This is a genomic window from Burkholderia sp. MSMB1459WGS (assembly GCF_001534535.1).
In the GTDB taxonomy this organism is placed as follows: Bacteria; Pseudomonadota; Gammaproteobacteria; order Burkholderiales; family Burkholderiaceae; genus Burkholderia.
This window is the reverse complement of sequence record NZ_LPMU01000023.1, coordinates 691,027-748,697: the sequence shown is the minus strand read 5'-3', so window position 1 is coordinate 748,697 and position 57,671 is coordinate 691,027. Positions and strand designations below refer to the sequence as shown.

49 protein-coding genes and 1 pseudogene (2 of these 50 only partly in view) are annotated in these 57,671 nt (G+C 66.3%); 24 read left to right on the top strand and 26 right to left on the bottom strand.

Features of this window, described 5'->3' with window-relative positions; translation table 11 throughout:
- Positions 1-4, top strand: the final stretch of a protein-coding gene (locus WT97_RS10945) for a quinone oxidoreductase (protein ID WP_060353420.1). It extends 995 nt beyond the left edge of the window; only the last 4 of its 999 coding nucleotides appear in the window; the start codon falls outside the window, past its left edge; the stop codon is at positions 2-4.
- A gap of 57 nt (positions 5-61) precedes the next feature.
- Here the strand turns inward: WT97_RS10945 and WT97_RS10940 are convergent, their stop codons facing one another.
- Positions 62-1,576, bottom strand: a complete 1,515-nt coding sequence (locus WT97_RS10940; RefSeq protein WP_060353473.1) for an MDR family MFS transporter — start codon at positions 1,574-1,576, stop codon at positions 62-64.
- 230 nt (positions 1,577-1,806) lie between these two features.
- On the opposite strand from WT97_RS10940, the gene WT97_RS10935 reads away from it, so the two are divergent.
- Entirely contained in the window at positions 1,807-3,366 is a 1,560-nt protein-coding gene (locus WT97_RS10935) for a methyl-accepting chemotaxis protein (RefSeq protein WP_059500264.1), read from the top strand.
- A 48-nt stretch (positions 3,367-3,414) separates the two neighbouring features.
- On the opposite strand, the gene WT97_RS10930 is transcribed toward WT97_RS10935, so the two are convergent.
- Positions 3,415-5,082, bottom strand: a complete 1,668-nt coding sequence (locus tag WT97_RS10930) for an ATP-dependent helicase (protein ID WP_060353419.1) — start codon at positions 5,080-5,082, stop codon at positions 3,415-3,417.
- Between the two features lie 118 nt (positions 5,083-5,200).
- Positions 5,201-6,055, bottom strand: a complete 855-nt coding sequence (locus tag WT97_RS10925; protein WP_027780902.1) for a helix-turn-helix domain-containing protein — start codon at positions 6,053-6,055, stop codon at positions 5,201-5,203.
- A gap of 487 nt (positions 6,056-6,542) precedes the next feature.
- Between WT97_RS10925 and WT97_RS10920 the strand changes: the two genes are divergently transcribed.
- The 8 genes and pseudogenes from WT97_RS10920 (at position 6,543) to WT97_RS10885 (ending at position 17,255) form a co-directional block, all read left to right on the top strand.
- Positions 6,543-6,752, top strand: a complete 210-nt coding sequence (locus WT97_RS10920; RefSeq protein ID WP_059500266.1) for a hypothetical protein — start codon at positions 6,543-6,545, stop codon at positions 6,750-6,752.
- A gap of 168 nt (positions 6,753-6,920) precedes the next feature.
- Positions 6,921-7,196, top strand: coding sequence for a hypothetical protein (locus WT97_RS10915; protein WP_060353418.1), 276 nt, complete (start codon positions 6,921-6,923; stop codon positions 7,194-7,196).
- A 642-nt stretch (positions 7,197-7,838) separates the two neighbouring features.
- Positions 7,839-9,173, top strand: a complete 1,335-nt coding sequence (locus WT97_RS10910; RefSeq protein ID WP_060353417.1) for an FAD-binding oxidoreductase — start codon at positions 7,839-7,841, stop codon at positions 9,171-9,173.
- A 61-nt stretch (positions 9,174-9,234) separates the two neighbouring features.
- The gene (locus WT97_RS10905) at positions 9,235-10,329 is read left to right on the top strand and encodes a TrkA family potassium uptake protein (RefSeq protein ID WP_059500269.1); all 1,095 of its coding nucleotides are present in this window, start codon (positions 9,235-9,237) and stop codon (positions 10,327-10,329) included.
- A 36-nt stretch (positions 10,330-10,365) separates the two neighbouring features.
- Positions 10,366-10,768, top strand: a pseudogene (locus WT97_RS32605) (M20/M25/M40 family metallo-hydrolase); the annotation flags it as partial.
- Between the two features lie 405 nt (positions 10,769-11,173).
- Positions 11,174-13,447 (top strand): LamG-like jellyroll fold domain-containing protein, encoded by a 2,274-nt coding sequence (locus WT97_RS10895; protein ID WP_060353416.1) that lies wholly within the window; start codon positions 11,174-11,176, stop codon positions 13,445-13,447.
- Positions 13,448-13,503: 56 nt separating this feature from the next.
- Complete coding sequence (locus WT97_RS10890) at positions 13,504-15,840, top strand: hypothetical protein (protein ID WP_060353415.1); 2,337 nt, start codon at positions 13,504-13,506, stop codon at positions 15,838-15,840.
- Positions 15,841-16,052: 212 nt separating this feature from the next.
- Positions 16,053-17,255, top strand: coding sequence for an MFS transporter (locus tag WT97_RS10885; RefSeq protein ID WP_060353414.1), 1,203 nt, complete (start codon positions 16,053-16,055; stop codon positions 17,253-17,255).
- 31 nt (positions 17,256-17,286) lie between these two features.
- Here WT97_RS10885 and WT97_RS10880 read toward each other — a convergent pair whose 3' ends face one another.
- The 5 genes from WT97_RS10880 to WT97_RS10860 all read right to left on the bottom strand — a co-directional run bounded on the left by WT97_RS10880 (position 17,287) and on the right by WT97_RS10860 (position 22,724).
- Positions 17,287-18,018 (bottom strand): ABC transporter substrate-binding protein, encoded by a 732-nt coding sequence (locus tag WT97_RS10880; RefSeq protein ID WP_060353413.1) that lies wholly within the window; start codon positions 18,016-18,018, stop codon positions 17,287-17,289.
- 45 nt (positions 18,019-18,063) lie between these two features.
- Positions 18,064-19,344: an MFS transporter gene (locus WT97_RS10875; protein ID WP_060353412.1), complete on the bottom strand. Its 1,281-nt coding sequence runs from the start codon at positions 19,342-19,344 to the stop codon at positions 18,064-18,066.
- 141 nt (positions 19,345-19,485) lie between these two features.
- On the bottom strand, positions 19,486-20,535 hold the full coding sequence (locus WT97_RS10870; RefSeq protein WP_060353411.1) for an Ldh family oxidoreductase: 1,050 nt from the start codon (positions 20,533-20,535) through the stop codon (positions 19,486-19,488).
- A gap of 214 nt (positions 20,536-20,749) precedes the next feature.
- Positions 20,750-21,667 carry a LysR family transcriptional regulator gene (locus tag WT97_RS10865; RefSeq protein WP_059789634.1) on the bottom strand — a complete coding sequence of 306 codons (918 nt, stop codon included), beginning with the start codon at positions 21,665-21,667 and terminating at the stop codon, positions 20,750-20,752.
- Between the two features lie 157 nt (positions 21,668-21,824).
- The gene (locus WT97_RS10860; RefSeq protein WP_059500277.1) at positions 21,825-22,724 is read right to left on the bottom strand and encodes an AraC family transcriptional regulator; all 900 of its coding nucleotides are present in this window, start codon (positions 22,722-22,724) and stop codon (positions 21,825-21,827) included.
- A 170-nt stretch (positions 22,725-22,894) separates the two neighbouring features.
- Between WT97_RS10860 and WT97_RS10855 the strand changes: the two genes are divergently transcribed.
- Together WT97_RS10855 and WT97_RS10850 are read left to right on the top strand one after the other, a co-directional pair.
- Entirely contained in the window at positions 22,895-23,854 is a 960-nt protein-coding gene (locus WT97_RS10855) for an aldo/keto reductase (RefSeq protein WP_060353410.1), read from the top strand.
- A 132-nt stretch (positions 23,855-23,986) separates the two neighbouring features.
- Positions 23,987-24,976, top strand: coding sequence for a quinone oxidoreductase (locus tag WT97_RS10850; RefSeq protein WP_060353472.1), 990 nt, complete (start codon positions 23,987-23,989; stop codon positions 24,974-24,976).
- A 251-nt stretch (positions 24,977-25,227) separates the two neighbouring features.
- Here WT97_RS10850 and WT97_RS10845 read toward each other — a convergent pair whose 3' ends face one another.
- Entirely contained in the window at positions 25,228-26,397 is a 1,170-nt protein-coding gene (locus WT97_RS10845) for a porin (protein WP_060353409.1), read from the bottom strand.
- A 430-nt stretch (positions 26,398-26,827) separates the two neighbouring features.
- On the bottom strand, positions 26,828-27,133 hold the full coding sequence (locus WT97_RS10840; RefSeq protein ID WP_059500280.1) for a DUF4148 domain-containing protein: 306 nt from the start codon (positions 27,131-27,133) through the stop codon (positions 26,828-26,830).
- 289 nt (positions 27,134-27,422) lie between these two features.
- On the opposite strand from WT97_RS10840, the gene WT97_RS10835 reads away from it, so the two are divergent.
- The 4 genes from WT97_RS10835 to WT97_RS10820 all read left to right on the top strand — a co-directional run bounded on the left by WT97_RS10835 (position 27,423) and on the right by WT97_RS10820 (position 30,809).
- Entirely contained in the window at positions 27,423-27,617 is a 195-nt protein-coding gene (locus WT97_RS10835) for a hypothetical protein (RefSeq protein WP_257128478.1), read from the top strand.
- A 361-nt stretch (positions 27,618-27,978) separates the two neighbouring features.
- Complete coding sequence (locus WT97_RS10830; protein WP_034206160.1) at positions 27,979-28,656, top strand: response regulator transcription factor; 678 nt, start codon at positions 27,979-27,981, stop codon at positions 28,654-28,656.
- On the top strand, positions 28,649-30,067 hold the full coding sequence (locus tag WT97_RS10825; RefSeq protein ID WP_060353407.1) for a HAMP domain-containing sensor histidine kinase: 1,419 nt from the start codon (positions 28,649-28,651) through the stop codon (positions 30,065-30,067). The genes WT97_RS10830 and WT97_RS10825 overlap by 8 nt, the downstream gene beginning before the upstream one ends.
- 58 nt (positions 30,068-30,125) lie before the next feature.
- Positions 30,126-30,809: a response regulator transcription factor gene (locus tag WT97_RS10820; RefSeq protein ID WP_060353406.1), complete on the top strand. Its 684-nt coding sequence runs from the start codon at positions 30,126-30,128 to the stop codon at positions 30,807-30,809.
- 68 nt (positions 30,810-30,877) lie between these two features.
- Here the strand turns inward: WT97_RS10820 and WT97_RS34550 are convergent, their stop codons facing one another.
- Both WT97_RS34550 and WT97_RS10815 read right to left on the bottom strand, forming a co-directional pair.
- Entirely contained in the window at positions 30,878-31,033 is a 156-nt protein-coding gene (locus WT97_RS34550) for a hypothetical protein (protein ID WP_179949769.1), read from the bottom strand.
- A 69-nt stretch (positions 31,034-31,102) separates the two neighbouring features.
- Positions 31,103-31,375: a DUF4148 domain-containing protein gene (locus WT97_RS10815; RefSeq protein WP_059500284.1), complete on the bottom strand. Its 273-nt coding sequence runs from the start codon at positions 31,373-31,375 to the stop codon at positions 31,103-31,105.
- Positions 31,376-31,704: 329 nt separating this feature from the next.
- Between WT97_RS10815 and WT97_RS10810 the strand changes: the two genes are divergently transcribed.
- A complete protein-coding gene (locus tag WT97_RS10810) occupies positions 31,705-32,880 on the top strand; it encodes a porin (protein WP_060353471.1) in 1,176 nt (391 codons plus the stop codon).
- 87 nt (positions 32,881-32,967) lie between these two features.
- Here the strand turns inward: WT97_RS10810 and WT97_RS10805 are convergent, their stop codons facing one another.
- The 5 genes from WT97_RS10805 to WT97_RS10785 form a co-directional block, all read right to left on the bottom strand.
- Positions 32,968-34,434 (bottom strand): efflux transporter outer membrane subunit, encoded by a 1,467-nt coding sequence (locus WT97_RS10805; RefSeq protein ID WP_060353405.1) that lies wholly within the window; start codon positions 34,432-34,434, stop codon positions 32,968-32,970.
- Entirely contained in the window at positions 34,427-35,632 is a 1,206-nt protein-coding gene (locus WT97_RS10800; RefSeq protein WP_060353404.1) for an efflux RND transporter periplasmic adaptor subunit, read from the bottom strand. The genes WT97_RS10805 and WT97_RS10800 overlap by 8 nt, the downstream gene beginning before the upstream one ends.
- Complete coding sequence (locus WT97_RS10795; protein WP_060031827.1) at positions 35,622-38,876, bottom strand: efflux RND transporter permease subunit; 3,255 nt, start codon at positions 38,874-38,876, stop codon at positions 35,622-35,624. The genes WT97_RS10800 and WT97_RS10795 overlap by 11 nt, the downstream gene beginning before the upstream one ends.
- Positions 38,877-39,030: 154 nt before the next feature.
- Positions 39,031-39,705 carry a response regulator transcription factor gene (locus WT97_RS10790; RefSeq protein WP_059500288.1) on the bottom strand — a complete coding sequence of 225 codons (675 nt, stop codon included), beginning with the start codon at positions 39,703-39,705 and terminating at the stop codon, positions 39,031-39,033.
- Positions 39,706-39,725: 20 nt separating this feature from the next.
- Positions 39,726-40,649: a LysR family transcriptional regulator gene (locus WT97_RS10785; protein WP_060353403.1), complete on the bottom strand. Its 924-nt coding sequence runs from the start codon at positions 40,647-40,649 to the stop codon at positions 39,726-39,728.
- A 318-nt stretch (positions 40,650-40,967) separates the two neighbouring features.
- On the opposite strand from WT97_RS10785, the gene WT97_RS10780 reads away from it, so the two are divergent.
- Positions 40,968-41,342, top strand: a complete 375-nt coding sequence (locus WT97_RS10780) for a hypothetical protein (protein WP_060031821.1) — start codon at positions 40,968-40,970, stop codon at positions 41,340-41,342.
- A 103-nt stretch (positions 41,343-41,445) separates the two neighbouring features.
- On the opposite strand, the gene WT97_RS10775 is transcribed toward WT97_RS10780, so the two are convergent.
- The 3 genes from WT97_RS10775 to WT97_RS10765 form a co-directional block, all read right to left on the bottom strand.
- Positions 41,446-42,204 carry an SDR family oxidoreductase gene (locus WT97_RS10775; RefSeq protein WP_060353402.1) on the bottom strand — a complete coding sequence of 253 codons (759 nt, stop codon included), beginning with the start codon at positions 42,202-42,204 and terminating at the stop codon, positions 41,446-41,448.
- 184 nt (positions 42,205-42,388) lie between these two features.
- On the bottom strand, positions 42,389-43,327 hold the full coding sequence (locus WT97_RS10770) for an esterase family protein (RefSeq protein ID WP_060353401.1): 939 nt from the start codon (positions 43,325-43,327) through the stop codon (positions 42,389-42,391).
- 61 nt (positions 43,328-43,388) lie between these two features.
- Complete coding sequence (locus WT97_RS10765; protein ID WP_060353470.1) at positions 43,389-44,486, bottom strand: OpgC domain-containing protein; 1,098 nt, start codon at positions 44,484-44,486, stop codon at positions 43,389-43,391.
- Between the two features lie 380 nt (positions 44,487-44,866).
- On the opposite strand from WT97_RS10765, the gene WT97_RS10760 reads away from it, so the two are divergent.
- The gene (locus tag WT97_RS10760; RefSeq protein ID WP_059500293.1) at positions 44,867-46,021 is read left to right on the top strand and encodes a porin; all 1,155 of its coding nucleotides are present in this window, start codon (positions 44,867-44,869) and stop codon (positions 46,019-46,021) included.
- 53 nt (positions 46,022-46,074) lie between these two features.
- Here WT97_RS10760 and WT97_RS10755 read toward each other — a convergent pair whose 3' ends face one another.
- On the bottom strand, positions 46,075-46,980 hold the full coding sequence (locus WT97_RS10755) for a LysR family transcriptional regulator (RefSeq protein ID WP_059500294.1): 906 nt from the start codon (positions 46,978-46,980) through the stop codon (positions 46,075-46,077).
- A gap of 141 nt (positions 46,981-47,121) precedes the next feature.
- On the opposite strand from WT97_RS10755, the gene WT97_RS10750 reads away from it, so the two are divergent.
- The gene (locus WT97_RS10750; protein WP_060031809.1) at positions 47,122-48,123 is read left to right on the top strand and encodes an aldo/keto reductase; all 1,002 of its coding nucleotides are present in this window, start codon (positions 47,122-47,124) and stop codon (positions 48,121-48,123) included.
- A 133-nt stretch (positions 48,124-48,256) separates the two neighbouring features.
- Positions 48,257-48,997: a sulfite exporter TauE/SafE family protein gene (locus WT97_RS10745; protein ID WP_060031806.1), complete on the top strand. Its 741-nt coding sequence runs from the start codon at positions 48,257-48,259 to the stop codon at positions 48,995-48,997.
- A gap of 71 nt (positions 48,998-49,068) precedes the next feature.
- Here WT97_RS10745 and WT97_RS10740 read toward each other — a convergent pair whose 3' ends face one another.
- The 3 genes from WT97_RS10740 to WT97_RS10730 all read right to left on the bottom strand — a co-directional run bounded on the left by WT97_RS10740 (position 49,069) and on the right by WT97_RS10730 (position 53,071).
- Positions 49,069-51,243 (bottom strand): hypothetical protein, encoded by a 2,175-nt coding sequence (locus WT97_RS10740; RefSeq protein ID WP_059789619.1) that lies wholly within the window; start codon positions 51,241-51,243, stop codon positions 49,069-49,071.
- Positions 51,244-51,741: 498 nt separating this feature from the next.
- Complete coding sequence (locus WT97_RS10735; protein WP_059500298.1) at positions 51,742-52,128, bottom strand: ester cyclase; 387 nt, start codon at positions 52,126-52,128, stop codon at positions 51,742-51,744.
- A 46-nt stretch (positions 52,129-52,174) separates the two neighbouring features.
- Complete coding sequence (locus WT97_RS10730; protein ID WP_059500299.1) at positions 52,175-53,071, bottom strand: LysR family transcriptional regulator; 897 nt, start codon at positions 53,069-53,071, stop codon at positions 52,175-52,177.
- Between the two features lie 498 nt (positions 53,072-53,569).
- On the opposite strand from WT97_RS10730, the gene WT97_RS10725 reads away from it, so the two are divergent.
- The 3 genes from WT97_RS10725 (at position 53,570) to WT97_RS10715 (ending at position 56,529) form a co-directional block, all read left to right on the top strand.
- Complete coding sequence (locus WT97_RS10725; protein WP_060353400.1) at positions 53,570-54,427, top strand: peptidoglycan DD-metalloendopeptidase family protein; 858 nt, start codon at positions 53,570-53,572, stop codon at positions 54,425-54,427.
- A gap of 211 nt (positions 54,428-54,638) precedes the next feature.
- Positions 54,639-55,538 (top strand): class A beta-lactamase, encoded by a 900-nt coding sequence (gene bla, locus WT97_RS10720; protein ID WP_059500301.1) that lies wholly within the window; start codon positions 54,639-54,641, stop codon positions 55,536-55,538.
- A 118-nt stretch (positions 55,539-55,656) separates the two neighbouring features.
- The gene (locus WT97_RS10715; protein ID WP_059500302.1) at positions 55,657-56,529 is read left to right on the top strand and encodes a LysR substrate-binding domain-containing protein; all 873 of its coding nucleotides are present in this window, start codon (positions 55,657-55,659) and stop codon (positions 56,527-56,529) included.
- 62 nt (positions 56,530-56,591) lie between these two features.
- Here the strand turns inward: WT97_RS10715 and WT97_RS10710 are convergent, their stop codons facing one another.
- Together WT97_RS10710 and WT97_RS10705 are read right to left on the bottom strand one after the other, a co-directional pair.
- The gene (locus WT97_RS10710) at positions 56,592-56,927 is read right to left on the bottom strand and encodes a hypothetical protein (protein ID WP_059500303.1); all 336 of its coding nucleotides are present in this window, start codon (positions 56,925-56,927) and stop codon (positions 56,592-56,594) included.
- 504 nt (positions 56,928-57,431) lie between these two features.
- On the bottom strand, positions 57,432-57,671 hold the 3' end of the coding sequence (locus WT97_RS10705; protein ID WP_257128477.1) for a fimbrial protein. Its footprint extends 660 nt past the window's final position; 240 of the gene's 900 nt are visible here — the last part of the coding sequence; its start codon lies beyond the right edge, outside the window; it ends in the stop codon at positions 57,432-57,434.

Below are 57,671 nucleotides of genomic sequence, written 5' to 3'. Positions count from 1 at the left end.
GTGACGGTGGGGGCGGCGGCTCGCGCGGCGGCCCGGCGGTCGCATCGCGAGCCGCAGGCGCTCAGTGGTGCTTGCGCAGCGGTGCATCCTCGACGAACCATGCGAGCACGAACGCGATCGCAATCACCGCAGCGGCCGACAGATAGACGACGTGCAGCGAACCGGCGAACGCGTGCAGGTACGCGTCGCGCACGGCATCCGGCAACTGGTGCACGGCGGCCGGGCCGAGCGCGGGCGACAGCTCGGTACCGGCCGGCAGCGCATGCATCATCCGCGACTGCAGCCCGTGCGAAAACAGCGCGCCGAATGCGGCGACGCCGAGCGAGCCGCCGATCGAGCGGAACAGCGTCGCGCCCGACGTCGCCACACCCATGTGCCGGAATTCGACCGTGTTCTGCACGGCGAGCGTCAGCACGGGCATCACCATCCCGAGCCCGATCCCGAGCAGCGCCATGTACGCGTACATCGTGTGCAGCGGCGTATCGAGCGCCAGCGTCGACAGCAACGCCATCGCGACGCCGCCCATCAGCGTCCCCCCGATCGGGAACAGCCGGTACGAGCCGAACCGCGAGATCAGCCGCCCGCTGACGATCGACGTCACGAGCATGCCGCCCATCATCGGCAGCAGTTGCATGCCGGCCTGCGACGGCGTCGAGCCCTTCACGACCTGCAGGTAGAGCGGGATGAACGTGACCGAGCCGAACAACGCGATGCCGACCACGAAGCCGATCAGGCTGACCAGCACGAAGGTGCGATGGCGGAACAGGTCGAGCGGCATGATCGGCTCGGCCGCGATGCGCTCCTCGTAAATGAAGCCGCCGATCGCGACGAGACCGAGCACGAGCGTCATCCACAGCTGGGGCGACGTCCATGGCAGCAGCGAGCCGCCTTCGCTCGTGAACAGGATCACGCAGGTCAGGGCGGTCGCGAGGAACGCGGCGCCCATGTAGTCGATCCGGTGCTTCACATGCGCGGTGTGCGGCCGGAACGCCATGCCGATCACCGCGAGCGCGAGCGCACCGAGCGGCAGGTTGATCGTGAAGATCCAGCGCCATGAAAGATGCTCGACCAGGAAGCCGCCGAGCAGCGGGCCGACGATCGTCGCGAGGCCGTAGACGCCGCCGAACATCCCCTGGTAGCGCGCCCGGCGATCGGGCGGGACCAGATCGCCGATCGCGGCCATCGTGACGACCATCAGGCCGCCGCCGCCGAGCCCCTGCAGCGCGCGCAGCACGATCAGTTGCGTCATGTCCTGCGCGATGCCGCACAGCGCGGAGCCGGCGAGGAACAGCACGATCGCGACCTGCAGCACGATCTTGCGGCCGTACAGGTCGCCGAGCTTGCCGTACAGCGGCAGCACCACGGTCGACGACAGCAGGTACGCGGTGACGACCCACGACAACTGGTCGAGCCCGCCGAGTTCGCCGACGATCGTCGGCAGCGCGGTCGACACGATCGTCTGGTCGAGCGCGGACAGCAGCATCACGAGCAGCAGCGCGGCGACGATCAGCCCGGTCGGCGCATTGCGGCGGGCCGCGTCCGCGGACGGGGAAGTGAGGAGCGTATGGGGTGTCATCGAAATATCTGCCATGGCAGGGAATTGAGTCGAAATATAGCCATGGATGATTGCCTAGTCAATTTCTGCCCAGACTCGATATGTTGCAGTCGTAACAGGAAATTGCCGCCCGAAAAATTGATCGCGGTCAGCCGCGAAGCAGGGACGGACTCAAGTTTTTTGCAGGCAAACCGTAATACAGCTTGCCGCGGACCGATTGCCGCGGCGCTTTTCATCGCTCACGTGCCGTCATGAACCTGAACGCCCTGTTTTCCCGTTTCTCGATCCGTACGCGGATTTTCTCCACGCTCGGCCTCGTCGCCGCGCTGCTCGTCGTGTCGGGGCTGATCGGCCTCGCGGGCATGCAGAGCTCGAACCGCGCCCTCGACGAGGCCTATACGCGGCAACTGGCGGCGAAGACCGCGCTGGCCGCGGCGAGCCTGAACCTGACGATCGTGCGTACGACGCTCGACCGTGCGCTGCTGCATCCGGAAGCGCCGGAGGTGCCCGATCTCGTGAAGAAGGCCGAGGGCTATCTCGCGAAGGCGGACACGGCGTGGCGCAATTACGCGGCGATGCCGCACGGCGACGACGAAGGCCCGCTGGCGAGCCGCCTCGATGCCGCGCGCCAGGCGCTGATCGGACAGGCGCTGAAGCCGATGATCGAGGCGATTCGCGAAGGGCGACGCGACGAAGCCGACCGGCTGCTGATGACGGTCGCGCCGCCCCTGTCGGTCGCGCTCACGCAGGCGACCGACGCGCTCGATGCATACCAGGCCGCGCGCGGCAAGGACGTGTACGACACCGCGCAGACCTATTACGGCTGGATGCGCATGGGCGCGATCGCGGGCATCGCATTCGGCCTGGCCGCGTGCCTCGGTTGCGCGGTCGGCCTGCATTTCGCGATCACGCAGCCGGTGAATCGCCTGCTGTCGCATTTCCGTCGGCTGTCGGACGGCGACCTCACGTCGGAAGTGCACTGGTCGTCGCGCGACGAGATGGCCGAACTGGTCAAGGGCGTGACCGGCATGCAGCGCAGCCTCGCGGATACGGTGCGCCAGGTGAGCCAGGGTTCCGAGGCGATTTCGACGGCGACGCACCAGATCGCGGCCGGCAACACCGATCTGTCGCAGCGCACCGAGGAACAGGCGTCGGCGCTGCAGGAGACGGCCGCGAGCATGGAGCAATTGACGGCGACCGTGAAGCAGAACGCCGATCACGCGCTCGAGGCGCAGGCCTGCGCGGACAGCGCGAGCGAGATCGCGACGCGCGGCGCGACGGTCGTCGGCGAGGTGATCGGCACGATGAACGAGATCGACCGGAGCTCGCAGAAGGTCGCCGACATCATCGGCACGATCGAAGGCATCGCGTTCCAGACCAACATCCTCGCGCTGAATGCGGCGGTCGAAGCCGCGCGTGCGGGCGAGCAGGGCCGCGGCTTCGCGGTGGTCGCGGGCGAGGTGCGCACGCTGGCGCAACGCTCGGCGTCCGCGGCGAAGGAAATCCGCACGCTGATCGGCGAATCGGTCGAGCGTGTCGCGACCGGCTCGCGGCTCGTCGGTACGGCCGGCGCGACGATGCAGGACATCCAGCAGGCAATCGGGCGCGTGACGGGCATCATGACGGAGATCGCGGCCGCATCGAGCGAGCAGCGCGACGGGATCGAGCAGGTGAACCGCGCAGTGTCGCAGATGGATCAGGTGTCGCAGCAGAACGCGGCACTGGTCGAGCAGGCGGCCGCGGCTGCCGCGTCGCTCGAGGAGCAGGCGGATGGGCTGCGTCGCGCGGTGGGGGCGTTTCGGGTCGCTTGAAGCGAAATGACGGCGGCGCGGCGGCGGGCAGGCGCACCGCCCGCCGCGTCAACCGGCCGCGAGTTGCCCGGCCGCGCGCGACGACGCGACGATCAGCAGTTTCATCGTCGCACGCGTCGCGCCGACGAACAGCTTGCGCGCGGCGCGCGCGTCGAGCGTGTCGAAATCGACTTCGGTCAGGATCACGCACGGCGCCGATTGGCCCTTGAAGCGGTAGATCGAATCGAGCAGCACGTCGCCGTCGCGATACTCGGGGTTGCCGAACAGGTCGTACTTGCCGGTGAAGCGCTTGATCCGGTGCGGGCCGAGCTGGTCGAGGGATGCCAGCACCGAGCCTTCGCGGCCGCGGTACGACAGCACCGCGATGTCCTGCTTGCGAAAGCCGAGCGACAGCGCCTGCGTGATCGCACGCTTGGTCGCGTCGATGCAGGCTTGGGCCAACGCGTCGCCCGACGCGCCATCTTCCCCGTATGCCGACACCGACGGATCGGAGCCGTCGAACGGGCTGCCCGAGCGCAGTTCGGCCGCGAGCGGCTCGGCCCGGCCGACGACGTCGCGCACGAATTCGAGCAGGTCGCGCGGGCTGCGGTAATTCGTGAGCGCCTTCAGCGTGACCCAGCCGGGCAGCGCGACGGGTTCGCGCATGTACAGGTTCTGCAGCGGGTCTTCCAGCCACCACCATGCGCCGTCCGGCGCGAGCAGGCGCTCCAGCGCGGCCGCCCACGGCGCGTGGAAATCCTGCCCTTCGTCGACGACCAGCACGTCGAAGCGCCAGCGTTCGGGAATCGGCGTTTGCGCGAAGCGCGCCTCGAGCCGTTCGAATTCGCCGGGTACCTGGAAGTCGGGCGTATAGCCGCCGTCGCGCGCGACCCAGTCGCACAGCTGGTGGTAGTTCGCGATCTTCGCGCCGGGCGGCGCGATGCGCGCGATGTAGTCGGCGAGCGGCCGGTTGAAGCATACGTAGAGCACGCGCTGGCCGGCCGCGACCGCATCGCGCATTACCTGCACCGCGAGCTGTGTCTTGCCCGAACCCGCGGTGCCGGTGACGCGCAGCCGGAACGGCGTGAACGCGAGCTGGCGCGCCCATGCGGCGAGCCCGCCCGACAGCCGGGTGACGAGCGTGCCGGCCTGTCCGACGAGCGCGCTCGTGTCGGGCGTGAGCGCGAGCTCGTCCGCGAGGAAATGGTGGAGCTTCGGCGCGTTCGGAAAGGGCGCGTCGTCCTCGGGCAGGATCTGCAGGATCACTTGCGCGAGCTGCGCCTTGCGCGACGCATCGACGATACGCTCGGGCGCGACGCCGGCGATCGACGCGTCGCGGATCGAATAGTCCGGACAGTACAGCAGCGCCTCGACGCCGTAGACGCCCGCGCCGAGCGCGGCCGTCAGGCGCCGGTGCAGCGTCTCCTGCGTGCGCGCGAGCTGGATCGGGACATTGCGTTCCTTCTGCAGGTAGACCTTCACGAGCCCTTTCGGGGTTTCGCGCAGGAAGCCGGCCTTCTGCTCGATCAGCAGCACGCGGCCGGCCGGACTCACGACGACGAACGCGGCTTCGCCGAACACCGAGAACGCCTGGTCGGCGCGCGTCCAGTGGACGCCGTGATACACGGTGTAGCTGTCGGGTAGCGCGTGTTCGAGCGCGGCGAGCGTTTCGCGCTCGCGTTCGGCCGCGCCGGTCGCGGCGAGGCTTTTCCAGTCGTCGGGGATGAGGCGGGCCATGGAGTCGGGCGGCGGATGCCGGCGTGCGCGTGAACGGGTGCGGCTATTGTACTGAGGAACCGGTTCATGCCCGCGGCGCATGCGTTGGCCATTCGACGGGCGGCAGGCCCGGCGGACGTCAGCCGCGCGCGAGGCGCTTCGCCAGATCGGCGCTGAGGATCGCCATGCGTGCGGGTTTTTCGTAGCACACCACGTCGAACGCGCGGATCACTTCGCTGATGTCGGCTTCGCTCGCGCGGCCGGTGAGCAGGTCGCCCGTCAGCACGAAAATCGGCGCGCCCGGATTGTCGGACGTGCGCACGGCCTTGATCGCGGTCGCGGCCGTCCCGTCGTCGAACAGCCATTCGGTCAGGACCGCGTCGAAGGCCTGGCCCTGCAGCGCGTCGACGAATGCTGCGAGCCCGTCGAACGCGGCCGTCGCGAAACCCTGCCGTTCGAGATAGCGGCACAGCTCGGTCGCGCTGACGCGATCGGGATCGATCACCGCGACGACGAGCTTGTCGCTCTCCGCGCGGCGCGGGTAGATCTCTATCTTGTGCACGTCGTACGCGTTCTGGTACAGCACGCCGGTATGGCGCAGCACGCGCCAGCGGCCGTTCTGTTCGTACGCGACGAACTCGGGGCGCGCACCGGCTTCGAGCGGCGCGCCGATCCAGGCGGTGCACGGGATCTCGGCGACGCCCGCATACAGGACGGCTTCCTGGGAATAGGCGCCGACCATGCCGGGGTCGAGTGTTTGCGCGCCGAACAGCTGCGCGGCCGGTTCGCCGTACGCTTCGGCGACTTTCTTGATCTGCGCGAGCGTCCAGGGGCTGCTGCCGCGCAGTTTGCGGTGGCCTTGCGAGAAACTCAGATCGAGGATGCGGCACAGCTCGGTGGTTTGCTGGCGCTTGCCGATGCCGTTGCGGGTCATCAGCTCGCGCACGCGCTCGGCAACCGCGAGGGAATCCGTGGTGATTGCTTCAGTGGTCATGCTACGGGAACGGATCGTGACGTTCAGAACGACGCCTTGCGGCAGTCTCGGCGGACAGTCTTCATGACGTCCAATGGCGAGCCGACCGGCCACGCACGGAAAAGATAACTTTACCGCAAAATGGTCGTCATTCAGTATGGTGAAAGGTGCGTTTGTGTGAAAGGTGTGTCACGAAGTTACGCCCGGCTTGACGCGGCGCATGCCTGTGATGACGCGTTCGACACCTTCCGGTCCGCATTCCTGTCGGCCGCAATGCGATTCCACACGAGGCGGCAGGTAATCGCCGCACGATGCACCAACGCAGGGCGCGGACGCGCCGGACCGACGTAGCCGCCCCATTTTTTCAGGATATCGCGCGACGGATCGTCGAAGTTCCTGGAAGGCGATCCATCGACGGTTTCCTCTAGTGAGACCGACGCGGATACACTTTTCAGGCCGGCGTAGCTGCGTGCTACGATTCCGCCGTTTCAAAAAACGTGTTGAACCGATGCAGAAGAAATTCTTGATGCGCGGATACGAAATGAACTGCGAGCCGCGCATGACGGAGGCCGGCAAATACGCCGCGCAGGTCGAGGTCACGAAGGTGGGTTTCAGCCGTGAGGCTGCGTTCCGCAAGCTGGGCGAATTCGACACCGAAGCCGAAGCGGTCGCGTACGCGAGACAATTCTCCGAAGAATGGCTGAGCCGCTATGCGTAGCGCAGCGCATGCCCGTGCAATGCGGGCATCGGGTCGACCGGCGGTGCTGCGTCTCGAACGACGGGGAATTCGTGCCTGAATATTGCGAATGCGTCCGGAAATTTGTAGATTGACGACTCCTGTTGTGAGGTATCGATCGTCCGAAGCCAACGCAATCGGAGACTGCGAATGTCCACTTTGTGCATGCAGACCGTCGTTCACGGCAAAACTGTCCAGATTGTGCTGTCGCCCGAGCAGCGTACAGCCAGGATCGACATCGTCGATGACGAAACCGGCAGCTATCCGCCCCGCACGATGAGCATCGAGCGGTACATCAACGCGGGCATGGCCGACGACGAAATCGCGCGGCATGTTCTCGAAGTCGTCGCGATGTCGATCGAGCAGCTTGCGAGGCTGCAGCCGTTCGACCGCACCGCAGGCACTCAAACGCGCTATTCGCACTGAGGACGCCGGCGTGGCGGCGGCTTCCCGCCGCGCCGACCGCTAAGTCCCGATTGAAACGGCCGCGAGGTTTATCGAGCGCTCGACATGTCGCCGTCGACGCCGCCGAGCCGACGCACATCGATTGCGCGTTCGCGCTACGTCGGCATATACGCGAACGGCTCGCCGTCGTCCCGCTCGACGGACAGCAGCCGCCGAAGCTGATCCAGCGCGAACAGCTCCGGCATTGATCGGGTATTGCCTGTCGTTACATTTGTAGTCCTTATCGATAAAAAATCCGGATGGGCGAGAAGGCGATCGCGTCGGGCGCCGAGCTCCTCTCGACGCAGCAGTTCGCGTTGCGCTCGGCGACCTCGCATTGTCGGATGGAATTTCCGCAACGGCGCCGGGTGTCGGAGAGCCGGCATCGGCCGACGATTCCACCGGTGCCGGTATCGACGCTCGAGCGATGGCAATCGTCGGCGCAACATGCGGCTCCGGCTCAGGCTCCATGGCTTCGGCAGGCCGCGCCACCGCGGTCGGCGTCAATGCGATGACGGACCCGAAGGGATGGCCGAATGACGGTTTTCCGAAATTTATCGCTTCATGTGACGCCGTCGCCGCGATAAGCTTCGCCGGGCATGCATCGACCTCCGACAGAAAACAATGACCACCACCTATCCGCTGCACGACGCATTGAGCCACGCCGATACGGCGTTTCCATCCGAAGCCGACGTCGTTGTCGCCGGCGCCGGCATCATGGGCTGCGCGGCCGCCTACTACCTCGGCCTGCGCGGCCTGAAAGCCGTCGTGCTCGACAAGTCGCGCATCGCCGGGCAGCAATCGACGCGCGCGTGGGGCTTCGTGCGACAGCAGGGGCGCGAATCGGCCGAAGTGCCGCTGATGATGGCCGGCATGCGGATATGGGAAGGCCTGGAGCAGGCGCTCGGCTTCGATCTCGAATGGCGGCAGGGCGGCTGCCTCTACATGGCGGACAACGAAGACGACTGGGCCTCGTTCCAGGCGTGGCTCGCCGTCGCGCGCGAGCACGGGCTCGACACGCGCACGCTGACGCGCGCCCAGATCGACGAGCGCGTGCAGGGGCTGTCGACGCACGCGCGTACCCTCGGCGGCTTGTATACGGCAACCGACGGGCAGGCCGAGCCGCGTCGCGTGGCCGCCGCATTCGCGGCGCGCGCGACCGAGGCCGGCGCGCGTTTCTTCGAAGGCTGCGGTGTGACCGCGATCGAGACGGCCGGCGGCGCGGTCGTCGGCGTGGCGACCGAGCGCGGCACGATCCGCACGCGTCGCGTGATCTGCGTGGCTGGCGCGACCAGTTTCCGGCTGCTCGACGGCGTCGGCATCCGGCTGCCGCAGCAGGCCGTGCGCGGCACCTGCATGCGCACCAACGTGGTTCCGCCGGTGTCCGCAGCGACGGTGTGGGGCCATGGTCTCGGCATCCGGCAGCGCAAGAACGGTGCGATCAATCTCGCCGACGACATGCAGGTCGACGTCGACCTGACGCTCGGCCATCTGCGCGGCTTGAGTCTCTTCTGGCCGGAATTCTGGTCGCAGCGCGACAAATTCCGGCTGCATCTGGGTGCGTCCGCATGGCGCGACGTGCTCGCACGCATCAACGGCTCGACCGGGCCGATCGAGCCGCGCGATCCGCAGCCCCAGCCGAATCGCGCACATGCGCCGCGCGCGCTCGCGAAGCTCAAGGCGATCTTTCCCGCGCTGAAGGATGCGCAGGTCGTCGAGGCATGGGCCGGCCTGATCGACGTGCTGCCCGACGGTATTCCGGTGATCGATGCGCCCGGCACGCCGGCGGGGCTCGCGATCGCGACCGGGTTCTGCGGGCATGGTTTCGCGATGGGGCCGATCGTCGGCCGGCTGCTCGCCGAATGGATCGACACGGGCGCGCCGTCGCTCGACCTCTCGGCGTTTCGTGCGCGGCGTTTCGTCGACGGGACGATGGTGCGGCCGCGCAGCATGCTGTGACCGGCCGCGCACACGCGTTCCCGTCGTAGAATCGAGCCCGCATCCTTCAGGAGATTTCCCGTTGGCAACGCCATCCGATCAGCGCCGCTCGTTGCGCTTGCGTCTGCGTCGCGCCCGCGATCCGTGGCAGGCGCCGCGCGCACGCACGCTGTTCACGCGTCCCGCGACATCGCCGCGGCGCACGCTGCTGTTCCGCCTCGGCGCGGTCGTGCTGTTGTGCACGCTTGCGTTTCTCGTGCTGTATCTCGATCGCGACGGCCTGCGCGATTCGACCAAGAGCACGCCGATGACCGTGGCCGATCTCGTGTACTTCACGATGGTCACGGTCGCGACGGTCGGCTATGGCGATATCGTGCCCGTCACGGCGCGGGCGCGCCTGCTCGATGCATTCTTCATCGTGCCGATCCGCATCGGCATCTGGTTCATTTTCCTGGGCACGGCGTATCAGTTCGTGATCCAGCGCGTCGTCGAGGAATTCCGCATGAAACGCCTGCAGAAGCAACTGTCCGATCACATCGTCGTGTGCGGGTATGGCCTGTCGGGGTCGATCGCGGTGCGCGAGTTGCTGGAGAGCGGCGTCGATCCGGCCACGATCATCGTGATCGATTCGCAACAGCAGGCCCTCGAAGCGGCGACGTCGCTCGGCGTGACGGGATTGCTCGGCGATCCGGCGCACGAGGATCTGCTGCAGCAGGCGCAGGTGCGCGCGGCGAAGGCCGTGATCATCTCGGTGACCGACGATCCGACCGCGATCCTGCTGACGCTGTCGGTGCGCAGCATCGCGCCCGATACGAAGATCGTCGTGCGGATCCAGGAAAACCTGTACCAGCGGCAACTGCGGCAGGCCGGCGCGGACGTGATCGTGTCGTCGACGAAGATCGGCGCGCTGTTGCTGGCGGATGCGGTCCATAGCCGCTACATCGTGCCGTTCGTGAACGACATGCTGTCGACGCGCGGTCGCGCGACGCTGCTGGAGCGCGAGGCGTTGCCGCATGAAATCGGCTGCATGACGAACGTCGTGCCGGGTGCGATCGTGGTCGGGCTCGATCGCTGCGGGAAGATCCATTCGTTTTACGAGGATCCGCCGTGCAGGATCGAGGCGGGCGATACGCTGGTGGTGATTCAGTCGGCGCGGATTCCGGATGCGGATGCGTGAGGGCGTCTGGTTTGGGTCATGTGCCCATGAGGGCATGCGACGCTCGATCTGATCGAGACGCGCATGCGCGCCGTGGTGGCCGCGACGGCCGCAGCCTTCGATTGCGAGAGCGACGTGGATTTCCAGCGCCAGTATCCGGCGACCGTGAACGACGCCGAGCAGACGGCGGTGGCGGTGATGGTGATACGTGAGCTGGTGGGCGACGCGCAGGTGAGCAGCCGTTGAGCCGACTATGGCGGCGGAGGATTTCTCGTTCATGCTGCGTGAGAAGCCGGGTTGTTATGCGTTTCTCCGGAACGGGGCGAGCGATCATCGCGTGCACGGGCATGGCGGCTGGCCTTGCCTGCTGCATAACGCCAGCTATGACTTCAACGATGCGTTGCTGTCGGTGGGGGCGAGTTATTTCGTGAGGCTGGTGGAGCGGGTTTTGGGGCGGTAGGGAGGCAGTGCCGGCACTGCAGGGGAGTTGACGCCGCTTTTCACGACATCACGGCCGGTGACGATTTTATTTCGTTTAACGAATAGAAAGGATTCCGTGAAAGTTTTCAGGTCTCGCGTCGGTGTCGGATGATGAAGCGACATTCGTACTTCGCAAGCGATGACGACCTTTGCCCAGTTCTGCGGCTGTACCCGACCGCTCCGCACATTCCTCGATCCCTGCATCACCGATGTGACAAGTGCGTGTCATCGGTGAATTTGTTATTTTCCGCTTGATTGGATCCCTATCACACTGGATAGAATGCACCCCGTTCCTGATGGATACGGAACGGATAGTACATTTTCGTCGCGTTGACGATAGCTAAAAACAGGGGATCCAGACATGCGAGACAAGGGAGCATCGACGATGCTATCCGGGGAAATCGTCGCACTTGGCGACATCGACAATGTTGCACGACGCCATTTCGTGATGGGGCTCGGTGCAACGCTTCTGGCCGGATGCGGCGGCGACGGAGGGAACGCGGTTACGGGCGGTGAGCGTGCATCGGCAAACAACGGCGGCCAAGCGTCCGCCGTGGCCCCGACTTCGGACGGTATCGACGCAGGTGCGACGTCGGCAGGCACTGCCCAAACCCGCACCTTCACGCATCCTGGCTTGCTGCATACCGACGCGGATTTCGAACGCATGCGCGCGAAAGTCGGCGCGCACGCTTCCCCGTGGATCGACAGCTGGAACGTGCTCGCTGCCAACGGTCACACGCGCCTGACGAACGAGCCTAACCCGCAGGTCGGCATCTATCGCGGCAACGATCCGACGCATGGTCAGAACTACGGCGCCCTCTACAACGACATCGCTGCCGCTTACGGCGACGCGCTGCGCTGGAAGGTGTCGGGCGACAAGCATTACGCCGACAAGGCAGTGGAGTATCTGGACCGATGGGCCTCGACGCTGACGACGCTCGGCGGCAGCGACGTGGCACTCGCTGCCGGCATCTATGGCTACGAGTTCGCCAACGTAGCCGAAATCATGCGCAGCTACAGCGGCTGGAGCCCGGCCGGCCTCGCCGCGTTTCAGGCGATGATGCGCAATGTCTTCTACCCGGTCAGCCATGCTTTCCTGACCCGTATCGACACCGCGATGGACACGCACTACTGGGCCAACTGGGGACTGGCCAACGTCGCGTGCGTCCTCGCCATTGGCGTGCTGTGCGACGATGCCGGGCTCGTCGACGAGGCCGTCACCCATTTCAAGACCGGTGGCAGTAACGGCTGTATCCGGCAGGCCGTGTACTACATGCATCCCGGCAACCTCGGGCAATGGCAGGAAGCCGGCCGGGACCAGGGGCACAGTGTGCTGGGCATTGCACTGACGGGCGCCATTTGCGAAATGGCGTGGAATCAGGGCATCGACCTGTACGGCTACGACAACAACCGCTTTCTGGCGGGCGCCGAATACGTGGCCAAGGCGAACCTGAAGCAGGCAGACGGCGCGTTCTACACGGTGCCTTTCGTCACGTACCAGAACAGCGCCGGCGTCATCCAGACGCAGTTCGCCGCCGGCGGGCAAGGCAGCGCGCTGGGGCGGCCCTGCTGGGCGCTGGTGGCCAATCACTACATCAACCGCAAGGGCCTGGCGGCGCCTTACACCAAGCGCGCAGCCGAACTCGTGGCACCGGAAGGCGGTGGCGGCAACTACGGCCCCAACAGTGGCGGCTTCGACCAGCTCGGCTACGGCACGCTCACCTGCACGCTCGACCCCGGCCCCGCTGCCGCCACGCCGACCGGCCTGACCGGCTACGCCAGCGCGGGCAAGGTGGTGCTGTCATGGTGGGGCAGCAGCAATGCCACGAGCTACGACGTCAAGCGCGCGACCATTGCCGGCGGACCGTACAGCACCATCCAGAGCGGGATCGCCGATCTGCTGACCTATACCGACATGCCAGCCGGTGCCGGCACGTATTTTTATGTCGTGACAGCGCAAACGATTGCGGGCGAATCGGCGCACTCCAACGAAGTGAAAGTGATCACGGCGCAGCAGCTGCTTGCGCACCTCGCCTTCGATGAAGGCAGCGGCATCACGGCCGCCGATCGTTCGGGCAACGGGCGCAATGGCACGCTCAACGGCGCAACGTGGGCAGCGGGGCGCAACGGCAACGCGGTCTCGCTCAACGGCTCGGGCGCGTATGTGGCGTTGCCCGACGATGTGCTGACCGATGTGTCGGACTTCACCATCGCCAGCTGGGTGTTCTGGAACGGCTCGCAGACGTGGGCACGCCTGTTCGACTTCGGCACGGGCTTCCACCGCTACATGATGTTCACGCCGCGCGGGCAGTCGCGCAACGGCTGGGCCGGCATGCGCTTCGCCATGACGGCCAACGGCCCCGGTGACGGCCCTCCGGAACAGATCGTCGACGCCCCCGCCGAGCTGCCGAGCAAGCGATGGGTGCATGTGGCCGTCACGCTGTCGGGGGCGACCGGCACGATCTACGTGGACGGTACGCCCGTCAGCACCAACACGGCGATGTTCCAGGCGCCGTTCCGCCTTGGCGGTACCACGCAGAACTGGCTGGGCAAATCGCAATACAGTGCCGACGCCACGTTCAACGGCCTGATCGACGATTTCCGCATCTATCGCGGTGCGCTCGGCGCTGCGCAGATTGCATCGCTCATGGCGAATTGATTGCGCGGGCCCATGGCGGGCCCTGCGATGAACCTCTTCCTTCAAGGATTTCTCCGATGACCGTGTTTTCTCGACGACGGATCGCCGTCGCGGCGATGGCGTGTACGTTATGGGGCTGTGGTGGCGGATCCGACAGCACGACAGGCACGTCCAGCCTGGGGGCCAATGTCGCCGCCAAGCGTGACCAGACCGGCGGAAACGGTAGCGGCAGCAACCTGCCGGCGGCCAGCTGGACCAGCGTCAAGTGGGGCGGGGGCGGCTACGTCACCGGCCTGATCTATCATCCGACCAACGCGAGCCTGCTGTACGCACGCACCGACGTCGGCGGCGCATACCGCTGGAACGCGACCGACTCGACATGGACGCCCATCACCGACGGCATCGGTTTCGGCGCGGGCGAGGGCGACTTCCACGGCGTCGAAAGCCTCGCACTCGACCCGAACGACGACCAGCTCGTCTACATGATGGCCGGCATTACCGTGACGCAAGGTCACAACGGCCGCATCTACATCTCCAGCGATCGTGGCAACAGCTGGACGCACTACGATCTGCCGTTCCCGGTGGGCGGCAACGACAACGGCCGGGCTACCGGCGAGCGCCTGCAGGTGGACCCCAACAATCCGTCGACGCTGTTCTACGGATCGCGCACGGCCGGCCTGTGGAAGAGTACCGATTCGGGCCGCACGTGGGCGCAGGTCACGGGTCTGTCCTCCACCACGATCGGCGGCGGCAATTCCCCGATCGGCGTCGAACAGGTGATCTTCGATACGTCGGGCAAGGGCAGCGGCCAGCCGACCTGGATCATGTGGGCCACCGTCGCCCCGGACTACGCCAACGCAGCGGGCCTGACGTCGACCCTGTACAAGTCCACCAACGGGGGCTTTTCGTGGACCCCGGTGCCCGTCCCGCCGACGGTGTCCGGCTACTACATCCCGCACGTCGTGCGCACGTCCGACGGCAACTTCTACGTGGTGTTCAACGCGGGCGTCGGCCAGGGCATCGGCGGACCGAGCTATCTCTACAAGTTCGGCGGCAGCAACGACGGCAACTGGACGCTGCTCAACCGTTCCAGCAGCAACGGCTTCGGCGGCCTGTCCGTCTCCGGTCTGGGCTCGTCCGCCCGAATCGCACTGGGTATGACCGGCTGGAGCGACACCAGCAAGACCATCCAGCTGTCCGACGACGGCGGCAACACGTGGCGCGAAATCGAGGCCGGCATGCCGCATACGGGCACGGCCTCGGATGGCTGCGCCGGCTGGGTGGAAAGCGTCACCATCGACCCCGCCAATCGCGATCACATCATGCACGTCCACGGCGGCGGTATCTGTGAAACCATGAACGCGTCGTCGCCCACGCCAACCTGGAGCCCCAAGGTCGACAACCTCGAGGAAACCGTGACGCTCGCACTCGTCACGGCGCCGCCCGGTGCGTCGTACAACTTCATCAACAGCGCCGGCGACATCGGCACGTGGGTCAATACGGACCTCTCGACGAGGCCGACGAAAGGCCCGTTGAACACGTGGAGCAGCGGCAATTCGGCCGATATGTCGTGGTCCGATCCGACGTACATCGCTGCCGCGGGCGTCGACAACGCCAACGGCCATGCCACCAAGGGCTTCTGGTCGGGCGACGGCGGCAATAGCTGGGCGACGTTCGCGTCGCTGCCCAACGGCGCCGCGGCAAGCCAGGGCAACGTGGGCAACCTGGCGGTCCCGTCCCGCAACAACGTGACCTGGGCACCGCCGGACTCGGTGCCGTCGTACACCACCGACAATGGCGCCAGCTGGACGGCGACCAACCTGCCGGCGTTCAGCGCCACCTGGAACGGCTTCCCGCGTGCCTATCGCCTAGCCGCGGACCGCAAGAACCCGAACAAGGTCTATGCGTACGATTCGGGCGGTGCGTCGTGGAGCTGGCAGCGCGGCAAGATCTACGTCTCGAACGATGGCGGCCACACGTTCATGCTGAGCCAGGGCTCGGTGAACGCGAATCTGGCCTGGAATTCGTGGCGGGATACGTCGATGGCGGTCAATCCGAACGCGGAGGGCGATCTTTGGCTGGCCGACGGCACGGCCGTGTACCACTCGGTGGACTCGGGGGCGACCTGGGCGAAGCTCGGCGCCTTTGCGTCGGCCAACGGCACGCCGGGCGCCACCGTGATCGCGTTAGGCAAGGCGCCGACCGGTTCGCCGTACTCGGCCGCGGTGTACGTGGAAGGCACGCTGAACGGCGTCTGGGGCATTTACCATTCCGACGACGGCGGCGCAACGTGGGCGCGCTTCAACGACGACGCGCACCAATTCGGCGACTCCGGCGTGATGGCCGGCGACTGGAACACGTACGGCCGGATTTACGTCAATGGCGCCGCTCGCGGTCTGATCTTCAGCAATTGAGGTCGATCGGCCTGTCAACCGTCCGGTTGCGTTTGCAACCGGACGGAGCGCGTGGTTGAATGGCGGCAAGGGTGAGGATCTCGTGCTTGTCGGCGGGTCCGCTCCGAGCCGCGCAACATCGGCGGCGCGTCCGGATCGACGTACCGAGCGTCCGGCGAAGCAGGCGTACCCAGCGGGCACCTTCCGATCAATCTTGCAGAGGCATACGCGCAATGCGTGTCGAGCAGCCGGCCTTTCTAGGTTCTCTCTTTCTGTCGCGTCTGGCAGACCAGATGCTGCTCTTTCTGGTGCCGCTCGTCGTCTTTCAGGTCACTCAGAAAGCGACATGGTCCGGCCTCGCGTTTTTCGTCGAAACGGTTCCGCGATTCATCGCCTTTCCGATCTGCGGTGCACTGAGCGACCGCGTGTCGCCAATTCGTGTGTTGCGAGTGAGCCAGACCAGCCGGGCCGTCGCTTGCCTGATCGGCATCGTCGGCTATGTCGCCTGGAGCGGAATCGGCTGGTTGATCGCGCTGTCCGCCGTATGCGGTGCACTCACGAGCCAAGGTCTCGTCGCCCGGGAGGTGCTGCTGCCACAGATTTTTCCGCGGCAGCGTTTCGAGAAAGCGCTGGCCCATACGCAGCTCGCCGATCAGTCGGGTGTCGTGCTCGGGCCGATCGTCGCGGCGGCGCTACTGGGATGGCGCACCTGGGAGTGGGCCGTCGCTTGCGCGGCGTTGCTGTTTGTCGCGGCGGATATGGCGATGTTCGTATGGCAACGGACCAGCACGGCGCGCGTGGCGCCTCCCGAACGCGCGGCGGGGCCATGGTATGCGCCGTTCGGCGTGGCGCTGACGCATGTCGTCACGCTGCCGGGGCTCTTGCGGCTGGTCCTGCTCGCGGCGGCGGAAAACCTCGTGATCGGGACGACACTTGCGACGTCGGCCGCAATGGTGACCGGTACGTTTCGGCAGTCAGGCGGTTTCTATGCCGGGCTGCAGGTCGCGGGCGCCATCGCGACGGTCGCGATCCTGTTGTTCGTCGCGCGTATCGAGGTATCGCGCGTGCGGCTCGGCATCGTCGCCTTCGTTGCGATCGCGGCAGGCGGCCTCGTGATGGGCACGTCGGGTTCGATTGCGATGTACGTTGCCGGTTTCCTGATGGTCATCGGCTTCGACAAGATGTTCAACGTGTATATCCGCAGCGCACGGCAGGCGATCATCCCCCCTCGGGACTACGGCAAGACGACGGGCGTCATCGTCCTGCTGAACAACGCGACACAGCCGCTTGCCGGGCTGCTCGTCGGGCTCTTCTCCGATCACGGGCGCGTTGCACTCGTCGTGACGCTGACGTCGATCGGCATGGCGATACTGGGCGGCGCGCTCGTCGCCGTCGGCGTGGTCCGGACCCGATCGACTGCGCGCGTGCCGGACTGACGCCAGGCCGCGACGCGTGGGCCGTATCGGCCTATGCAGCAGGTGCAACCGACGCGCCGGTAATCCCGTGCCGCGCGAGTGCCTCGGCGACGAACCCGGATGTCTTCGCTTCCTCGACGAAGGCGCGCAACGTCTCGGCTGCCGCCGCACCGCGACGCTTCGGCAAGCCCATCGCCTGACGGATCACCATGAATCGCTCGTCGAGCAAGCGCAGGCCGGGGGCTCGACGTGCGTCTGCCTCGAGCTGTTGCTTGACGCCGGCGGCGACTTCCAGACCCTGGTCGAGGAAGGTGCGGACAACGGTCGGAGACGTCGGCGCACGAACGATCCGCGCATGCTTCAATTCGCGCGTCAGGAACAAGTCGTAAGCGCTTCCCTCGCCAACGGCCACGCGGATCGACGGCCGGTCGACGTCGTCGTTGGTGCGAATCGGCGATGCATCGCGCACCATGTAATAGCCTTCGATCAGAACGTACGGATCGGTAAACGCGATGGTTTCTCCTCGCCGTGGATCGATGGCGAAGAAGCCGACGTCTGCCCGCTCGTCGCCGACCGCCTGAACGGACTTGCCCGCCGTATCGAAGACCACCAGTTCGAGCGCGACACCGAGCGTTGCGGCAAAGGCGCGCGCCAGGTCGACCGACACACCGGTCGGGGCGCCCGAGGTGTCCTTGCCCGCGAGAATGGGATTCCCAAGATTGATGGATGCCCGCAGCTTGCCGGCAGGGGTGAATGCGCGAATGACGGATGGATCGGGTTTCATGTCGATGGTAAGAAGAACTGACTTTCATGGGTGGGCGCGGGGCCTTCAACCACAGACCCGCGCATCGCTCGATGCGCGTGGCGCCGGCGCGCGAGGCCTCAGCAGTATCGCCACGGCGAGCACGCTGGCCAGCGCGATACCGCCCGCGAGAAAGAACGCGCTGAGGAACGTATGGCTTTCCTGCACGAGAAAGCCGGTTGCAGCCGGGCCGACGATGCCTGCGCAGTTTGCAATCGCATGTACGCATCCGCCGACACTGCCGAGTTTCGGGCCGGGGATCGTGTCCTGGATCAGCGCCCAATAGGCGCTGCCGCTCAGATAAAGGGCAAACACCGCAACGGCCATCAACAGCAGCGCACCGAGCGTCGTGGTCACGGCGCCGGCCAGCGTGACGCACACGCCTGCCGTGCCGAGACAGGCGATCAATACCCGCTTGCGCGCAAGCAGGGCATTGCCCGTCCGGCGAAAGATCAGGTCCGACAGCACGCCGCTCAGTCCGTAGCCGACGAACCCCAGCAGCCAGGGCAGCACCGTCGCGAGACTCATGCTTTTGAGGCTCAGGTGACGGTCCATCGTCAGAAAGGTCGGGAACCACGTGAGAAAGAAAAACAGGATGTAGCTGTAACCGAAGTACGAAATCATCGCCGCGAGAATGGCGGGCTGCCTGAGGTAGAAGCCGAGGGGCCGCAGGTCGGAAGGGCTTTCGGCGACGCTTCGATCGGATTCGATCAGCCGGCGTTCTTCAGCGGAGACGCGTGCATGCTGGTACGGCTTGTCCGTCGCCATGAACACCCAGAACACCAGCCAGAGCAGGCCGAAACACGCGATTCCGGCGAATGCGACGCGCCAGCCGTAAGCGGCCGTCAGCAGGCCGACTACCGGTCCCGCCACCGCGCCGCCCAGCGGCAGGCCGCAATTCGCGAAGCCGAACGCGGTCGCCGATTCCTTGTGCGGAAACCAGTTGTTCACGATCTTGTTGATCGTCGTCGCGAGCGGACCTTCGGCCATGCCGAACAGGGTGCGCACGGCCAGCAGCGATCCGAAGCCGCTGGCAAGGCCGGTCGCGCCGCATAGCAACGACCACGTCAGGACTGCGCCCGAGAAAACCCGTTTGCCGCCCCAGCGGTCCGCCGCCCATCCGCCGATGAAATTGAATACCGCATAGCCGATGAAGAACGTCGAAAACAGCAGCCCGAGGCTGCTCGGCGACATATGCAGTTCCCGCATGACGGCGGGCGCGGCGACGGACAGCGCCGCACGGTCGAGATAGTTGATGAAGCCTGCGATGAACAGCAGCAGGACGATGCGCCATCGAATGTTTGTCACCTGTCGCTCCCTGGAGCTTGTTATGTGCTTGACGGCCGGGCGCTCGTACGCGCCATCCGGTCCGCCGCCTGGTCGGTTCGCCGCCGCGCCGTGTGTTCGGAACGGCGCGAGCGTGGCGGGCCACGCTCGCGAACGACGCGTTCAGCGCCGCGGATGCGCGATCGCTTCCAGCATGGCGAGCTGGGCCGCGCCGATATCGATGCCCTCCGCCATCTGGCGCTCCAGGCGGCCGAGTTCGATCTCGCCGGGCACGATCACGGGCGCGCCCGGATCGGCGGGTTTGGAGCCGTGCAGGATCGCCGCATGGTCGGCCATATGCGTGGCGAGCCATTCGGTGCTGCCGAGCTTGGCCGTATCGACGAGGATGAAGAAGTGGCCGAGATTCTGCGGTTGTTCAGGATCGTCTTCCCACGACTTGACGTGCGTGAGATAGGCCGCGCCGGAAAGCAGTCCCGCGAACAGATCGACCACCAGCGCGAGGCCGTAGCCCTTGTGGCCGCCGATCGGCAGCAGAAAGCCATCGAGCGCGGCTTTCGGATCGGTGGTCGGTTTGCCGTGTGCATCGGTTGCCCAATCGCCGGGAATCGGTTCGCCGCGCTTGAGCGCGTTGCGAATCTTCGCCCGTGCCGCGACGCTGATCGCCATGTCGAGCATGAACGGACGGCCATTCGGGTTCGGGACGCCAAAGCCGACGGGGCTGTTGCCCAGGCGAGCGTCGGTGCCGCCCCACGGCGCGATCGTCGTCGTCGCGTTACTGCCGATGATGCTGGCGAAGCCCTGCATCGCGGCGAGGTACGAATACGGAGAGACGGGGCCGAAGTGGTTGCTGCCGCGCACGAACACACAGGCGATGCCATGTTCGCGTGCAGCGGTCATCGCCAGATCGAGCGCGCGATAGCCGACGAGCGGGCCGATGCCGTTGTCGCCGTCGAGGCGGTGAAGCGCCGGCGCCACCTGTTCGGCGGTGATCGAAGGCACGGGATTGATGCCGCCGATGCGCAGTCGCGCGCCGTACGACTCGATGCGGCTCGTGCCGTGCGTGCGCAAACCGAACAGATCGGCAAGCACGAGGATCGTGGCGGTGTCCGTCGCGTCGGCGCGCGTCAGGCCGAGCGCGCAGAGTGCTTCGACGGTCAGCTCGGTCAGATGGGCCTTGCTGACGATGCCATGGGTGGGAGTGGGCTGGGTCATGGAATGCGTTGTCTCCTTCGATTTGGACGCTGTGCGGTTCAAGCGGCTGCGCACGGCACGACGCTTGCGTTTCGCACATGATCGTGCAGGAGCGGTTCACCCAACAAACGCATATTTTCGTTCGATTGGTGCGTCGTACGCACGAATCGAATCCAACCCTGGCCTACTCGCGAAGACCTTGCCGGGCCGTCTCGAGTCGGGGCCGGCGCTTCGCCTATGCGGCAGCGTTTGCGGGCGGCATACCGGGCGCTCGCATCTCCGTCAACAGCTGAAGGAAGAAGCGGCCTGCGGAGGACAGACCGCGGCCGCGCCGCTGGATGACACCCAGCGTTCGGCGGATCGGCGGATCGACGAGCGCGACGCTGGCAAGTACCTTGTGCGGGCCGCGGGGCATCGCGAGCCGAGGCACGACACCGACGCCCAGCCCCGCTTCGATCAGGCTCACGAGCGCGGGTACATGGCGTACCTCGCAGAACCATTTGGGCCGGTCGGCGACGCCTGCCAGCGCTTCGTCTATGACCGCGCGATTGCCGCTGCCTTGTGCGATGGCCAGATACTCGAGGCTGGCGAGCTCCGCCCAGGCGACGGATTTGCGTTTTGCAAGCGGATGACTGCGCGGGCACGCGAGAACGAACGGGTCGTCGAGCAGTGGCGTGAATTCGATGTCGGGCTCCTCGGTGCCGACGTAAGTCAGGCCGAAATCGGCTTCCCCACGGGCGACGGCGAGGAAAACCATCGACGACGGCTCGTCGATGAGACGAAGGCGAATGCCCGGGTAACGCTGATGATAGGTCGCAATGGTTTCCGGAAGGAAGTAGCGCACCGCCGACGGCACGCACGCGACCGTGAGTTCGCCGGTCATCTTGCGTGCAAGATCGTCGAACTCGAGCATCGAGTTGTCGACTTCGTTGAGGATGCGGTGAGCGCGCTCGAGAAACCCGCGACCGACGATCGTCAGGTCCATCTTCCGCGTCGTTCGCTCGAACAGCCTGACGCCCAGCACCTCCTCGAGTTTTTCGATCCGGCGCGATAGCGCGGACGCCGACAGATGCAGTGTGTCGGCCGCTGCGCGAAAGCTGCCGAGGTCGGCCGTCGCCACGAAGGCCCGCAAGTCCGATATCTCGAAATTCATTCCGGTGATCGCCGCGATGGAAAGGGATGCTCAGTTTCAGTGCACCGATCGGGGCTGTCAATTCGTGCGTATGGCACACGAATTCGCCGGCGCGATCATCCCGTGTTGCGGCGCGCCCCATTCTTGCCCGGTGCGCGGCGTGCGAAGCCATCCCGACTCAAGTGACCACTGCCGAATCCGCCGAAGCGCGCAAGCGAGCGATGTCGCGTGCCGGCGATTCTCCAAAATGACGGCGATATTCGCGGCTGAACTGCGATGTGCTCTCGTAACCCACGCGGAAGGCGGCGGTCGTGACGTCGATGTCGTGCACCAGCATCAGGCTGCGCGCTTGCTGCAGCCTGAGTTGCTTCTGAAACTGCAACGGCGTCATCGCCGTCACGGCGCGAAAATGCTCGTGCAGGCTCGACGGACTCATGCCGGCTTCCGCGGCAAGCCGCTCGATGCTGAACCGTTCCCGGAAATGCTTGCCGAGCCATGCGATGGCGCGACCGACCTGAGCCAGCCGGCCCTGGCTGGCGGTAATGTGACGCATCCTGGCGCCGTCGGGGCCGGCGAGCAGGTGATAGAGGATCTCCTGCTCGGCAAGCGGCCCGAGCACCGGCAGCCCGGCCGGATCGTCGAGCAGGCGCAACAGGCGCAGCGCCGCGTCGAGCAGGCCGGCGCCGGCGTCGGACACCGTCTTGCCGATCGGCGGGAAGGGCGCGTCCGGTGGCGGTGGCACGCGCAGTGCCAGATCCGCCAGCATGACCGGATCGAAATCGAGGTACAGGCACAGGTACGGTTTGTCGGGCGTCGCGTCGACCACACGGCCCGTTGCCGGCAGGTCGTAGGTCACGACCCCGTAGCGCCCCGGTGCGTATTTGAAGATGCGCTCGCCCAGCGTGACCTCCTTGTGCCCCTGCGCGACGAGGCAGAGTTGCGGCCGGTAGACGTTCGGCATCGGCATCGTCACCGTGGACGATCGAACGAGCGTCACGCGCTCGATCGGCGTGGCCTGGAAGCCATCCGTCGAGATATGCCGGGCAATGACGGAAGCGATTTCGGTCAGTGTTTCCATGCGTCCGACTATCGCATGCCACGCGGGAGGGCGGCAATGCGAACCTGATTCCGGAGGATCGTGCAGCTATTTCGGGGTATCGGGCTCACGGTTCGGCGGCGCGGTACAGCATAGTGTTCCTGGCAGCCGGGGCACGGCAAACCCGGTCGCCAGACGAACAGGGATCCGACATGACAACCGACAATACGATGACACCCACGATCGCGCTGGGCACGTGGGCCTGGGGCGACAGCGGCGAGGCAGGCGATGGCTACTTCGGCAGCAGCCTCACCCGGGCCGGCCTGGAAGAAGTCGCCGACAAGGCCCATGCGGCCGGATTCGGCTTCTGGGACACCGCCATGGTGTACGGCATGGGCCGTTCGGAGACCTTACTCGGCGAAGTGCTGAAGCGCTTCGCGCGCAGCGACTACCGGCTTTCCACGAAATTCACCCCGCAGGCCGCGGGAACCGGCGCCGATCCGGTGGCGGACATGCTGGAGCAGAGTCTGGCCCGCCTCGGTACGGATTACATCGACCTCTACTGGATTCACAATCCGGCCGATGTGGCGCGATGGACGCCGCACCTGATTCGGTTGCTCGAGAACGGGAAGATCAGGCACGTCGGCGTCTCGAATCACGACCTGAGCGAAATCGAACACGCCGACCGGATTCTCGGCGAAGCCGGGTTTCGGGTCGAAGCCATCCAGAACCACTACAGTCTCCTCTATCGCGATTCCGAACGCGCCGGCATCCTCGACTATTGCCGCAATCGCGGCATCCCGTTCTTCGCCTATATGGTGCTCGAGCAGGGCGCGTTGAGCGGCAAGTACGGTCCGGCGCATCCTTTGCCGGAAGGCAGCAACCGGGCGCAGACCTACAATCGCATGCTGCCTCGGCTGAAAGCGCTGACGGACGCACTCGCCGCGATCGGTCGGACGCGCGGGGCAGCAGCGTCCGATGTCGCGACGGCCTGGGCCATCGCCAAGGGAACGACGCCGATCGTCGGCGTGACCAGGCCCGATCATGTCGATGGCCTGGTTCGAGCCAGCCGCATCGCGCTTGCCGCCGACGAAATCGCCGGGCTGGAAGCGCTCGCCGACGCTGCGGACGTGAACACGCGCGGCTGGTGGGAACACGAGATGCAGACCTGAATGCCGTGCGCGCAAGCGCCGCCGACGTCGATGCCGATGTCGTGCTGCCCCACGTCGACGCACCGTTTCGTCGATGCGCCGCGACAAGACGTGCCTGTCGTGCAAACGTGATCGAACGAAGGAGACATGCTCATGCGAGCCATTCAGATTCATGAATACGGCGGCCCCGACGTGCTGCGTCGAGTGGATATCGACGTGCCGAAACCGGGCGCGGGCGAAGTGCTGGTGCGTGTGGTCGCGGCCGGCATCAACTTCATGGACGTTCATACGCGACAGGGGAAGTACCGCGATTCGCGTACCTATCCCGTGCGGATTCCGTGCACGCTCGGCATGGAAGGCGCAGGGGAGGTCGTCGAGGTGGGGGCGAGCGTCACATCCGTGCGCACCGGCGATCGCGTCGCGTGGTGCATCGTCTGGGGGGCATACGCCCAGTATGCAGTCGTACCCGCCGCGCGGCTCGCACGCATCCCGGACGACATTGCGTACGATCTCGCCGCAGCAGCGATCTTTCAGGGTTCGACCGCGCATTATCTGCTCGACGACGTCGGGAAGCTCGAAGCCGGCATGACCTGCCTCGTCCATGCGGCCTCGGGCGGTATCGGCCAATTGCTGGTGCAGTTGGCGAAGCGGCGGGGCGTCGAAGTGTTCGCCACGACGAGCACGGCCGACAAAGCCGCGATCGCGCGTGCGCGCGGGGCGGATCACGTGCTGTTCTACGAGAACGGCGGCTTCGCGGACCGCATCCGCGAACTGACCGACGGTCGCGGCGTGGACGTGGTGTTCGATGCCGTCGGCAAGACCACTTTGCGCGACAGCTTCCGTGCGACCCGGGTGCGCGGGCTGGTCGTCAACTACGGCTCGGTGACCGGCCCGATCCGCGATCTCGATCCCTACGAACTCGGCGAAGCCGGCTCGCTTTTCCTGACACGCCCGCGGCTCGCCGATCATCTCGCCGACGCGATCACCGTGCAGCGCCGCGCCGACGACGTGTTCGCCGCCGTCGCACAGGGTGCGTTGCATGTGGAAATCAACGGGCGCTACACGCTGGACAACGTCGAAGAAGCGCATGCTGCGCTCGAGGAGCGCCGCCAGTCGGGCAAGGCAGTGATGGACATCGGGTAGCCCCACCGGCATTCATGCGACGCGGACGCCGAGCCGGCGATGCGCAGGCGTCGCCGTGTCGAAGCGCTCACGCGCGCTACGCCCGGCACACCGGAGTGTCCGATCGAAGGCATCCCGCACGAAGAGTGAGCACGTGTGCCCGCGTGTAATCGAGCGAATTCATGACGATGATTCGCATCGAATGCCGATCGACATGCCGGCGCCCGCACCGAAGCCGCGCCCAGCGGGTTCCGGTGCGGGCGTCTCGCGGGCTAGAAACGATGCAACATGCCGATGCGATAAACCATCTGGTTCGGCCCGGACGACGCGTCAGCCGATGCGTCCACGATCTGGGCTTCGTCAAAGCCGGTGCCGGTACGAGCGCTGACGACATGCTGCCACGCACCTTGCAGATACAGCGAAGTGCGCTTGCTCAGGTCATAGTCGAGCATCATGCCGATCTGGTGCCACTTGGGGACATATTTCGTGTCGGACGTATACAGATGCGCCATGGTGAACGTATAGGACGCTCCCAGCCATAGGGCATGAGTAAAGTAGTACTGAGCATTGAGTTCGAAGTTGTCGAATTTCCACGCATTCCACGTCGCACCGTTCTGCAGGGTGGAATTGTCGATCCATGCATTACCGGCGGGGTTGTAGACATCGACATGGGACCACGCGGCGCCAACGAGTACGTGGGTAAACTGGTAGGAAGCCGCTACGCCGATGTCCTGCTGCGACGACCCGTTGAAGAGATCGCCACTGCTGACCGCGCCGCCCGCGGCGAGCCCCGGATTGTCGAGCTTCAGGTAGGACGCCGCCGCCGTCAGGTTGCCGCTCTGGTAGTTCAGCGTGGCGCCCCAGACGCGGTTGTTCGAGAAGCCGCCGGGCTGGTTGCTGAAGCCGTACATCGCTTCCGCCGTGAGTCCGCGGTATGTCGGAGTGACATACTTGACGGCATTGTCGACGCGGAAATCCCAGTCCGTATTGTCGTTGTCGAACGGGTGGGTAGCGATGTCGCCCGCCCAGTTGCCGGCCGCCGTGATACCGCCGAAGCCGAGCGCGTCGACGCTGGTGTCGTACTGGCGTCCGAGCGTGAGCGTGCCATACCGTGAAGACGACAGGCCCACGAACGCCTGGCGGCCGAACATGCTCGAATCCTGACCGAGCTTGCCGCTGTTCACGTTGAAGCCGTTTTCGAGCTGAAAGATGGCCTTGTCGCCGCCGCCCAGGTCTTCACTGCCTTTCAAGCCCCATCGGCTGCCGAATGTGTCTCCGCTCGACATCTGCCATGCGCGATGGCCGCCTGCGTTGCTCGTGAAGTTGAGGCCTTCGTCGATCAGCCCGTATAGCGTGATGCTCTGCTGTGCGTGCGCCGCACCGGCGAGCAGGAGCGCCGGCGCGAATGCGAACCAGCACGGTTTCATCGATTGACGTTTCATTTCGTTGCTCTGATGGTGTGGTTGGGTAGTCGGCGACGGATGGCGCCGACGTCGATGTCGTCCCGAAATGCGATCTCGGCGGACGAGGCAGTGTAGGCAGAGGAAAAGCGGGCGCCGCAACGTGCATGGAAAGACTATCTTTCAGTATTCGAAAGTGTCATGCGGCGATGGACGTTCACGCGCAAAGATGGGGTGCCTTGGAGTCGCCTGGCATATCGAACGCTTGGCGATGTGTTGTTTTCTGTTTTTCGCCGGTTGACATGAAGTTTTTATTCGCGTGAAAAGTCGACATATCGAAACGGAATGTCGGGGCAAAGCGCACGAGGAAACGGTCGCGTGTGCCGTCGACGATCGAGTCGCATCCACCAAAAAAAAAGCGCGCGGCCGCGAGGCTCGCGCGCAAACTCGGAGAACGGTTGCCGCAGACGATTCAGTTGCCGTTCGACGCGACGGTGTTGGCCGCACCGGCGCAATCGTGCTGATACTTCTGCATCAGGCGCGCCTGTGCCGAATCGATGTCGTCCGGATAGCTGCTCTCGTCGCCGGACGACGGGTTGTAACCGACGGATTCCAGCTCGTTCAGTTCGTTGACGAGCTGCCGGTGGGAGACCGGGCCTTTCGTATGCACGAACGGATAGTCATGGCATTGCGCCGACGTGAGCTTCGTCTCGGCATGCGCGCAGACGCTCGATGCGAGCATGGCGGCGCAGACGAGGTAACGGACGGGATGATTCATCTTCGGCTCCTGGATAGCGTTGGGTAGAGGCCGTACGGCAGAATGCCTGCGTCGGCCGCGAGACGAAGATTAGGCACGGTGGGCTATCTAAACGGCAGCGCGATGATGAAAGATGTTTTAGGCAAGCGCGGATCCGTCCATGCATCGGCTGTCGCATGGGAATTTAAAGAATCCTTCATGTGCGTGTTTCCGGATGGTTAGGCGCTGCGGCGTATCGTCGAGCAACGAATCGATCGATGCCGTGCGCCGCGCGGTACACGCCTGAGGTAATGCAATGAAATCAACGGTCATGATGACTGGACTGGTCGCGCTGACGTGTGCGTCGCTGCCGGCGTTCGCGAAGGTGCAGGGAACCGGGCTCGCGATCGCCGACGTGACGCTCGCGCATGCGAAAGCCGAACGGACGGATCGCGCGATCGATGCCGCACGCGATCTCGCGTCGCATCGTACGGACGGATCGGGCACACGATCTCACCAGCGCTGATCGCGCGTTGCGTCGCTCGGTTCGCAGCCGGTCGCGCCGGCCGGTGTGCACTGATGGTCACGGTACGGCATCGTGTCGCAACGGCCCGCATGCCGCGTCGTTCCCGGCCTCCGTTGCGACGACGCATCGGCCAGAATCGAAGACGGTCTGGACGCCATGCTGCCGGATATGAAACTTTCTTCACGAAGCCGATGTGCATCTTTTATGCGTGCGCGCATAAGCTCTGCACGAGCGCGTTCGGTCGTCGGGTATCGACGCGCATACGTCCCTTCGACGAAGACGAGAATCGTACATGGCATCATCCGCTTCCCCGGGCAACGAACTCAACTTGCCTGACACGCTGGCCGAGGAGCGTACGGCCATCGCGCACGTCCTCACGATCGAAGACGACGAAATCACCGCGAACGAAATAGTCAGGGAGCTGGAGGGGCGCGGCTTTACGGTCGAATGGGTGGCGAACGGGCGCGATGGCATGGCGCGCGCGCTCGGCAACGAGTTCGACGTGATCACGCTCGACCGGATGCTGCCGGTCGTCGATGGCCTCACGATCCTGACCACGATGCGCAGCGTCGGGGTGCGCACACCCGTGCTGATGCTGAGCGCGCTCGGCGATGTCGACGAACGGGTGCGCGGGCTGCGTGCGGGGGGCGACGACTACCTGACCAAGCCGTTCGATCCCGAGGAAATGGCCGCGCGCCTGGAGGTGCTGCTGCGCCGGAGCCAGGCCGCGCCGGCTCCGTTCGACACGACGCTGGTCGTCGGCCCCCTCAAGCTCGACCTGATCTCGCGCAAGGCGTTTCGCGACGGCGAAGAAATCGTGCTGTTGCCGACCGAGTATCGCGTGCTCGAATACATGATGCGCAATGCCGGGCAAACCATTACGCGGACGATGTTGTTCGAGGCCGTATGGGGCTATCACTTCGATCCCGGCACGAACCTGATCGAAGTGCACATGGGCCGGTTGCGCAAGAAGATCGATCCCCCCGATGCGAAGCAGATGATCCAGACGGTACGCGGCGCGGGGTATCGCCTTGGCTGAACCGGCTACCGTGGCGTGCGCCGCACAACAGGTCCAGCCGGCACCCGCGCGACGCTGGTACTCGAGTACGTTTCGCCTGGTGTCGGTCTATGCCGTCACGTTCTCCGTGTCGGTCATGCTGCTGCTCGGTGTCATCGCATCGGTGATCACGCACGACATGGAACGGGAAACCGACACGGTGATCGATTGGCAGATGATCTATTTCGATTCGATACAGGACGACCAGCTTGCTGCCGCGATCCTGCACCGGATCGAGCACGAGCGGATGCATACCAACTACTACGGGCTCTTTACCGCGGACGGCAGGCATATTGCCGGCGATGTGCTGGCGTTGCCCGCCGGCCTGCAGCCGAACCGCAGCGGCGTGACGCTCGATCACACGATGCCGATCGCGGGAGACCAGGTGCCGCCGGTCGTCCGCACGATGGCGGAGCGGCGCGCAAACGGCGACGTGCTGGTGCTCGGACGCGACCTCACGCACATCCTGCGAATCCGCGCGGCGATCATCCAGGCGCTGGTCGGCGGCGGGCTGCTCTGTCTTGGCACGGGCGTCGTGGGCGGCTTGATGCTCAGCGTGCGGCAAATGCGGCGTCTGAAGGAAGTCCGGCGCATCACGCAGTGCATTGCGCAGGGCGATCTCGGCCAGCGGCTGCCGGTGGGCGGACACGACGAGATCGATCTGCTGTCCCATCTCGTCAACCATATGCTCGAGGAGATCGAGCGGCTCATGAACGAGGTAAAGGGTGTCTGCGACGGCATCGCGCATGACTTGCGGACACCGCTCGCACACGTGCACACGCTGCTCGCGCAGGCGGCGCAGCGCGCGGAGCGGCTCGACGATGCCGTGCTGGAGCGTCTCGTCTCGCGTGCGCGCAACGAGACCGACGTGTTGCTCGATCGTTTCCGGGCGATGCTGCGTATCGCCGAAATCGGCTCCTTGCAGCGACGCGGCGGATTTGCGGAGCTGTCGCTGGAGGATCTGGTCGTGGACGTCGGGCAGTTGTTCGAACCGCTCGCGGATAGCCGCGCGATCCAGTTCGTGCAGTCCGTCGAGCCGGTGGCGCGGATTCACGGCGATCGCGCGCTGTTGTTCGAGGCGCTGAGCAACTTGCTCGACAACGCGCTCAAGTACACGACGGCGGGCGATACGGTACGCCTGGAGCTTCATGACACGCCGTCCGGTCCGCGCATCGACGTGATCGACAACGGCCCGGGCATCGCAGCCGACGAGCGCGACGCGGTGCTGCGGTATCGCTACCGCAGCCGTCGCACCGGGCATCTCGGCGGGGCTGGCCTCGGCCTGAGCATCGTGTCGACGGTCGTCAACGTGCACGATTTCACGCTGCGGATCGGCAATGCCGCACCCGGCACGCGCGTGACGATCGAATGCTGGCCGAGGTCGCTGGGATGATGGCCGTCCGGACGACGCTGCACGCGATCGCATATTGCAACCGCGAGGCCGGCTGACGATGCGCATCCTGCTCGCGACTTCGCCGCATCCGGAAGCGTCGTGGCTGCACAAGGCGCTGCTGGAAAGCGGGCACAGCGTGCAGCGCGCCGACGATCTGCGCGACGGCCTGTTCCTCGCGTCGCAGGAGGCTTTCGACGCGATCGTCGCGACCGCGTTCGAGCCCGGCAGCGATGCCGCGTTGCTCGGGATGCTGCCGGGTTTCGTTGCCGACGGCGGCGGCGCCGCGCTCGTGGTGCTGATCGGCGAGGCGTCGGCGCGCGAACGCATCCATATGTTGCGCGCGGGCGCCGATGCATGTTTCTGCGCACCGTATTCGTTCATCGAGCTGCACGAACGCCTGGAGGCGTTGCAGCGGCTGGCCGGGCCGCGCGATGCGGGCCGTTCGATCGCGGGTGCGTCCGCGGTCGGGACACTCGCGCGCGAGCTCAAGGACGGCAAGCTGCGCCTCGCCGTGACACGCCGGGAGTTCCTGTTGCTCGAATGCCTGATGCGTCATCCGAACGCGCCGGTGCCGCGCGACCAATTGATCCGGTATGTATGGCAGGACAAGGAGGATGTCGATCCGTCGAGCGTCAATCTCGTGGTGTCGCGGCTACGCCGTAAGCTCGCGCGGCATCTGCCCGACGTCCGCATCGATACGGTGAGCCGCTATGGCTACCAGCTGACGCTGCCGGACGCATGAGCGCGCGATATCGGCCGCGTAACCGACGCGACGGGCGCCCTGCCGGCGGCAGCGCGCCCGTCGTGCGTTTACGAGCCGAAGAAGGGCACGCAGAAGTCGGGCGGACCGACACAATTGCCGGGGCCGTCGGGCTGCGCGGAGGCACAGGCGGACAACATGGCGCCGGCGGCAATCGCGAGGAGCATGAGACGGGCAGAACGGGCGAGCAGGGAAAGCAGCTTCATGGATGGCGGGCAATGCTGGGAACAGCCGGCGTGCGCCGGGCAGCGCGCCCGGCCGCACGGTCGCACCCATCAATGCGAATAGAGCGTGGAGTTCAGGTACTTGAGCTGCCCGTCCTGTTCGGCCTGCACGAGCTCGGCATGGACCTCGGCGCGGGTCTTCTCGTGGATCGGCTGGCCGTAGGGCGGCACCCACTGGCCGGCGGCCTGCGTGCCGGGCGTGCCGTCCTTGGTGGCGGCCGGCGACATCCGGATCGGCTGACTGCCGGTCAGTGCAAACGCGGGCACGGACAGCGTGCCGATTGCCGCAAGCATGGCGGCGGCGACGATGCTGGTGGTTTTCATGTTTGGAGTCCTCATGATGATCGACTGGGCATCTCCCCGGGCGCGGCGTGTCGATGTCGGCGTCGCGCACGGGTTGAGGACAAGCATAGAGGAGGGGCGTTAGCGGATCGGCATACGCAACGTGAAAAGAAATTCATGCACAGGCGCGCATTCGCGGAGACGTGAAACCGGTATGTCGTCAAGATGAAGCAGGTTTCATTTTTCGGGCCGTTTCGATAACGGCGCTGTCATGCCCGCTGCCTAAATTGGGCACCATCGCATCGCGCACGAGCGGCCATGTCGCACGGGCCGGCGATGCGAGCAGACCGATCCACTCCAACGAAACCATCATGAAGAAATATCTGGCAATTCCGGCAGCCGTCGCGTGCCTGCTGGCGAGTTCGGCGCATGCGCAGAGCAGCGTGACGCTGTACGGCACGATCGACGCGGGCCTGGACTACATCAGCAACCAGAAATCGGCCGCGGGCGCAGGGCCCGTCTACGGCCTGCAGAGCGGCAACGTCAGCACGTCGCGCTGGGGGCTGCGCGGCAACGAGGATCTCGGCGGCGGCCTGGCCGCCGTGTTCACCCTCGAGAACGGCTTCAACGTCGCAAACGGCAAGTTCGGCAACGGCGGCGACGAGTTCGGCCGCCAGGCGTGGGTCGGCCTCGCGAGCCGCCAGTGGGGCACCGTCACGCTCGGCCGCCAATACGATTTCCTGGTCGACTTCGTCGCGCCGCTGTCGGCGACGGGGTCGGGATTTGGCGGCAACCTCGCCGATCATCCGTACGACAACGACAATCTCGCCAATGACACGCGGATGAACAACGCGGTGAAGTTCCGCAGTGCAAACTACGGCGGCTTCACGTTCGGCGGCGCGTACGGCTTCAGCAATCAGGGCGGCGGGTTCAGCAACAACAACGCATACAGCATCGGCGCGCAGTATGCGAACGGCCCGGTCGACCTCGCCGTCGCGTACCTGCAGTCGAACCAGCCGGGCGGCGTGAACGCACCGCAGAACACCGGCGGTTCGCTGAGCAGTTCGGATGGCGACGCGATGCTGGCCGGCGGCCGCTGGCGCACGTTCGGCGCCGGCGCGCACTATGCGTTCGACTATGCGTCGATCGGCCTGGTCTACACCAGAACGATCCTGAACGACCCGCGCGAGCTGTCGCAGGGCGGCGCATACGGCCGTGTGAACGGCCAGTTGCTGACCTTCAGCAACTACGAACTGAACGGACGCTACTTCGTCACGCCGGCCTTCTCGCTAGGCGGCGCCTATACGTTCACGCAGGGCCGCTTCGACGATGCGGGCCGCGGCATCGCGCCGAAGTGGAACCAGTTCATGCTGCAGGCCGACTATGCGCTGTCGCGCCGCACCGACCTCTATCTGGAAGGCGTGTACCAGCGTGTGACAGGCGCCGACGGCGTCGCGGTGCTCGGCAACGCGGGGATCTTCAACCTGGCAGCGTCAGGCAACGATCGTCAGGCCGTGGTCGCAGCCGGCATCCGTCACAAGTTCTGAGCCGCAAGTCCGACGTAAAAAAAACGGCACCCGTCCTCGCGACGGGTGCCTTGAAATGCGACACGCCTCGTCCATGTCGCGAAGGATTCAGTTCGTTGAACGAGCCGGCAGCGCGGCCGATGCTTGCGTATCGGCTGCGGCTTCATCCGCCGACCACCCGCCGCCCAGCGCGGCGATCAACCCCACCGCCGCCAGTTGCCGGCGCGTGTCCAGCTCCAGCATCGCGACCTTCGTATCCAGCTCGGTGGCCTGCGCCGTCACCACGTCGAGATAGCTGACGACGCCGTCCCGATAGCGCGACATCGACAACTGCAACGTGCGTTCGGCCGCGTCGAGCGCCTCCTGCTCGCGCTCGGCTTCGTCGCCGAGGTGGTGCGCGAGTGCGAGGTTGTCTTCCACTTGGCGGCACGCGTCGAGCACCACTGCGCGGTATTTCGCGCCGTTCTCGGCCAACTGTGCGCGCGCCTGGGCGGTGAGCGCCTGGCGCCGGCCGCCGTCGAACAGCGTCAGCGCGAGGCTGGGCCCGATCGACCAGATCTCGTTCGGCGCGCTGAGCCAGTGACCGAGGCCCGAGCTCTGGTAGCCGCCGACCAGCCCGAGCGTGATGTCGGGGAAGAACGCCGCGCGTACCACGCCGATCTTCGCGTTGGCGGCGGCCATGCGCCGTTCGGCGGCCGCCACGTCGGGACGCCGCTGCAGCAGCGTCGCGGGAATGCCGGGCGGGATCGTCGGCAGATACGCCACGTTCAGGTTCGGCGTCAGCGAGAACGACGACGCCGGCACGCCCGCGAGCGTCGCGATCGAGTGTTCGTAGAGCGCGCGCCGCGCGCGTACGTCCTCGGCCGACGCGCGGGCCGAATCGAGCTGCGTTCGCGCGCGCGAGACGTCGAGGTCGGACGCGATGCCGCCTGCGTGCCGGCTCATCGTCAGGCGCAGCGCGCGCTGGTAGGTGTCGATCGTGTCGGTCAGCAGCCGTTGTTGCTGATCGAGCCCGCGCAGGCTGAAGTACGCGCTGGCGAGGCTCGCCTGCAGGCTCAGCCGCACCGACGCGAGATCGTCGGCGCTGGCCTGGGCGTCGGCGCGCCCGGCCGCGACCTCGTTGCGGACTTTCCCCCACAAGTCGAGGTCGTAGTCGAAGCCGGCGTCGAGCGTGTTGGCGCCATAGACGTTCGGCTGGTTCGAGCCGCGCAGCGGCCGCGTGGCCGATTGACGGTTGCTCGAGACCTGCGCGCCGAGGCCGATGGTCGGGAACAGCCCCGAGCGCGCCTGATCGAACAGCGCGGCCGCCTCGTCGTGGCGGGCCACGGCTGCGGCCACGTCGGGGTTGGCCACGCTTACCTGCGCTTCGAGCCGGTCGAGCACGGGATCGCGGAACGCCTTCCACCAGCCGTCGCGCGCGATGCGGTCGGCCGGTTTCGCGGCCTGCCAGCCATCCGCTTCCTTGAAGCTGGCCGGCAGCGCCGTCTGCGGCACACGATAGGCGGGCGCGAACGAGCACGCGGACAGAAACGCGACGCCGGCGAGCAGCGCGCTGAGCCGAAGCCGGTTAGCCATGCGCACGCTCCGTATCGCGCGCGGCCGACGCGATGGCGCGGGCCGGCGCCGCGAGCCTGACCGGGTCGCCGGCCGAGAGCGAGTCGGGCGGGTTGTCGATCACGCGATCGTCCGGTGCGAGGCCGGTCGCGATCTGCACGTGCGTACCGAGGTCGGTCGCGATCGTCACGGGTTTGAACACCGCGCGATTGTCCTTGCCGACCACGGCGACCTGGAGGCCGGCCTGCCGGAAGATCAACGAGCTGGCCGGAATCGTCAACGCATGGGTGCTGTCGGCCGGCAGCGCGAAATGCACTTCGGTGTATTCGCCGGGAATCAGCTTGCCTGCAGGGTTGTCGACCATCAACTGCACGAGCAGTGTGCCGGTCGAATCGGCGATCGAGTCGTCGGTGTCGGCGAGCGTCGCACGGAAGGTCTCGCCCGGATGTTCCGGCACGGTCAGCGTGGCCGTCATGCCGGGCCGGATCGCGGCGGCCTCGCTCTGCGGCACGCTCACGTAGACGCGCATCCGGTGGACGTCGGACACGGCAAACAGCTCCGGGCCGGCGCCGCCGCCGGCCGAGATCAACTGGCCGATGTCGGTCTTGCGCGCGGTGACGACGCCGTCGAATGGCGCGACGATGCGCTTGAACGCCTCGAGCGCGTCGAGGCGTCGCACGTTGGCCTCGTTGGCGGCGACGATCGCCTGCTTGGCCGCGAGGTCGCTGGTCTTCTCGTCGGTTTCCTGCTGCGACACCGAATCCTGCGCGAGCATCCTGGTCCAGCGCGCGGCCGTGGACGCGGCAAGCTTCTCGTTGGCGAGCGCGCTCTGCAGGTCGGCGCGCGCCTGTTGCAGTTGCTGGTCGAGTTCGGGCGTATCGATCAGCCCGAGCAACTGCCCCGACTTCACGTGCGCGCCGATATCGGCGTACCACGCATGCAGGTAGCCCGACACCTGCGCGTGGATCGGCGCGCTTTCGAACGCGGACAGGTGGCCGGGCAGCACGAGCGTTGCGCCGTCTCCGCCGGTCGATGGCGTGTACGCGACCACGGTCGGCACCGCTTGTTCGGCGGACCACCGGGTCATTTCCTGTTTCGCGTGCGCGCGGCCGACGATGCCGGTCGCCACGATGCCGACCGCGATCAGCGCGGTGATCGTGGCGACGAGCTTGAGGTTGGGCAGCCGTTTCGGCGACTTGATATCGATCTCAGTGGACATGGGAAGCTCCGGACGCGGAAGGGGAGGAAGCGCGGGGCGCGTCGTGCTTCAGCGCGTCGCGCCGATGCACGAGGCTGAACACGACGGGCACGAAGAACAGCGTCGCGATCGTCGCGCACGCGAGGCCGCCGATCACGGCGCGGCCGAGCGGCGCGTTCTGCTCGCCGCCGTCGCCGAGGCCGAGCGCCATCGGCGCCATGCCGATGATCATCGCGAGCGCGGTCATCAGCACCGGGCGGAAACGCGTGAAACCGGCTTCGAGCGCGGAGGCCAGCGCGTTACCCGTTTCCGCCAGGCGCTCGCGCGCGAAACTGACGACGAGGATCGAGTTGGCGGTGGCCACGCCCATGCACAGGATCGCGCCGGTCAGCGCCGGCACCGACAGCGGCGTATGCGTGGTGAACAGCATCCACACGATGCCGGCCAGCGCCGCCGGCAGCGCCGAGACGATCACGAATGCGTCGGCCCACGAGTGGAAGTTCACGACGATCAGCAGGTAGATCAGCACGATCGCGCCCACGAGGCCGAGCAGCAGGCCGGCGAACGCGCCGTTCATGGTCTGCACCTGGCCGCGCAGCGTGACGGTCGAGCCCTTGGGCACATCCTTCGCGGTGGCCTTGACGATATCGTCGATGTCGGCCGCGACCGCGCCGAGGTCGCGCCCCTGGGTGGTCGCGTAGATGTCGAACAGCGGTTCGATGTTGTAGTGCGACACCACCGCGTTGCCGACACCCCGCGTGATCGTGGCCAGGCCGCCCAGCAGCTGGGACTGGCCGTTCGCGCCGGTGACCGGCAGGTTCTGCAGCGCCGACAGCGTGGTCATCCTGTACTGCGGCGTTTGCGCGACGATCGGATAGGACACGCCGTTGCGCGGGTTGAGCCAGTAGGTCGGGTCGACCTGGCTGGTGCCGGCGAGTGTCGCGACCACCGAGTTCGTCACGTCCTGCTCGGTGATACCGAGCTGGTCGGCGCGCGTGCGGTCGACCGTCACCGTGAACTGCGGATAGGTGCTGGCCTGCTGGATGCGCGGGTCGGCGACCCCCGCGATCAGGCGCAGCTTGCGGTACAGCTCGCGCGCATAAGCGAGGTTGGCCTGCTGGTTGGGGCCGGCCACCTGCAGGTCGACCGGGGCCGGTGCGCCGAAGTTGAGGATCTGGCTGACGATGTCGGCGGGCAGGAACGAGAACGTGGTGCCCGGATAGGCGCGCGGCAGGCGTTCGCGCAGCGTGCGCACGTAGTCGGCGGTCGGCGCGTGATCGCGCGACAGCGAGATCAGGATGTCGCCGTCCTGCGGCCCGAGCGTGCCGCTGTTGTTGTAGGTCAGGTTGATCCCGCTGTTCGGCAAGCCGATGTTGTCGATCACTTCGCGTAATTGCGCGGGCGGGATCACGCTACGAATCGTGTTTTCGATGCGGTCGAGCTCGGCGGCGGTTTCCTCGACACGCGTGCCGACCGGCGCGCGCACGTGCAGCGCGATCTCGCCGGAATCGATGGTCGGGAAGAAATTGCGGCCGAGCGACGGTGCGAGCAGGAAGGACGCGGCCACGATGCAGAGGAAGGCGGCGACGAACGGCTTGCGGCGCGTGAGCGCGAGGCCCAGCAGGATCCGGTACGACGCGCGCACGGACTCGAAGCGGCGCTCGAACGCACGCTGGAACCGCACCAGCGGATTGCGCGATGGCGGGACGTCATGCGCGCCGGTGTGGCCCGCGTGCGGGTCCATCACCGCGGCCAGTTCGCCCGATGCGTGACCGGCCGACGCATGCGGCTTGAGCAGATATTGCGCGAGCATCGGCACGAAGGTGCGCGACAGCACGAACGACGACACCATCGAGAAGATCACCGCCTTGGCCATCGGCACGAACAGAAAGCGCGAGATGCCGTCGAGCATCAGCATCGGCACGAACACGATGCAGATGCACATCAGCGAGACGAGCGCCGGCATCACGATCTGTTTCGCGCCGTCGACGATCGCGGTGCGCGTGTCCTTGCCCTGTTCGAGGTGCCAGTTCACGTTCTCGATCGTCACCGTCGCATCGTCGACGAGGATCCCGACCGCGAGCGCGAGGCCGCCGAGCGTCATCACGTTCAGCGTTTCGCCGGTGGCCGCGAGCAGCGCGATCGCCGAGAGCACGGCCAGCGGGATCGACGCGGCGATGATCAGCGTCGAGCGCCACGAGCCGAGGAACAGCAGGATCATCAGCGAGGTCAGCGCGGCCGCGATGATGCCTTCGCGCGCCACGCCGCTGACGGCGCCGTTCACGAAGGTCGACTGGTCGCCCATCGTGACGAGCTTCAGACCCGGCGGCAGCGTCTGTTCGACGAGCGGCAGCTTCGCCTTCACGCCCGCGATGATGTCGAGCGTCGATGCCGAGCCGTTCTTCAGGATGCTCATCAACACCGCGCGGTGGCCGTCCACGCGCACGATGTTGCCCTGCGGCGGGTAGCCGTCGCGCACGTGTGCGACGTCGCGGATGTAAATCGTCGTGCCGCCGACCGACTTGATCGGCAGGTCGTTCAACGCGTCGAGCGCGAGCGGGCTGTTGTTGAGCTTGATGTTGTATTCGAAGCGGCCGATCTTCTGCGTGCCGGCCGGGATGATCTGATTCTGCTGTGCGAGCGCGTGCGCGACGTCCTGCGCCGACAGCCCTTTCGACTGCAACGCCTGCGGGTCGAGGTCGATCTGTACTTCGCGCGTCTTGCCGCCGTACGGCGTCGGAATCGCGACGCCCGGCACCGACAGCAACTGCGGCCGAATGAAGTTGACCGCATAATCGCCCAGCTTCTGTTCGTCGAGCGTGTCGCTGGTCAGCGCGATCTGCAGTACGGGCACGGTCGACGCGTTGTAGTTGAGGATCTGCGGCGGCGTGGTGCCGGGCGGCATCTGCTTGAGCACTGTCTGCGAGATCGAGGTGACCTGCGCGGTCGCCGTGCGGATATCGACGGTCGGCTGGAAGAAGATCTTCACGATGCCGTAGCCGCGGAACGATTGCGACTCGATATGCTGGACGTCGTTGACCGTCGTGCCGAGCGTGCGCTCGTAGTAGGTGATCACGCGCCCGGACATGTCGTCCGGCTGCAATCCGGCGTAGTTCCAGACGACGCTGATCACCGGGATGCGGATGTCCGGGAAGATGTCGATCGGCGTGCGGACTGCAGCGAGTGGGCCCGCGATCAGGATCAGCAGCGCCAGTACGACGAACGTATAGGGCCGCGTGAGCGCGAGCCGGACAATTTTCAGCATGAGATGCTGCTCCGTTCAAAAGCGTCGTGAAGAAGAGCCGGATGTGCGCGCCTTCGGGAAAACACCGATGCGCATCCGACGACCGCATTCTGCGGAGCAGCCCCTAACAACGGGTCGCAAAAAAGATGAAACAAGTTTTAAGTAGCGGGCGGATTCAACCGAGCATGTAGCCCGAGCCTCGGATCGTGCGGATCAGCGGCGCCGCGCCTGGCCGGTTCACCTTCTTGCGCAGGCGGCCGATGTGCACGTCGATCAGGTTCGTACCGGGATCGAAGCGGCAGCCCCACACGGCCTCGAAGATCATCGTGCGCGTGAGCACGCGGCCGGCGTTGCGCATCATGAATTCGAGTACGCGGGACTCGGTCGGCAGCAGCGCGAGCTCGCGCGCGCCCAGCGTGGCGCGTCGCCGCACCAGGTCGAGCGCCAGCTCGCCGGCGCGCAGCACCGTCTCGACGTGCGTGCCGCGCGGCCGCCGGCGAATCAGCACGTCGATGCGCGCGCACATTTCTTCGAGCGAGAACGGCTTGACGAGGTAGTCGTCGCCGCCTGCGCGCAGCCCCTGGATACGCTGGTCGACGTCGGCCATCGAACTCATCACGAGTACCGGCGTATCGAGGCCGACGCCTCGCATCGTTGCGAGGATCGTCAGCCCGTCGAGGTCGGGCAGCATGCGATCGAGCGTGACGACGTCGTAGTTCGCGCTCATCGCCCGGGCCATGCCGTCGCGGCCGGTGCGCGCGATGTCGATCCGGTGGCCTTCGGCACGCAGCGTGTGCGCGATGTGATCCGCGATCAGCGGATCGTCTTCGATCGTCAGGATGTGAGCCATGGCGTACGCGATCGGCGGAATCAGGCTGCGGCAAGCTGCATGGCCGTGCGCTCGGGCGTGCGATAGTGATCGACCGCGTAGTCGATGAAGCTGCGCACTTTCGTGGACAGATAATTGCGGCTCGGGTAGAGGATCGATACGCAGCGCGGCCCGCCGTTCACGTCGTAGCGTTCGAGAATCGGCACCAAGGCGCCGCGCGCGAGATCGTCGGCAACGAGCGGATGCGGCAATTGCGCGATGCCCATGTGATTGAGCGCCGCGATCCGCACCATCGTGTTGCTGGTCGACGCCAGCGCATTGCCGGTGTCGATGCGAGAGCACCCGTCGACGTCCGAGAACGCCCAGTTGCGCGCGGCGCCATTCGACACGGTCAGCAGGCAGTGCGTATTCAGTTCGGCCGGCTCGACAGGCGTGCCGTGGCGCGCGAGGTAGTCGGGAGAAGCGACGATCACGTCGCGAACGATCGTCAAGGTGCGCGACACGAAGGTCGAGTTGACGAGGCGGTGATCGTCGCAGAAGCATACGTCGTAGCCGCCTTCCACCATGTCGACCTGGATATCGAAGGTCGTCACGTCGAATCGCACGCGCGGATGCGCGAGGCGATACGTGGAAAGCAGTGCGCCCAGCCCGGCCGCAACCGAGGTTGCCGATGCGGCGATGCGCAGCGTACCGTGCGGGTCGCGATTGACCTGCGCGAGATTCGATTCGATCTCGTCGAGCTTCTCGATGATCGCGCGGCAGCCGTCGAGATATTCGCGGCCCGTCTCGGTGAGCGACAGGCTGCGCGTGGTCCGGTTCAACAGGCGCATATTCAGATGTGCCTCGAGCATGCCGACGCTGCGCGTGACCGCGGCGGCCGACATGCCGAGCTGACGTGCGGCGAGGCTGAAGCTCGATAATTCGACCACACGCGTGAACACACGCATCGCTTGCAGTTGGTTCATGATCGGCGAGGAATGGATTTGCCGGAAATACGGGTGGCGCGTCCGTCTTCAGCGGGCTACGTCGACGCATCGCGCGGCGCCTGCCGGGGCGGGCAGCGAATTCATTATGGAAGGCACGCGGGTGCGGGACGCTAAAAAAACAGTGCTGGCCGGATGAAATTTCGTTTAGAAAGCGGCGGAGCCTCGACGGACGACGGCGCGGCGCATTTTCTAAAAGATTTCTAAAAAAAGATTCATGCGCGGATCACGAATCTTCAGGCGGCAGACGTGTACCGAGATCGATAATGGGATCAAGTAACCGCGGCAAGGACCACAGAAATGGCACAACCGTTGAGCATCAAGATGATCGAAGAGCGCGGCAAGCTCGTCGTGTTGATGTCGATCGAGCGGGGCGCGGCAGTGCTCGATCCGGAAGACGTGGACGCAGTCATCCAGTACTTGAGCCTGTTGCGCGCGTCGATGCGGCCCGCAGTGCCGGAACGTCCGCCGCACGCGCAGCAATTCGTGACGGAGATGGATCCTTGCTGGTATGCCGAGCGCCATCCGCTGGAGGGCGGCGCGGTGCTGTTGCTGCGTCATAGTGGGCTCGGCTGGGCAGGCTTCGCACTACCGCCGCGCAGCCTCGAGCGGTTGCATGGTTCGCTGACGCAGTTGCTCGAGGACGAGCAGCAAGCGATTAGCCTGCCTCACTGAATGTGCGTCGTGAACGCGCGGGCATTCGGCGCCGTCGCCACGGACCGGTTCGGCAGCAGCCCGTGCGTGAACGCCGCCGTCCGGCGCGGGCGCGCACCACGCACTATCCGCGCCCGACGAACGGCATCGCGGTCGCCATGATCGTCATGTTGAGGATGTTCGCGTCGAGCGGCAGATTCGCCATCTGGACGACCGCATTCGCGACATGCACGACGTCCATCCGCGCCTCGGGCGCGAGGCTGCCGTCCGCTTGCGGGACGCCTTGCGTCATCCGTTCGGTGAGCGCGGTGGCCGCGTTGCCGATGTCGATCTGGCCGCACGCGATGTTGTACCGGCGGCCGTCCAGCGCGAGCGACTTCGTGATCCCGGTGACCGCGTGCTTGGTGGCCGTGTACGCGATCGTATCGGGGCGCGGCGCGTGTGCCGAGATCGAGCCGTTGTTGATGATTCGGCCGCCCTGCGGCGTCTGCGTTTTCATCAGCCGCCACGCGGCCCGCGCACACAGAAAGACGCCGGTCAGGTTCGTCGCGACGACGCTGTTCCACACGTCGAGTTCGTATTCGTCGACGGAAACGACCGGGGCGTTGCGGCCGGCGTTGTTGAACAGCACATCGAGCCGGCCGAACCGTTGCGCGACTTGCGCGAACGCGTGATCGACCGAGGCTTCGTCGGTGACGTCGACGGGAAACACGTCGGCGTCGCCGCCGGCGGCGCGGATGGCGTCCTGCGTGTCGCGCAGCGACGCCTCCGTGCGTCCGAGCAGCGCGACGGTGAAGCCGGCCCGGGCGAGCGCGAGCGCCGCGGCGCGACCGATGCCGGAGCCGGCGCCCGTGACGGCGGCGAATTTCTTCGAGTCAGACATGACGGGATACCCTGCGGGTTGAGTGACGGGAGAGGTGGCCGGTCGATGCCGTCGCCACTTCGGCACTGTAGTCGAAATGCGCGATGCCCGGATTCGGGAGACATCGTGAAACGTGCTCGACGAGACGGCGGCGGCGACCATTTCTTCCGCCCGGGCGCGGCTTTCCTGCCGCGCCCGCCGGCCGTCACTTCACGCACTCCAGCGCATACTTCAACCCGTGCCCGAGCAATCCGCGCCAGACGTCCCACGTATGCCCGCCGTCGACGATGCGCAGCTCGGCCGGGTTTTGCGCACGGCGCAGATGCGTGTACAGCACGCTCGATTCCGCCTGGATCGTGAGGTCGTCGTCGCCGGCCGCGATGAACATCGGCACGCGCCAGTTTCGCGCGAAATAGCCGCGCAGCAGCGCCGGATAGTTCAGCTCGTGCCACACGCGCGAATCGAACTGCCGGTCGCCGAACACGCCGACGTAGCGCGCGGCGGAATTGAGCGGCGGCTCGTTCGCATAGATCGCGGGGCTCAGCAGCATCGCGCCGCAGAACAGGCCCGGCTCGAGCAGCGAGAAGCGCAGTGCGCCGAAGCCGCCCATCGACACGCCGCCGATCGCGCGGCCCGCGCGCTGGTTCGACACCGCGAAGTGCGCTTCGACTTCGGGCAGCAGGTCGTTGAGGAACGCGCTCTGCATTTTCTCCTTGCGGTCGACGTACCAGTCGGTGCCGCCCTGCGGCATCACGATCACGACGGGCGGGATGTCGTGGCGCTCGATCAGCGTGTCGGCGGTGGCCTGCAGCCGGCCCTGCGTGATCCAGTCGTTCGCGTTGCCCGCGTTGCCGTGCAGCAGGTACATCACCGGGTAGCGGGCGCCTTCCGCGTTGTAGCCGGGCGGCAGGTAGACCGTGTACGACCAGTCGCGCTTCAGCGATGCCGAGCGGAACGTGCGCAGCACGACGCTGCTGCCCGGATTGACGGACGGCTCCGGCGCGGAGGACGGCGTCGTCGCGGTCTGGACGGCCGGCGGCGCGGTCGATACGGCCGCAGCAGCCGCCGCCGGCGGCGCGGCATGGGCGGTGGCGATGGCGCCGGCGAGCAGGGCGATGGCGAACGGAAGGGCGAGTCGGCGCATGGCGAATCGTTTCAGGAGAGGCGCCGGCTATCGTAGCAGCGGCGCATGACGGCGCGGCGCGTCATTGCCGCGAACGGAGCGACAGCCGCGCGACGAGCGGCCCGTAGAGCTTGGCGACGAGATACAGCAGGCCCATCGCGACGGCGTCGGCGGTCAGGCCCAGCGGCACGTCGAGATAGCCTTCGGTCGCCTGGTAGAGCAGCGAATCGACCGCGAGCGAGATGCCGGTGCCCGCGACGAAGCACAGCAGCCCCTGCCGGCCGATCGTGCCGATCCACGGCATCGCGTGCGCGACCTTCTTCATCCAGCCGAGGTGCACGAGCTTGGCGGCGAGCCACGCGATCGCGAGGAAGTTCACGAGCCGCAGCACGCCGAGGTTCTGCTTGATCGACGGATCGGTGGGGAACGGCTCGATGCGCAGCCGGTAGTACGCGCCGGCCGCGACGATCGCGAGCGACGCGGCCGTCAGCAGCCAGCCTTGCGGCCGGGGCGAGAGCGTCTGGTAGACGGGCTGGCAGCGTGCGATCACGCCGAGCACGAACAGGAATTGCCACGCGAACGGATTGAAATCCCACGGCGCGCCTTCGACGGTCGGCAGGAAGCGCGCGACGTGCGGCGCCGCGTACCACAGCGATCCGCTGAACGCGAGCATCAGCCATGGCTGCGTGCGCGCGAGCGGCAGCGCGAGCGGGACGAGCAGCGCGAAGAACGCGTACATCGGCAGCACCGACGCAAGGTACGGCTGGCGGCGGAACAGCAGGATGTCGCGCAGCGCGGCGAGCGGCTTGTGCAGCAGCCCGTCGAGATCGTTGGTCGGCATGTTCGGGCCGTCGATCGCGAACGCATTCAGCACGGCCGTGATCAGCAGCATCAGGCCGGCCGTCACGAGGAACGCGCGGTAGATCTCGAATGCACGCCGGATGAAACGCTGGCGCGCGGCGGCCTCGTCGTGCCGCTCGGCGAGCGAGTTGTACGCAATGGCGGTTGCAAAGCCGCCGAGGAACACGAATACCTCGGCCGCATCGCACAGCGCGTACGCGTGCAGCGTGACGCGCGACAGAATGCTGCCGCCGATGTGGTCGACGACGATGACGAGCAGCACGAGGCCGCGGAAGAAATCGAGCTCGGCGTAGCGGCCGGCGCGGGCCGGCGCGGTCATCGGCGCGCCTTCCGGCGCGGGCCGCGGGCACGGCCGGCGCGCGCCGCGCATGAATCGGGGTGAAGCATGACTTCGTGAAGAAATGACGAACGGATGCGCATTGTGCCACCGATGCGACGCCCATCGGGTTTACGCGGATGGCCTGCCTGTCTGCCGCTGCCGATAAGCCCGGTCAGGCTATCCGCGCAACGGGGCAGTTGGACGAGCGCAACGCTTTGCGCGCGACGACCCGCACCCGATGGACGGCAGGTTTGCGTCGTGACACCATTTTGTCCTCACGCGGCCGCACACCGCGTCGTCCGCCCTGCGGGCCACCCATACACAGACCAAACATTCGCCGGGCGTTCGGCCTGCCCGGCCCTCGGCTCCGGAGATCCGTCATGAGGAAGCACGTCATTTTTGCCGCCGCGCTCGCTGCATTCGCCGCGCCGGCCTTTGCCGAGAGCAGCGTGACGCTGTACGGCGTGATCGACGAAGGCTTCAATTACACGAACAACGTCAACGTCAATGGGGTCGGAAAGACGAATTACCAGCTCGCGAGCGGCTATGCGCAGGGCAGCCGATGGGGCCTGAAGGGCAGCGAGGATCTCGGCGGCGGGCTGAAGGCGATCTTCACGCTGGAAAACGGGTTCGACGTGAACAACGGCCGGCTCGGCCAGGGCGGCCGCATGTTCGGCCGTCAGGCGTTCGTCGGGCTTTCCGAGTCGCGCTTCGGCACGCTGACGCTCGGCCGCCAGTACGATTCCGTCGTCGACTATCTCGCGCCGCTGACCGCGAACGGCAACTGGGGCGGCACGCTGTTCTCGCACCCGTTCGACAACGACAACACGGACAACTCGTTCCGCGTCAACAACACGGTCAAGTACGCGAGCCCCGACTGGAACGGCCTGACGTTCGGCGGCACGTACAGCTTCAGCAACGGCACCGGTTTCTCGAACAACCGCCAGTACAGCATCGGCGCGCAGTATTCGCTGGCCGGGCTGCAGGTCGCGGCCGCGTACCTGCAGGCGAACAACCCGGGCGTCGGCAGCGCGGGCGCGATCGCGGCCGACGACGCGAACTTCGTCGCCGATCGGCTGCGCATCTTCGGCGGCGGCGTCAACTACACGTTCGGCCCGGCCACGGTCGGCATCGTCTATACGAAGACCGACGTGAAGAATCCCGTGTCGACGGTCTACCTGCCGGCGTCGACGTTCGCCGGCCTCGGGCTGACCGCGACCAAGTTCCAGAATTTCGAGATCAACGGCAAGTACCAGCTCACGTCCGATTTCTACCTCGGCGCGCAGTACGTGTACACGGACGGCAAATACGATGCCGCGGCCGGCTCGTTCAAGCCGAAGTACCACACGGTCGGCCTGATGGCCGACTACAGCCTGTCGAAGCGCACCGACGTGTACCTGCAGGGCGCGTGGCAGAAAGTGGGCGGCGACAAGACGGGCACGGCGGCCGACGGCGGCTATGTCGTCGGGACCGACGGTCCGTCGGCGTCGTCGAACCAGTTCTCGGTGCGCGCCGCGATCCGCCACAAGTTCTGACCGGGCGGCGGCGCCGGGGCCGGGGCGAAGGGCCAGCCCCGGCACGGCCGCCGTCAATCCGCGCGGCCGCCGAGCGTTTCCGCGAGCCAGTCGACGAAGATCCGCACGCGCGGCGCGAGATGCCGGCCGTACGGAAACACTACCGACACGGGCAGCGGCCCGGCATTCCATTCCGGCAGCACCTCGACCAGCGAACCGTCGGCGAGCAGCGGCGCGAGCCCGTCGCGCGGCGCCTGGATCAGCCCGAGGCCCGCGACGCAGCACGCAAGATACGCCTGCGAGCTGTTGACCGACACGACGCTGCGCATCTTCACCGTGTGCATCTCGCCCGAATCCATGTCCGCATATTCCCAGTCCAGCTCGCGCCCCGTCCGGGTCGAGAAATAGCCGACCGCGACGTGGTCCGGCAGCTCGTCCGGCGAGCGCGGCGTGCCGTGGCGCGCGAGATAGGCGGGCGACGCGCAGTTGATCTGGGCCATCTCGCCGACGCGCCGCGCGACGAGCGACGTGTCGGACAGCACGCCGACCCGCACCGCGCAGTCGATGCCGTCCGCGACGAGATCGACGAAGCGATCGGTCGTGCTGATCGCGACGCGCAGATCGGGGTAGCGCGCGTGAAAATCCGGCAGCGCCGGAATCACCCGGTTCAGCGCGAAACGTTCGGGCAGGTCGACGCGGATCACGCCGCGCGGCGACGCGCCGGCATCCTCGAACAGCGTTTCCGCATCGTCGAGATCGGCCAGCAACTGCACGCAGCGCTCGTAATAGGTCGCGCCCTCGGCGGTCAGCGCGACGCGCCGCGTCGTGCGTTGCAACAGGCGGATCTTCAGGTGCTTTTCCAGATACTGGACGGCGTTGCTGACCGTCGGGCGCGGCAGTTGGAGTTGCTCGGCCGCTTTCGTGAAGCTGCCGAGATGGGCGACGCGCGCGAAGATGCGCATTGCTTGCAGATGGTCCATGCGGGCGAGGGCCTCGGCGGGAAAGGGAAAGGCTCCATTGTTAATCAGCGTCGAATGGTTTGGTGGAGCGTTTCGCGTTTATCGCGCGGCGTCGCGCGTCCAGAATCCGTTTCATCCACTCACCATTCGAAGGAAACGGACATGGACATGCGTCAACTGGGCCGCACCGGCCCGCAGGTATCGGCGATCGGGCTCGGCTGCATGGGGATGTCGGATTTGTACGGGCCGGCCGATCGCGACGAAAGCATCGCGACGCTGCACGCGGCGCTCGACCACGGGATCACGCTGCTCGATACCGGCGACTTCTACGGCATGGGCGACAACGAGATGCTGATCCGCGACGCGCTGCGCGGCCGTGTGCGCGATCAGGTGCTGATCAGCGTGAAATTCGGCGCACTGCGCGATCCGGCCGGCGGGTTTGCCGGCTACGACGCGCGGCCCGCGGCGATCCGGAACTTCGTCGCGTACTCGCTGAAGCGGCTCGGCACCGACTATCTCGACATCTACCGCCCGGCCCGCGTCGATCCGGCCGTGCCGATCGAGGAGACGGTGGGCGCGATCGCCGATCTCGTGAAGGCCGGGTACGTGCGTCATATCGGCCTGTCGGAAGCCGGCGCGGACACGATCCGCCGCGCGGCCGCCGTCGCGCCGATCGCCGATCTGCAGATCGAATACTCGTTGCTGTCGCGCGGGATCGAAGCAGAGATTCTGCCCGTATGCCGCGAGCTCGGCATCGGCGTGACGGCCTACGGCGTGCTGTCGCGCGGGCTGCTGGGCGGGCGCTGGAGCGCGGCGCGGCAGGGCGAGCGCGATTTCCGCGCGGCGAGCCCGCGCTTCCAGGGCGAGAACCTCGCGCACAACCTCGCGCTCGTCGATGCGCTGCGCGCGATCGCCGACGAGAAGGGCAGCAATCCGGCGCAGATCGCAATCGCATGGGCGCTGTCGCGCGGTGCCGACATCGTGCCGCTGGTCGGCGCGCGCAAGCGCACGCAACTGCAGGACGGTTTGCTGGCGACAGAATTGCAACTAACGGTCAATGATCTCGCTCGCATCGAAGCGGCGGTTCCCGCCGGGGCGGCTGCCGGCGAGCGCTATCCGGCCGCTCAGATGGCGCATCTCGATAGCGAGCAGGGCCGGGGGTGAATCTCGGGGCCGGATCGACCGGCCCGAAAAAACCCGTCCGACGGGGGCGAGCCAGCCTCAGGCAAAACCAGATGGCGGGCGGCATGACGGGCAGGCACCATCGGCGCCGTACTTACCGGACGGAATGCCTGCCATGCAAACTCATACGCTGACGATCGTCGTGCTGGTTTTCCTGCTGGCCGGCGCGGTCAAGGGCATGATCGGACTCGGGCTGCCGACGATCGCGATGGGGCTGCTGACGCTCGCGATGCCGCCGTCGGCCGCGGCGAGCCTGCTGCTCGTGCCGTCGTTCGTCACCAACGTATGGCAGTTGGGGCTCGGCCCGTCGTTCGGCGCGTTGCTGCGCCGGCTGTGGCCGCTGCTCGCGGGCCTGACGGTCGGCACGCTGGCGGGCGGGCTGCCGGCGCTCGCGGCCGGCAGCACGTGGACGCATGCGGCGCTCGGCGTGGTCCTCGTGCTTTACGGGCTGTGGGGGCTGGCGGCTGCGCGGCTGCCTGCGCCGGGCCGTCACGAAAAATGGCTGTCGGCCGTGGTCGGCTACCTGACGGGCGTCGTGACGGCCGCGACCGGCGTGTTCGTCGTACCGGCCGTGCCGTACCTGCAGGCGCTGCGGCTGTCGAAGGACGATCTGATCCAGGCGCTCGGGCTGTCGTTCACCGCGTCGACGATCGTGCTCGGCCTGCAGTTGCGCATGACGGGCGCACTGCAGACGGTCGATCTCGGCGTGTCGGCGCTCGCGCTCGTGCCCGCCCTGGCTGGAATGGCCGGCGGGCAATACGCGCGGCGCGTGATGAGCGAGAAGACGTTCAAGCGCTGTTTCTTCGTCGGGCTGATTGCGCTCGGCGCGTATATGGCGGGGTCGGGCTGGTGGTGAGCGCGCGCGTGGCCGCCGAATGATCCCGAAGCCGGTTTCGGCAACCGCCTTCGGGATCGCGGTCGCGCCGCTTACGCCGGATCGGCGTACCTCAGCGTCCATCCGACCGTGCGGGTCGCGCCCGCGCCGAGTGCGAACGGCTTCGTCGTGCAGGCGAAGTTCGAATGCAACTGCCCGATCGGCGTCGTCGACAGCGGATTCGTCGTGCCGTTTGCGGTGTCGAAGGCGGACAGCGCGCAGTTGTCGAACCCGGATGCCGCATAGCCGGTCGCGGCGCTGTTCGCGTACGTCACCGACACGCCGTCCCCGTTGGCCCGCGTCGACGCGAAATCCGCGAACGACGTGAAGTCCGTTTCGACCGCGAGGGTGCCCGCGAGCGTGCCCGAACTGAGCGTATCGCTGCGCGAGACCATGCCGTGCGCGAACGTCAGCACCGTGTGCACCTGCAGGTCGAGATCCGTCGTGTAAGCGGCGTTCTTCGACGCAAGGCGGAACTTCGTCGTATCGAAGGACACGATCACCTGGCCGTTGCTTTGCTGCACGTTCAGGTTCTTGTAGTACGTGACGGGGATGTAGGTCTTCGCGTTGTACGTCACCTGCGGGAGCAGCAGCGCATAGCCGAGGTCGGTCGTGCCGTAGATCAGCTTGTCGGAGAACGGCACCGGGTAATACGGCGTATACGAGTTGTAGTCGGGCGCCTGGCTGAGGTTCAGGTTGATCACGCGCCGGCCGTCGCGCACGGTGAGCAGCGCGGCGCTGTACGGATGCGCGGCGTCGCCCGGCTGGTTGTACCAGGTGAGCGTGTAGTGCGGCAGCGCGTCGAGCCACGCGCGGTAGTCCGCATCGGCCATCGGCGCCTGACCGCCGAAGCCGAGCTTGTTCCACCACGCGTTCACGTACAGGTACTGGTGCAGCAGGCTGAAGTTCTCGCCCATCACGCGCGGCTTGCCGCGATACGCGTCGGTGCCGCGGCCCTTGACCCACATGTTGACCGATGGCGTCGGCAGCGACGGGTCGTACCAGTACGTGTCGAAACGACGCGCGGCCTGGTAGATGAATGCATACGCAACCTGTTTCTCGCGATCGGTCAGCACGCCGGCATTGGCCGCAGCCGTCAGTACCTCCATGAACGCGGAATCGCCGTATGGGCCGATCGAGCGGCCGTAGTTGAAGCCCTGGCCGTCGGCGTTCAGCTGCGGCAGGATCAGGTCGACCGACTTGCGCAGATAACCCTTCAGCTCCGGCGTGAGATTCGCTTCGTTGCCCATTTCGAACGTGCGCTCGACCACTTCGCCGATCAGCAGCGTGCTGTAGCGGTCGAAGCGCGCCTGATCGTAGTAGGTCGTGTGCGTGTTCGATGCTTCGTCGGAGAAGCCACCCGACGAGTCGTTGCGGATGTGGTTCGTCAGCGTGTACAGCAGCGCGTCGCGCGCGCTCATCGTCGCGACCGCCGGATCGGTTTTCGACGCGAACGACGGGCTGCTCCAGCCGAGCTTCTGGCGCAGTCCGGCGATTCCGTAGGACACCGCATAGTAGTTCTGCGCGGTGTTGAGCGACGCGATGTCGATCGGCGTGCCGGCGGCCGGGCACGTCGTGGTCTTGCCGCTCGCGTCGGGGCCGAACATGTCGCAGAAGGTGAGGCGCTGCTGCAGCGTCGCAAGCATCGCATCGCTGAAGACTTCGTTGAGCATCCCGTGCGCCTTCAGGTTGTTCAGCGCGACGAGGTAGTAGTACTCGCCCCACGACGTGTTCGCATACGTGTAGTTGCTGCCCGATTGCGCCATCATCGCGGTCGTGATGGTCTGGTACGTCGCGAGGTAGCTCGCGTATTGCGGGTCGTTCTTCGACTTCATGTCGATCAGGATGTACGACAGGCCGAGCGCGAGCTTGCCGGGCAGGAATTTGTCGCCGGTATTCGTGTCGAGCACGTGGACGGGCGTGCCGTCGCCGAGATCCATCACGACCTGCGTGAAGTCGGGCGATTTCCGGATCAGATCGAACAGCGCACGCATCTGCCCCATCATCGTGAGCGGAACGTTCGTGCCGGCCGGCACGCTGGTGTCGGGCGCGCCATAGACGAGCGCCTGCAGCGAGTTCGATGCGAGCGCGGGCGGGGTGGACGGCGGGGACGACGGCGGGGGCGACGGCGGCGTGTCGGTCACGTCGTTGCCGCCGCACGCGCTGACGAGCACGACGGAAAGGGCGCTGAGCGCGGCGCCGAGCGCGAATCTGCTGCGCTGATACATGGTGTCTCCGGTTTTGAATAGTGGTGAAGGACGGGCACGTGTGGCCGATGCCGCGCTCGATGCCCGTACCCGGCTTCCGCCTTGCAACCCTGATCCCTGAAGACGGACGGCCTGAATCACAAATCGAGCGGGCAAGCGTTTCCCCTGCGCGGGCCGAGACCGGCGTCGCACTTCGGTATTGGAAAACGTTTTCCAAATTTAGGCATCGATCGGCGCGATGTCAATGAACTTTCTCGTCGGAGACGCCGGTAGAAACCCGAATGGCGGGAGCGGAGGAGGCGGAATGGAATCGGGATTACACGAAATCGTCGGGATTTTTCTTGATGATCGCGTGTTCACCGCGCGCGATGAACCGGCTTGGGCGCGGCGGAAGCGCGCATCGCATGGAAAGGGGTTCTCGATGGATAATGAGAGAAAACGTTATCCATAAGAATCGAAGTGCATTGAGCCGCCGCTGCCCACCGGCCGCCGCGGGCGACGCCCCTGCTTCGACGACGTTCAAAGCTGCTTTTCGATCGCCGCCTTGTCGATCACCGACCACACCTGGCGGATCTTGCCTTCGTGAAACTCGTAGAACACGTTTTCGGCGAACGTGACCTTGCGGCCGTCGACGGCGAGCCCCATGAATGTCCCTTTCGGCGAACACGCGAAGCGCAGGCGGCACGCGACGTGCGGCGGGTCGCACGCGAGCAACCGGATCTCGAAACGGAGATCGGGGATGTCGCGGAAGTCCTGTTCCAGCATCGCGCGGTAACCGGCGAGGCCGAGCGGCCGGTCGTTGTGGATCACGTCGCCGGACACGTACTCGCCGAGCGCCGCCCAGTCCTGCCGGTTCAGGCAGTCGATATACGCGCGATAACGGGTTGCGAGATCGATATCGGTCATGGCGATGTCTCCGTATGTCGATGGGGCGAGTCGAGTGCGGCGCGCGTCACCGCGGCGGCGCGTCGCCCGACAAAAACGCGACGAACTCGCGCGTGTACTTCGGCAGTGCATCGAACGACCGCGCGCAGAGCGTCAGTTTCCGATGGCTCCACGGATCGGACAGTTCGACGAGCCGCACGTCCATCGTCTGCATCGCGCGCTCGGCCGCGTGCCGCGACACGATGCCGATGCCCACGCCGCTCGCGATCACGCGGCAGATCGCGTCGAAGCTCTTCAACTGCACGCGATAGCGGATCCGTTTGCCGAGCGCGCGCGCCTGGTCGGCCAGATGCACTTGCAGCGCGCTGCCGTCGGTGAGGCCGATGAAGTCTTCGCCGGCGATGTCGTCGAACGCGACCTTGTCGCGCGACGCGAGCGGATGCGCGGCCGGCGCGACGACGATCAGCCAGTCTTCGCGGAACGGCTTCTGTTCGAGTCCGCCGAGCCCGACCGAATCGGCGACGATGCCGACCTCGGCCGTCTTGTTGCGGATCGCATGCACGATCTCCTGGCTCGAGCGCTCCTCGACGCTGATCGACAGTTTCGGGTGGTGCGGCAGGTACTCGGCCAGTGCGTCCGGCAGGTATTCGCTTAGCGACGCGGTGTTGCACAGCAGCCGGATATGGCCGCGCAGCCCCTGGCCGTATTGCTGCAGCTCGCCACGCATGTGATCGATCTGCTGCAGCACGGTGCGTGCGTGATGTTCGAGCGCGCGGCCCGCATCGGTCGCCTGCGCGCCCGACTTGGTCCGGTGCAGCAGCGGCACGCCGAGTTCGTCCTCCATCCCGCGAATGCGTTCGCTCGCCGCCTGTAGCGTGATGTGCGTTCGTTCGGCGCCGCTCGTGATCGTGCCGGCTTCGCAGATATTGAGGAAAAGCCGCAGGTCGGTCAGGTCGAAGCGCATGATGGGCGAAGCGATGGGTGAGAGTGGTCGATAAGTTAGCAGGAACCGCCGCGCCGGTCTCAGGGGCCGCCTGAGACCCGGTTCGCCGCTTCCGCATTTTCGGGGCGCGATCGATGGCCGATGATGGACGCACATCCGTTGGGGAGCCTGTCATGCAGACCGATTCGTCCTGGGGCGTGTCGTTCAAGATCGCGTTGCACCTGCTGTTCCTGTGCATCGGCATCGCATGGGCGTGTGCCGAATTCGTCGCATGGTTGCGGTGAATGGCGTGCTCGTGCCTATTGAAACTTTTCGATCATAGTTTTTAACAACGAAAATTCTTCCGTTTTTCAGCGAAAAGACCATCAAGTTTTTCCGGATCGGACCGTATTACCGGTAGCGAATGCCGGCCGGCATCCGGTCCGTGATCGTTTGTCATCATTGTTTGCATCCGGTTACACGTCGGCCGTTCCGTTTTTGAGATGCTTGAAAGATTGTCAAACCGGAGTCGGATCGTCCATGAAAACGCGCGAGATTCACCGCAAGGCGGCGTGGCTGTCGGGCCTGGCCGCCGTGCTCGTCATGGCCGGTTGTGCAAGTAACCCGTCCGTTCCGCCGAGCGACACGCTGGCGGGGCAGCCTTCCGATTCGAGCCCGCCTGCCGCGCCGTCGGCCGCCACGATGCCGCCTGCGCCGATTCTCGTCGCGCAAAAGTACGTCGTGAAACGCGGCGACACGCTGACGGGCATCGCATCCGCGAACGGTTGCAGCGTGGCCGACTTGCGCACATGGAACAAGCTGACCGCCAACGGCAGGCTGCGCATGGGGCAGGTGCTGCGCATCGTCAGGCAGCAGCCGCTGCCGCCCGCGCGCGCGGCGGACACGCAGGCCGTGGCGGGCAATGGCGCGGTGGGTAACCAGGCCACCGCGCAGGCCAATTCGCAAGCCGCCGCGTCCACCGCGAGCGATCGCGAGGTCGTCAAGGAAACCAGGCGTCATGCGGGCCGCGTCGCGCTCAAGTGGCCCGCAACGGGCAAGATCGTCGACGGGTTCCGGCCCGGGCAGAACCGCGGCATCCAGATCGCCGGCCGGCCGGGCGACCCGGTTCGCGCCGCAGCCGACGGCCGCGTGATGTATGCGGGCACCGGCCTGAACGATTACGGCAGCCTGATCATCGTCCAGCACAACGCCGATTTCCTGACTGCCTATGCGCACAACCGCAAGTTGCTCGTGAAGACGGGCGACATCGTGCATCAGGGCGATGCGATCGCCGAGATGGGCGATCTCGACAATTCGCGCGTCGCGCTGCTGTTCGAGGTGCGACGCGACGGCAAGCCGGTGAATCCGATGCCGTATCTGCCTTCGTTGCAAGGGTGAAGCGCGGCCGTTTCGCTGGAACGCGACGGCGGTCGCTGCTACGCTAGGGTCTGTTCATTCGAATCCCGCCTTCGCGCGGGGCCGACGGGCGTCTTTCGGGGATGCGCGGCGAATGCCGTCGCGGGCCGGCCGTCGGCGTGAGCGGTCGCGCGTCGCCGAGGCGCGGCCGCGTTGCTTCGAGCCACCGTTTCCGACAGAACAGATCGCATTCATGGAATACTCTCCGACACGCCGCTCGCTGTTGCTCGCCGCCGTTGCCGCGCCGTTCGTTGCCGCATGCACGTCCGCGCCGGTCGCCGACCAGGGGCGCGCCCACACCGCACAAGCCGAACTCGCCGCGCTCGAAAAAGCATCGAACGGGCGGCTCGGCGTCGCCGCGCTCGATACGTCGAACGGCGTGCGCATCGCGCACCATGCGCGCGAGCGCTTCCCGCTGTGCGGCACGTATGCGGTCATGGCGGCCGCCGCGATGCTCGCGCGCGGTTCGCTCGACGCATCGCTGCTGCCGCGCCGCATCCTGTACCGCCGCTATGAAATCGTGTCCGGCTCGCCGATTACGGAAAGCCACGTCGACACCGGCATGACGATCGCGCAGCTGTGCGCGGCGATGCTGCAGTCGGGCGACAAGGGCGCGGGCAACCTGCTGATGGGCGTGCTCGGCGGCCCGCAGGCCGTCACGGCGTTCGCGCGCGAAAGCGGCGACACCACCTTCCGCCTCGATCACTGGGAACCCGAACTGAACAAGGCGACGCCCGGCGACGAGCGCGACACGTCGACGCCGGTCGCGATGGTCGACACGCTGCAGCGGTTGCTGCTCGGCGACGCGCTGCGCGAGCCGCAGCGCGCGCAACTGACGGAATGGATGGTCGGCGGCGCACGCGGGGCGACCGGCATCGCGGCGGGCGTGCCGCCCGGCTGGCGCGTTGCCGACAAGGCCGGCACCGGCGGCTTCGGTACGACGACGGACATCGCGGTGCTGTGGCCGCCGTCGCGCGCACCGATCGTGATGGCCGTGTCGTTCACGCAGCCGGAGGCCGCCGCCGCCGCGCGCGCGGATGTCGTCGCAGCGGCGGCGCGCATCGCGTCAGGCGCGCTGACCGCGACGGCCTGAGCATCCAGCATCTCGCGCAAAGCCGGCGTTTGGCTTATCGTGTCGAACAGCGCGCGCCGGCATCGGCGCGCGGCCCTTCCGCGCCGTTTTCCTCGCCGTTTCCTGTTTTCCGTTCGCCATGCGCCGACTTCCGCCCCTGCACGCGCTGCAGATCTTCTCGACGGTGGCCCGCCACCGCAGCTTCACGCGTGCGGCCGAACAGCTGTGTCTCACTCAGGGCGCCGTGAGCCGGCAGATCCAGACGCTCGAGGCGCATTACGGTTTTCCGCTGTTCAAGCGGCATGCGAAGGGCCTCACGCTGACGGCCGAGGGCGAGCAGTTGTTGCCGGTGGTCGACGAGAGCTTCGCGCGCATCGAGGACATCTCGATGAAGCTCACGCGGCAGCGCACCGATCTCGCGCTGAAGGTGCCGACCTGCGTGATCCGCTGGATGCTGCCGCGCATCATGCGCTTCCAGGGCGAGCATCCCGATCTCCACGTGCAGATTACGACCGCGTGGCAGCACGTCGTCGATTTTTCGAGCGAGCCGTTCGACGCGGCAATCGTCTACGGGACGTCGCCGGGCCCGGGCGTCGTCGCACTGCCGCTGTTCGACGAACGGCTGACGCCCGTCTGCGCACCCGAATTGCGACAAACCGCGCCGCTCGATGCGACCGGCGATCTTGCGCGCCATACGCTGCTGCATCCCACGCGCGACCATCGCGACTGGCGTGCATGGCTCGATCATGCGGGCGAGCGCCGTGTGGATCCCGCGCGCGGGCCGACGTTCGACACGCTCGATCTCGCGACGAACGCGGCGATGCAGGGGTTCGGCGTCGCGATCGGCGACGTGACGCTCGTCGATGAGGACGTCAGCGCGCGCCGGCTCGAACGGCCGTTCGACGTCGTGCTCGAGACCGGCGCGCGTTACTACTTCGTCTATCCGGAGAGCCTCGGCAGCCAGCAGAAGATCCGCGCGTTCAGCGACTGGATCGCCTGCCATCGCGACTGACCGGCGATCGCACGCGCCCGACCGCGGCGCGAAACCGCACCATGCCGCACCGGCGCCGGGCGTTACTGATACGTGACGACGGCGATCATCGGCGCCTGATCGTTGCCCGGACGGTTCGGTAAAACGATTGCGCGAGAGGCCTGGGTAAAGGTCGTGGTCTTCACGGCCCGCATGCTCGCCGCGTCGACGAACGCGATCTGCCCGGTCGCGGGGCGCGGGCAGTCGGCGCGCACGTGCGCGGGCGCGGTGCCGGTGGCGTCGAGCGCGAACGAGCACGGCGGCTCGACGATCATGCCGGTGAAGTAGATGATGCCGGACGTGCCGGCGGCAAATGAAGAGGACGTGGCCAGAAGCGAGGCAGCCAGGGCGAACGAGGCGGCGAACAGGCGATGCTTCATGACAGGCTCCAGAGAGGAAGCGCGTCGCAGCGAGGCCGCTCGAATGGCAGTCCGTCAACGCTGCGGTGCTGAATGCGTAAACGGCAACTTCATCGAACCTCTTGAATGAAAATCCGGAAATAGCGGGAATACGCAAACGACGGCGTATTCCTTCAATCAATTTATCTCAAATTTGTGCGGGCGCAAGGCAGGGTATGGCCGGAGGCGGAAGCTGGTAGAAGACCGTCGCCCGATGCCGATCTCGAACGCAAATCGCGGTGGAGTCGGCCAATCGACGCGCTCGCGAATTTGCGGGAACCAGGGGAAACGGTCGCTCAATCGAGCGGCCGTCCGATATCGATCTCGAGCCCGGCGTCTGCCTGTTGCTTCACGTATCTCGCAATGGCGTTTTTCGCGGGTAGCGAGGGCTGTCGTCGGGCAGGCGGCGACCGGGATCAGCGAGCGTTCGCGATCGGGGCGTGTGCGCCCCGCCCGCGAACGCCGGCCCGGCCGACGCACCGGACATCATTGATAGTCGAGCAGCACCTGGGCTGCGGCGCGCACCGAACCGCCCTTGACGGTTGCGTCGGTCTGGATGTACGACGCGCGCAGCGGAATCGACGGCGAACCGCCCGTGTTCTTGTTGTAGCCGGTCACGGGGATCGATTGCTGGAACGGCAACGGATTTCCGGTCGTGCCGTCGGCGATCTGGACGCCGACGCCGGCGGCGGTCGATCCCGGGCGCAGTTGCAGTGTGCCGGGGCT

Excerpts from the sequence above, each read along its gene's own strand:
- WT97_RS10710 (WP_059500303.1), bottom strand. The coding sequence starts at position 56,927 with ATGAAGCATCGCCTGTTCGCCGCCTCGTTCGCCCTGGCTGCCTCGCTT.
- WT97_RS10730 (WP_059500299.1), bottom strand. The coding sequence starts at position 53,071 with ATGCGCTTCGACCTGACCGACCTGCGGCTTTTCCTCAATATCTGCGAA.
- WT97_RS10930 (WP_060353419.1), bottom strand. The coding sequence starts at position 5,082 with ATGGCCCGCCTCATCCCCGACGACTGGAAAAGCCTCGCCGCGACCGGC.
- WT97_RS10835 (WP_257128478.1), top strand. The coding sequence starts at position 27,423 with ATGATGACTGGACTGGTCGCGCTGACGTGTGCGTCGCTGCCGGCGTTC.
- WT97_RS10820 (WP_060353406.1), top strand. The coding sequence starts at position 30,126 with ATGCGCATCCTGCTCGCGACTTCGCCGCATCCGGAAGCGTCGTGGCTG.
- WT97_RS10790 (WP_059500288.1), bottom strand. The coding sequence starts at position 39,705 with ATGGCTCACATCCTGACGATCGAAGACGATCCGCTGATCGCGGATCAC.
- WT97_RS10850 (WP_060353472.1), top strand. The coding sequence starts at position 23,987 with ATGCGAGCCATTCAGATTCATGAATACGGCGGCCCCGACGTGCTGCGT.
- WT97_RS10715 (WP_059500302.1), top strand. The coding sequence starts at position 55,657 with ATGCGCCGACTTCCGCCCCTGCACGCGCTGCAGATCTTCTCGACGGTG.
- WT97_RS10895 (WP_060353416.1), top strand. The coding sequence starts at position 11,174 with ATGCTATCCGGGGAAATCGTCGCACTTGGCGACATCGACAATGTTGCA.
- WT97_RS10735 (WP_059500298.1), bottom strand. The coding sequence starts at position 52,128 with ATGACCGATATCGATCTCGCAACCCGTTATCGCGCGTATATCGACTGC.
- WT97_RS10765 (WP_060353470.1), bottom strand. The coding sequence starts at position 44,486 with ATGACCGCGCCGGCCCGCGCCGGCCGCTACGCCGAGCTCGATTTCTTC.
- WT97_RS10935 (WP_059500264.1), top strand. The coding sequence starts at position 1,807 with ATGAACCTGAACGCCCTGTTTTCCCGTTTCTCGATCCGTACGCGGATT.
- WT97_RS10925 (WP_027780902.1), bottom strand. The coding sequence starts at position 6,055 with ATGACCACTGAAGCAATCACCACGGATTCCCTCGCGGTTGCCGAGCGC.
- WT97_RS10775 (WP_060353402.1), bottom strand. The coding sequence starts at position 42,204 with ATGTCTGACTCGAAGAAATTCGCCGCCGTCACGGGCGCCGGCTCCGGC.
- WT97_RS10810 (WP_060353471.1), top strand. The coding sequence starts at position 31,705 with ATGAAGAAATATCTGGCAATTCCGGCAGCCGTCGCGTGCCTGCTGGCG.
- WT97_RS34550 (WP_179949769.1), bottom strand. The coding sequence starts at position 31,033 with ATGAAGCTGCTTTCCCTGCTCGCCCGTTCTGCCCGTCTCATGCTCCTC.
- WT97_RS10860 (WP_059500277.1), bottom strand. The coding sequence starts at position 22,724 with ATGGAAACACTGACCGAAATCGCTTCCGTCATTGCCCGGCATATCTCG.
- WT97_RS10780 (WP_060031821.1), top strand. The coding sequence starts at position 40,968 with ATGGCACAACCGTTGAGCATCAAGATGATCGAAGAGCGCGGCAAGCTC.
- WT97_RS10865 (WP_059789634.1), bottom strand. The coding sequence starts at position 21,667 with ATGAATTTCGAGATATCGGACTTGCGGGCCTTCGTGGCGACGGCCGAC.
- WT97_RS10815 (WP_059500284.1), bottom strand. The coding sequence starts at position 31,375 with ATGAAAACCACCAGCATCGTCGCCGCCGCCATGCTTGCGGCAATCGGC.
- WT97_RS10870 (WP_060353411.1), bottom strand. The coding sequence starts at position 20,535 with ATGACCCAGCCCACTCCCACCCATGGCATCGTCAGCAAGGCCCATCTG.
- WT97_RS10760 (WP_059500293.1), top strand. The coding sequence starts at position 44,867 with ATGAGGAAGCACGTCATTTTTGCCGCCGCGCTCGCTGCATTCGCCGCG.
- WT97_RS10795 (WP_060031827.1), bottom strand. The coding sequence starts at position 38,876 with ATGCTGAAAATTGTCCGGCTCGCGCTCACGCGGCCCTATACGTTCGTC.
- WT97_RS10890 (WP_060353415.1), top strand. The coding sequence starts at position 13,504 with ATGACCGTGTTTTCTCGACGACGGATCGCCGTCGCGGCGATGGCGTGT.
- WT97_RS10770 (WP_060353401.1), bottom strand. The coding sequence starts at position 43,327 with ATGCGCCGACTCGCCCTTCCGTTCGCCATCGCCCTGCTCGCCGGCGCC.
- WT97_RS10745 (WP_060031806.1), top strand. The coding sequence starts at position 48,257 with ATGCAAACTCATACGCTGACGATCGTCGTGCTGGTTTTCCTGCTGGCC.
- WT97_RS10885 (WP_060353414.1), top strand. The coding sequence starts at position 16,053 with ATGCGTGTCGAGCAGCCGGCCTTTCTAGGTTCTCTCTTTCTGTCGCGT.
- WT97_RS10800 (WP_060353404.1), bottom strand. The coding sequence starts at position 35,632 with ATGTCCACTGAGATCGATATCAAGTCGCCGAAACGGCTGCCCAACCTC.
- WT97_RS10880 (WP_060353413.1), bottom strand. The coding sequence starts at position 18,018 with ATGAAACCCGATCCATCCGTCATTCGCGCATTCACCCCTGCCGGCAAG.
- bla (WP_059500301.1), top strand. The coding sequence starts at position 54,639 with ATGGAATACTCTCCGACACGCCGCTCGCTGTTGCTCGCCGCCGTTGCC.
- WT97_RS10750 (WP_060031809.1), top strand. The coding sequence starts at position 47,122 with ATGGACATGCGTCAACTGGGCCGCACCGGCCCGCAGGTATCGGCGATC.
- WT97_RS10855 (WP_060353410.1), top strand. The coding sequence starts at position 22,895 with ATGACAACCGACAATACGATGACACCCACGATCGCGCTGGGCACGTGG.
- WT97_RS10725 (WP_060353400.1), top strand. The coding sequence starts at position 53,570 with ATGAAAACGCGCGAGATTCACCGCAAGGCGGCGTGGCTGTCGGGCCTG.
- WT97_RS10910 (WP_060353417.1), top strand. The coding sequence starts at position 7,839 with ATGACCACCACCTATCCGCTGCACGACGCATTGAGCCACGCCGATACG.
- WT97_RS10845 (WP_060353409.1), bottom strand. The coding sequence starts at position 26,397 with ATGAAACGTCAATCGATGAAACCGTGCTGGTTCGCATTCGCGCCGGCG.
- WT97_RS10840 (WP_059500280.1), bottom strand. The coding sequence starts at position 27,133 with ATGAATCATCCCGTCCGTTACCTCGTCTGCGCCGCCATGCTCGCATCG.
- WT97_RS10920 (WP_059500266.1), top strand. The coding sequence starts at position 6,543 with ATGCAGAAGAAATTCTTGATGCGCGGATACGAAATGAACTGCGAGCCG.
- WT97_RS10915 (WP_060353418.1), top strand. The coding sequence starts at position 6,921 with ATGTCCACTTTGTGCATGCAGACCGTCGTTCACGGCAAAACTGTCCAG.
- WT97_RS10740 (WP_059789619.1), bottom strand. The coding sequence starts at position 51,243 with ATGTATCAGCGCAGCAGATTCGCGCTCGGCGCCGCGCTCAGCGCCCTT.
- WT97_RS10805 (WP_060353405.1), bottom strand. The coding sequence starts at position 34,434 with ATGGCTAACCGGCTTCGGCTCAGCGCGCTGCTCGCCGGCGTCGCGTTT.
- WT97_RS10785 (WP_060353403.1), bottom strand. The coding sequence starts at position 40,649 with ATGAACCAACTGCAAGCGATGCGTGTGTTCACGCGTGTGGTCGAATTA.
- WT97_RS10755 (WP_059500294.1), bottom strand. The coding sequence starts at position 46,980 with ATGGACCATCTGCAAGCAATGCGCATCTTCGCGCGCGTCGCCCATCTC.
- WT97_RS10940 (WP_060353473.1), bottom strand. The coding sequence starts at position 1,576 with ATGACACCCCATACGCTCCTCACTTCCCCGTCCGCGGACGCGGCCCGC.